The organism is Sulfitobacter undariae, from assembly GCF_014196805.1.
Taxonomy (GTDB): Bacteria; Pseudomonadota; Alphaproteobacteria; order Rhodobacterales; family Rhodobacteraceae; genus Sulfitobacter; species Sulfitobacter undariae.
In genome coordinates this window covers 1-55900 of sequence record NZ_JACIEI010000019.1, presented here as the reverse complement: position 1 = coordinate 55900, position 55900 = coordinate 1, and the positions used below count along the sequence as shown (strand labels likewise).

The window sequence follows — 55900 nt, the reverse complement described above, 5'->3', positions numbered from 1 at the left end:
TGCCCAGGCAAGCGGCGGCAGTTGCTGTGGTAGCGCCGGAACGTGCGGCGACATCGCACCGACGACGCCCGCCCCAACCGGCGGGCGCAGTTTTCAGGTGTCCGGCCTCGATTGCGCCGAGGAGGTCGCGATCTTGAATAAGGTAATCGGCCCGCAGATCGGCGGGGCCGAGCATCTCGCGTTCGATGTGATCAACGGGAGGATGACCATTCTCGACAGCGCAAAGAGTGTATCGGACGACGAAGTTGCGGAACTTGTCGCGAGCACCGGCATGACCGCGAAGCCGTGGAATGCCGAGAACGCGTCGGTCGACCAAGCGGCCCATCTTGCACGACAGCGGCTGTTTACGGCTCTCAGCGGCGGCTTCTGGGCGGCGGGTTTTCTCTGGCACATCGTCGAGACAGGTATGGGCGGGGCGCTCGGCCTCTTCGCGGGGCACGGCGAAGCGCCGATGCCGCTGGCCGAGGCAGGGCTTTTTGCAGTTGCTATCCTATTCGGCGTTTGGCTTGTGGCACCGAAGGCATGGTCGTCCGCACGTCGGCTGTCGCCCGACATGAACCTGCTGATGGTTGTCGCAGTCGCCGGAGCCATCGGGCTCGGTGAATTCTTCGAGGCAGCGACAGTGGCTTTTTTCTTTTCGCTGTCCCTCTTTCTCGAAAGCTGGAGCGTTGGGCGCGCGCGGAACGCGGTGTCGGCGCTCCTGGATCTTGCGCCACCCACCGCGCGCGTGATCCGCGATGACGGAAGCGAGACCGACATGCCGGCGGCGCAAGTCGCCGTAGGCTCAAGCTTTATTGTACGCGGTGGCGACCGTATCCCGCTCGACGGCCTGGTGACGGGTGGCGCGGGCGCGGTCGACCAGGCGCCGATCACAGGCGAAAGTGCTTTGATACCCAAAGAGGCCGGAGACGAGGTCTATGCGGGCACGATCAACGGCGAAGGTACACTAACGGTGCGCGCCACGAAGGCCGCCTCGGATACCGTCTTGGCCAAGATCATCCGCATGGTCGGCGACGCTCATGCCCGCCGCGCGCCCGTGGAACAGTGGGTGGCAAAGTTCGCCCGCATCTACACGCCTATCGTCATGGCTCTCGCCGTCGCAATTGCGCTACTGCCGCCGCTTATCTTCGGCGGAGCCTGGGATTACTGGTTCTACAATGCCCTCGTGCTGCTGGTGATCGCTTGCCCATGTGCTCTGGTCATCTCGACCCCTGTCTCCATCGTCGCAGCGCTCACCGCTTCGGCGCGGGCGGGCGTCCTCATCAAGGGCGGTGCCTATGTAGAGGCGCCGGGCAGGACGACGGCGCTGGCCATGGACAAGACCGGCACAATCACCATGGGCCAGCCGGAAGTGGCGGCGGTGCACCCGCTGGGCGGGGCTTCAGCGCAAGATCTGATGACCCTCGCCGCAGGACTGGAGGCACGTTCGTCGCACCCTTTGGCGCGTGCCATTCTCGCGCGGGCGGAGGCCGACGGCGTCAAGGTGTCCGCCGCAGAGGATACCCGCACCATTCCCGGCAGAGGACTTGAAGGACGCACTGACGGACGGTCGATCTGGCTGGGGTCGGACCGGTTTGCCGAGGAGAAGGGTTTCGGCGACGCCATTCCGAAGGATCTGCGGGAGCGGATCGAAGGCGCCGGCAGCACCCTTGTCGCTGTCGGCGATGAATCCGGTGTGACGGGCATTCTTGAACTGCGCGATCGCATCCGCCCTGATGCCAAGGGCATCGTGGCGCAACTTCACGCGCAGGGCGTGAAGACCATCGTCATGCTGACCGGTGACAACGAGCGAACAGCGCGCGCCGTTGCCGCCGAGGTCGGTATCGACGAGGTGCGCGCTGAGCTTCTGCCCGAAGACAAGGTGACAGCCATCGAAGAACTGGTCAAAACTCATGACATGGTTGCCATGATCGGCGACGGGGTGAACGATGCTCCCGCAATGGCGCGCGCGCATTATGCCATCGCGATGGGTGCGGTTGGTTCTGACGCGGCAATCGAGACGGCGGACATTGCCCTCATGACCGACGACCTCGGCAAGGTGCCTTGGCTGATCGGTCATTCGCGCCGGACAATGTCGATTATCCATCAGAACATCGGTATTTCCTTGGCGACCAAGGGAGTTTTCGTTGTCGCTACCGCGTTCGGAATGGCATCGATGTGGGGCGCTATTGCAGCCGACGTGGGTGTGTCATTGCTGGTGGTGGCGAACGCCCTGCGCCTGCTTAACAGCCAAGAGGCCAAGGCACCGCCGTCCGGTGGCGAGCAGGTTGGGCCACAGATGGCAAAGGCCGCGCTTGCCCACGGACATTGATCACGCAGCATTTGCAAGGTAACATAATGTCCATATCAGACCTCACGAAAGAGGCATCGAGCAGTGAAGGACCACCGGCTGACGCCGGAGGCATCATTTTGAGGAATGTAATTCCAGGTACTGCTTGATGACGTCGTCTGTCACATTGCCCGAGGTCGTGGAGAAATACCCACGTGCCCAAAAGCGTCTTCCCCAATAGCGCTTTCGCAGGTCGGGGAACTCCATCTGGATGCGACGCGATGAGCGACCTTTGATGCGTTGCATGACATCTGACAGGGATAGCTTGGGCGGGATCGACAGAAACATGTGGATATGATCGCGCGCCAAAACGCCTTTCACGATATGGACCCCCAGTTCTGCGCAAGTCTGGATGATGATTTCACGGATCCGCTCACGCATTGCGCCCTGCAGAACCTTGTACCTGTATTTCGTGGCCCACACGACGTGGTATCTGTGATAAAATCGCGTGTGCGCGGATGACGAGTAACGCATGATCTTCCTCCCCGGAATTTGAAGCCATACCCCTTCGGGGGCTTCAAATTCCGGGGAGGAAGATCAGAACAGATTCGCTGAAGCGGACCGGCTCGAAGCCGGTGGCTTCGAGCCATTAGGTGGAAAGTGAAAACCATCCGATTTCCCCGCCGCGCCGTCCTGTTGGGTGGCTTAGCGGCCTTTTTGTCGGGCTGTGCCGGCAAGTTCCGCAGCTATGACGGACCCGAAGTGACGCGACTTCGGCTCTACAAGGGACAGCGTTTGCTTTTTCTCGACGGATCCGATCGCGTGCTGCAAACCTATCCGATCGGGCTGGGCTTCGCTCCTCAGGGTCACAAGCAATTCGAGGGAGACGGTCGGACCCCGGAGGGCACCTACATAGTCGATAAGCGCAACCCTGAAAGTACGTATCATCTTTCAGTTGGCATCTCTTATCCAAATGAGGCCGACATCGCCTTTGCCGCAGCGCAGGGCCTTTCCCCCGGCGGCGACATCTTCATCCATGGTGGTCCACGCCCCGGCATCGACCCGACGGACATCCGCGACTGGACAGCTGGCTGCATCGCAGTCACAGATCGGCAGATCGAGGACATCTATGCAATGGTGAAGGACGGAACGCCTATCCACATCTTTGCATGACGGTCTTTCTCATGCGGCGGTAGTTAGCCGTCGCATTGGCCGCCAGAGCCCAGCTCCACGAAGCCAAGATGAGCGCCAGCAACATCCAGTCCCCGAAAAGCGCATATGGCGTAGGCGGCTGCGCTGAGGGAAGATCAGCGTCGATGATGCCCCTTTCCCCGGTATCGAGCCGCGCAATGATCTCTCCGTTCGCGTCGATGACCGCAGAGATGCCCGTATTCGCGGCTCGGATGACAGGAAGGCCTTCCTCTACGGCGCGCATACGTGCGGAAGCCAGATGCTGCTCGGGTCCGATGCTGGTTCCAAACCAGGAATCGTTCGTCGCGTTAAAAATCCAGTCGGGTCGGAACATGTCGTCGACCACATGGCCCGGGAAAATGATCTCATAGCAGATCGCCACGGCGACCAGGGGCATACCCGGAAGCGCAAGGGTGCGCGGACCCGGTCCGGGCGTAAAATCGCCCAGCCCCGCCGTCAGCCGCTCGATCGGCAACCAGCCGCGGAATGGCACGTATTCGCCAAAGGGCACGAGATGGTGTTTCGCGTATCCGGTCAGGATCTCATTGGTATCGTCAAAAGCCTGGACGGTGTTGAAATATCGGGTGTCATCCTCGCTCAGTACACGGTCCGGCACTCCGGTTAGCAGCACGCTGCCGTCCGGTAGCGCAGCGGCAATGCGGGATCGCGCCTGGGCATCCTCATCGAGGAACCCGGGAAAGGCGGTTTCCGGCCAGAGAAGAACGTCGAAATCGCCGGGCTGGGTTGAAAGCTCGAGATAGAGCGCGAAGGTCGCCTCGCGGTTCTCGGGCGCCCATTTCTCCTCTTGGGGAACGTTGCCCTGAACGATGCGCAGGTCGACATCCGGTGGCTGTGGTGCATCCGACTGGAGGCGAAGCGTGCCGACGGCCCACATCGTCACGATGCCGGCCAGCGGCATGAGCGAGATGATCAATCGTTGTCGCCCGACCGCCATGAGAGCCGCGCCGGGGAGTGCCGCTACGAACACGGTGAGAAAGCTTAGCCCATAACTTCCCACCCAGGCGGCGGGCTGGCGAAGGGCGGCGTAATCGACAAGAGCGTAGCCGGCGAGGTTCCACGGAAAACCTGTCAGAACGTGACCGCGCAACCACTCGGCCGCGGTCCAGGAGGTCGCGAACAGGAGACAGGCCAGGAGACTGCCCATGGCTCCGCGCCGCGCGATTTCGACGAAGAGCACGGCGGCAATGGCCGGGAAAATCGCGAGACCTGCGGACAATCCCGCGACGGCCGGGATCGCCAGCGCCCCGAAACGCTCGGGTTCGACGTAGAAACTTTCCGCGATCCACGAAATCCCGAAACCGAACTGGCCGAGACCAAACGCCCAGCCGACGAGAAAAGCACGCCCGAAGGAGAGGTCGCGAAGACCGACAAACAACGCAGAATAGGCAACGGGAACAAGAAGGAGAATCGAGAAAGGCGGGAAGGTTAGAACGGTCAGCGCCCCGGCGGCGAAACCAAGCGTCATCCGCGAGAGCAGACGTTTGCGCAGAGCGAAGCAGTTCAGAATTACCGGCTTCACGACTTGATCGGACGCCGCGCACTGACCCAGGGTGCGGCGAGCAAGAGCCCCACGCCACTGACGACAAACACATCGGCCATGTTGAAGGCAGGCCAATGCGTTGAGTTGATGTAGAAATCCAGGAAGTCCGTTACAGCCCGATACCGCACACGATCAATGACATTGCCCAAGGCTCCACCGATGATCGCTCCGTAAGCGAGCGTTTCAACCGCATTTTCGGCGCGAAACAGCATAACCCCCAGCCAGCCGCAGATGGCAAGAGCGAGAGCTATGAGGCTCCACCATGGTGCGCCGCCAAGTAATCCGAAAGTGACGCCATCATTGCGATAAAAGACAAGGTTAAAACCTGGAAACACGGCGATTCCAGTGCTTAAGGAGGCCGCATTCGCCACAACAATGGCTTTTGTGATCTGATCGATTACGAAAGCGGTAAGCGCCGCAAAAATGCCGATCACCGGAGATAGTTTATGCACTGGCATTGCGTCACCCCAACCAAACATCGAGAAAAAGCATCAAAACGAGCCCGACGGCCAAGCCGAGCGTTGCCTTGTTCTGATGGCCGCTTCGATGGGTTTCGGGGATGATTTCGTGGCTGATGACATAGAGCATGGCGCCTGCGGCAAAGGCCAAGCCCCATGGCAGCAGCGGTTCCGACAGTGTGATGATGCCCGCCCCGAGCAAACCGCCAATCGGCTCGACCATGCCCGTTAGCGCGGCGATGCCCCATGCGCGCAGCTTCGGATATCCTTCGCCCAACAGGGATACCGCGACGGCCAGCCCTTCAGGCGCATTCTGAAGCCCGATGCCGATAGCGAGTGGCAGACCGCCCTCCATACCTCCGGAACCGAAGCCAACTCCGACCGCGAGGCCTTCGGGGAAGTTGTGGATCGTGATCGCGATGATGAACAGCCAGACCCGCCGTAAGGACGCCGCTTCGGGCCCTTCGCGTCCCGTTCTGAAATGCTCGTGCGGCAGCCTTTCATTCATCAATGCAACGGCCCCCATGCCCAAAAGGATCGAGACGCAAACGATGACCGCAGGCATCGCGCCGTTTTCGAACATCGGCTCCGCCGCATCCAATGCCGGGATGATCAGAGAAAAGAACGAGGCTGAGAGCATGACGCCGGCAGCGAAGCCGAGCGACAGATCGCGCGTCGCCCGCGACGGGATGCGCCCGAACAGCACGGGAATTGCTCCGACTGCCGTGAGCGATCCGGCGGCAAGGCTTCCGAGAAAGCCGAGCATTATCGGAGACAGGTTTTCCATAAGCGGGCCAGATTATCCTTCGGCGTAGCTTGAAAAGACTTCGGTCGACCCGTCCTCGCGGATGAGGAAGACATCATAAGCTTCACGGTTTTCTTCCGGCCCCATGCCGGGCGAGCCATAGGGCATTCCCGGAACGGCGAGGCCGACGGCGTCCGGGCGTTCCTCAAGAAGGCGGCGGATATCAGCGGCCGGGACATGGCCTTCAATCACGTAGCCCTCTATGAGCGCGGTATGGCAGGAGACCATGCGCTGCGGCACGCCGTTGTCGAGCTTGAAACGAACCAGCGACCCGCCAAACATGTTCTCGCCCGTCGGCGCGAATCCGTTTTCCTCGAGATGGTTCATCCAGGACAGGCAGCAGCCGCATCCGTTGGTCTTGCGGACGTCTATCGCTGTTGCCTCTGCGAGGGCCTGGGCCGCCGGGAACAGGGCGAGCGCGATGGTCAGAGCTTGGGTCATGCGTTTCATGGGTCAGAGCCTTTCGGTTGTCGTCTGGGCAATTTCGCTGTCAAGGTTTTCAGTCAGAAGCGCGCGCGCCTCGGTCAGACGCAACAGCGCGGCGGTATCATCCACCTCTTTCTCTGCGGCTTCTGCGAGCCGGTCGTCAGAGAGAGGGTCAGTCGGACGCCCATCTACGAGGACTTCGTAGTGCAGGTTGGGACCTGTCGCTGTGCCGGTTGCGCCAACGCGGCCGATCACATCTCCCGCCGCCACGCGTTGGCCCTGTGATAGGCCCTCCGGCACGGCGCTGAGATGCGCGTAGCGCGTCATGGTCTCGGAGCCGTGGGAGATTTCGACCACGCGTCCATAGCCGCCTCGCCAGCCGATGAAGCTGACCCGGCCCGGTGCCGTCGTCCGTACCGGCGTCCCGCTTGCCGCGGCAAAATCGACGCCGGTGTGCATCCGGACGTTTCCGTAGACCGGATGTGTGCGGCGCCCGAACACCGAGCTGAGGCGCGCGCCCTCGACCGGCTGTGCAAAGACGCGAAGCACCTCGCCATCGACGTAGATCGTCGCCTGACCGCTGCCGTCGTCCGGCCAAACGATCTCGTAAAGCGAATCGCCGATTTCCAGTGCGGCGAAGGCGAGGTCCGGCTGTCCGATCTTGTCATCGCCGACGCGCGTCTCGCGCCAGAGAAGCCTTAGTGTCTCGCCTCCAGCCATCTCACGGCGGAAATCCACGGTTCCACCCAGCATTTGCGCAAGGTCCACGGCAAATCGGGCGGGGATGCCGGCATTGTCGAGTGCCGCGAAGATCGAGGTGTCGATCACGGCCTCCCCAGCAAGGGTTACGACCTCCGGATCCGGCGCCACGACCTGCGTGGACACCTGCTCGCCAAAAAGCACCTCGATCCGCACCCCGTCCTCGACGGCGAGCGAGACGGTGCGGGGGCTGCCATCCATAGTCGAAACAACAGTGACCGAATTCCCCGGCCGCAACCGTCGCAGATCGTATTCCGCGCCAAGCGCAAGGGCGACTTCCGCCCGGTCGGCTCCCGCAAGACCGGCTTCGGAAAGCAAGGAGTCGAGCGTTTCACCAGAAGATATGTCGCGAGACCAAGTCAACAGGGGCGGTTCGATCGCCTGCATCGGCCTGTCAACAACAGCGGCCTGCAGCAGGGGGAAGGGGCCGAGGCGGGGTGTATCTTCCGCCCACGCCGTAGCTGGCAGCGACAACGGAATGTCCAGGCTCCGGGGAGCTTCAGGACGCTGGGGCATCCAGCTACCTGCCTGGGCAAGTTCTGGCGGCACGGATTCTTTCGACAGAACATCGAAGAAGGCGATAGCCGCCCCCGAAACGGTCCCCGCAAGCGCGACACCTGCCGCAAAAGTTCTGAGCCTCATGTCGCCCCCTCCGTTTCTTCTTCCAACGCGCGGCGGATCTTCGGTACCGCGAATTCCCTCGGTTCATGATAGTCAATCATGGTGACGAACCGTCCAGCAGCACCGAACAGGAAGACGCTGGCCGTGTGGTTCATCGTGTAGTCGCCGCCTTCCGTGGGCACCCGCTCGTAGGCAGCGCGGAAGCCGTCCGCGATGCGCGCAATCTGCCCCTCCGGTCCCGTCCAGCCGCGGATCGCTGGGTGGAAATAACTGACATATTCTGCCATCGCCTCGACGGTATCGCGCTCGGGATCGACCGTGATGAAAACCACGTTCAGCTGTTTGGCTTCGTCTCCTAAATCGTCGAGCCAACCTGAAATGTCCGAGAGCGTGGTCGGGCAGACATCGGGGCAGTAAGTGAAACCGAAGAACGCCATCGTCGGTCGCCCGATCAGGGTTTCCGGCCCGACCTCGTTGCCTTCATGGTCAGTCAGGCGGAAATCCATCTCGGTCAGAGCCATAGGCCGCTGCCCGATAGGTTCGGGCGCACCGGGTCCGTCGACCCGCCACCAACCGACGAAGAGCGTCAAGGCAATTGCACCGGCACCGGCCGCGCCGTATCCTGCGATCGTCCTTCGTCGCATTAGTCTTCCGGTCCGCGTGCGGCGATGCCAAGGATCGGCACCTCGACCGTCACCTCGCCCCCGTCGACAAAAAGTAGGGTCAGCGGAAAGGTTTCCCCTTCCGTCATGGGTTGTTGTAGCCGCATCAACATCGCGTGGAGGCCGCCCGGCTCAAGCGCGACGCTCTCGCCCGGGGCGATCGCGATCTCACCTGCCGCGCTCATGGAACTCACACCTTCGGCATTGGTCTTCGTCTCGTGGATCTCGGGCATCATCGCGAGGGGTGTTGAAAGACCAATCAGCGTCACCGGCTCGTCGCCAGTGTTGCGGATCGTCATGTAGGCGGCCCCGGGGCGGTTCATCCCTATGGAGGCGCGAGACCACGCGCTTTCGACGACGGCATCCACGGGTCCGGCCAGTGCGGGCACTGAGAGCCCTCCAAAGGTCAAGAGCGCGGCCAGTGTGCCCGTCATAATAATCTTTTTCATCGTTTTGGTCCTGCCTTTTCCATTCAGCTTTGCACGGCGGCAACTTCCGCGGCCACTAATCGCCGCAGTTCTGCCTCCCCGAATGGATCGAGCGACTTGCCGTTTACAAAGAAAGTAGGAGTCTGGCGCACTCCCACGGTTTCGACGTCCGCACGATCCTGATTCAGGATCGCAACGACATCTGGTGCCAGCATTTGCGTGCGCGCGGCCTCTGCATCGAGTCCGGCAGTGGCGGCGATCTGGAGGATCAGACCGAGCTCAGGCGCGCCGTGCGACGCCCATCTCGGCTGATCCCGCAGAACGGCTTCGAGCACCGGCTCGTAAACGCCTTGCATGCGTGCTGCCTCGAGCACGCGGATCGCTTCCTCGGATGCCTCGCCATGAAACGCGGTGTAGCGGATAACGACGCGGACGGCATCTCCATGCTGTGCCATGATGTCCTTCACGATCGGATGGAAGGCGCGGCAAGCCTCGCAGGCCGGGTCAAAGAATTCGACAATCGTGACGGGCGCGTCGGCAGGTCCGAGGATGGGCGAGTAAGAGCGGATCATCGCGTCCGCGAGTTCCGGCGCAACGGTTTTTGCTTCGGCCGCGGGGCCGGGGCGAGTCGCGTACCAAGTGGCTCCGCCGAAACCGGCAACGCCGAGGGCGAGAACGGACAGGATTAAGCCGCGTCGATTCATGTTTGTGTTTCCTTCAATGAAAGGGCCGACAGGAACCCGATCAGCGCGAAGGCGGCCAGCGCCATCAGCGGGATCGGGATGCCGAAGACCAATTGGTTATCATCGGTGCACGAGGGGCCGGTGGCCGTGCAGGGCTGGATACGTTCGGGGATCAGGCCCGCGTAGAGGCCCATGTGCCACAGGGCGACCACGCCACCACCAAGCGCCAGAGCGATGCCATAGCGCCCGACGCTGCCGTCTCGCCACCAAAGGCCGAGGCCGAGAATGATCGCGAGCGGGAACATGAAGGCGCGCTGGAACCAGCACAACACGCAGGGTGTCTGCCCCATCACTTCGCCGATGAAAAGTACAGCAAGCGAGGCGACGAGGGCAACGATCCATGCCAGCCCGAGGGCGGTTTCTGCGGGTACGCGGTTCATGTCGGTCAGATCCTCTCTTCCAGATCGGCGAGAATCTCTTCAGCGGACGTGCCATAGGGCCATGAGTCTGCAAAGCCTGCCTCGGGGTCGAACAGAAACAGATGCGACGTGTGGCCCATTGTGTAGCCATCCGGCGCTGTGGCCTCTTCGATGCGTTCAAAGAAGATCGGAAACGTTTCGGATGTAGCGGCGATCTGTTCGGGCGTACCTGTCAGCCCGATGATGTTCGCATCGAACAGCGGAACGAATTCGGCGAGTGCCATGGGCGTGTCCCGTTCGGGGTCGATGGTTATGAAAATCGGCTGGACCCTCGCGGCATTGTCGCCCAGACCGTCCATCACCGCCGCGACCTCAGACAGTGTCGTCGGGCAGTGTCGTCGGGCAGACATCGGGGCAGTTGCTGAAGCCGAAAAATACCAACATCCAACGCCCCGAAAAGTCTTCTTCCGTTCGAACCACACCTTGGTGGTCCGTCAATTCGAATGCAGCGACAAACGCTGGATCGGTGTCGGTTCGGGCGCGGTCAGCGCGATAGTCCGACCAGAGCAAAAACCATACGAAGGCAAGCGACGCGACGCCTGCCAAAACCCAAAGAAATTTCTGTGCCGATGTGAGGGACAATCCTGTGCGCCTGATTTTGATTCTTGATTATTGCCGCGTTTACATCCTCTAGCTACTAGAGGTTCAAGCGCGAAATCACGTTGTGGCTTAAACTCACGCGTCTGTGAATCCGGCACTTGTCTATTGGGGCGGCAAAACCTACAAAGACTGTAACTTTTCATGGAGGCGAAGATGCTCACGATCGGCACTCTGTCAAAGAAGACCGGCACAAAGGTGCAGACCATTCGGTACTACGAGCAGATCGGGCTCATGCCCGAACCCGGCCGGACTGAAGGCGGACAGAGGCGCTATGACAATGCACAGCTCGACCGACTGTCCTTTATCCGCCATTCGCGACAACTCGGCTTCTCGCTTGATGCGATCCGCGAGCTGCTCGACCTCAGCGACCAGCCCAATCGGCCCTGCGAAGAAGCCGACGCGATTGCGCGTCGCCAGCTAAAGCAGGTGGAGCAGCGCATGGCCCGTCTGAAGGCGCTGCGCACCGAACTGAAACGCATGGTTCACGAATGCAGCGGTGGACGTACCGCCGATTGCAAGGTGCTTGAGGTGTTGCGGGATCATTCCGAATGTTTGACCGAACACGACGAGATCGGTGCCTGAGATGCCTGCCGCGCTTGCCTATCCGCTTGCGGCCTTGGCCGAGATCGCCGGGTGTTTCGCGATCTGGAGCTGGTGGCGCCTCGGCGCATCCGCGGCTTGGCTCGTACCCGGTATTGTAGCCTTGGTGGTATTCGGGTGGCTTCTGGCGCAAGTCGAAACGGTTGCTGCGGGCCGCGCCTTTGCCGCCTATGGCGGAGTCTACATTGCGGCTTCGGTACTGTGGATGTGGCTTGCAGAGGGTCACAGACCGGACAGGTGGGATACGCTTGGCACAGCCGTTTGCTTGCTCGGCGCAGCTATAATACTGGCCGCGCCACGAACCAATTGAACTTTATGGTTTGAACTTGAAACCGTCTCAAATCGCGATCTCATCGCCCCATAAAAAGGGCTATACTCTACTTTGGTTGAGACGCCTGACTGACAGCTCCCGGCGGTCGTACATGGAACTGACCATTATTAATCAATCCGGAACTCTGATCTGCCCGAGAGGTTGAAGGATCATAGTCGACCAAGCGGAATGGGAAGTATGACTGCAGGAAAAGGAGCAAGCGAAAGACGCACCCTTTGGATTGTTCTCGGTCTAAACGTGGGTCTTGCCATGGCCTTTTTTGCGACCGGGGCCTTCGGGGATTCCAGTGCCCTGATCGCAAACGGGCTCGACAACCTTTCAGACAGCTTGGTCTACGCAATCAGTCTGTTTGCATTGTCGCGGTCTGCGAAATGGAAACGTGGTGCGGCGAATGTCTCGGGCTGCTTGCTGATCGTGTTCGCCATCGGGATCCTTTATGATGCTTGGCGCCGCTATGTCGGTGGGTCGGATCCCCTTGGCACCGTTATGATCGTCATGGCGCTGAGCGCGGCGGCCATCAACTCAGTTTGTGTCTGGTTGCTCGCTCGGCTCAAAGATCCGGACGTCAACATCCGCGCGGCCAATACTTTCAGCTGGAACGACTTTGCGGCAAACCTCGGAATCGTGGTCGCAGGTGGCCTCGTTGCCTGGCTGGGAACGAACTGGCCCGACCTAGTCGTCGGTGTGATTATCGCCGGGATCGCGGCCTGGGGCGGTGTCAATATCCTACGCGACGCACACGGTGAACACCACAAAGCAGTTCACACGGACAAGTAGTTGCGAGAGATCGTTTCTAAAAGAAGGGGTTGAAGCTACAGTAACTATAGAGACTAGTCTGTTCCAAGACGATTCGAGGAGCGACTCCGTTGCAGATAACCAACCCCCTACTTGCACCCACCAAACTACTGGATTTTGATGCCGCGCCTCTTGCGCATCTAATAGAGAGCCGCAGCTGGCGCGACTTATCCGAATACGATCGGATCGGAGCTGCCTATGATTTCGTTCGAAATGAAATCTCGTTCGGATACAATCGAGCTGACGACATCCCCGCATCCGAGGTACTTTCCGACGGCTACGGGCAGTGCAATACGAAAGGCACGCTCTTAATGGCGCTGCTGCGTGGTGTTGGCGTTCGTTGCCGGTTGCATGGGTTTACGATCCACAAAGGCTTGCAGCGCGGTGTTGTCCCAGAGTTGGTGTATCCGCTTGCTCCAGAGGAAATTCTCCATTCGTGGGTAGAGATCGAATTTCAAGGGGCCTGGATCAACCTTGAAGGCTTCATCCTGGATGACGCTTTCTTCGAAGTCCTGCAAAGATCGTTCTCGGACACGGACAGTCTCTGCGGTTATGGCGCGGGCACGGATTGCCTTGGCGCGCCTCCCGTCGCCTGGAACGGAGAAGATACCTACATTCAGAAAACCGGCATCGTGCAAGATTTCGGCGTGTACGATACGCCCGACGCCTTCTATTTGTCCCATGAGCAATCCTTTGGAAGGCTGCGTGGTGCCCTTTACCGTCATATAATACGCCACTGGATGAATGCGCGCGTACGTGGTTTCCGCAGCGGCCGCCTGAAGACTGACCGACGCGCGACACACGCGCATGAGGAGCCTGCCAATGCCGCATGATCACGGGCACGCGAATATCGATCCGAATTCTGGGGATCGACGGGTTGCGATCGCGATCTGGGCGAATGGGCTACTTACTGCTGCGCAAATCGTCGGGGGCATATTGTCGGGCAGTCTAGCACTTATCGCCGATGCGCTGCACAACTTTTCCGATATGGCCTCGCTTGTCATTGCCTTCGCCGCGCGCAAGATCGCGCGCCGCCCGGCCGATGAGCGCATGACTTTCGGCTATGGCCGGGTCGAAATCGTCGCTGCCCTGATCAACTACACCACCCTGATCGTGATCGGCTTCTACCTGATCTACGAAGGTGGCATGCGCATGATTGATCCACCCGAAGTCATGGGGTGGACCGTCGTCATTCTCGGTGGAATTGCGCTTGTGGTCGACACGCTGACCGCAATGCTGACCTATTCGATGCAGAAGGGGAGCGTGAACATCCGCGCGCTGTTTCTCCACAACCTTTCGGACGCGTTGGCTTCAGTGGCCGTCATAGTCGGCGGGACGCTCATTATACTTTATGATATGCGTTGGGTGGATCCGGCCATCACCATCGGCATCGCGCTCTACATCCTGTATCTGTCCTTCACCGAAATAGGGGGCCCAATTCGAACCCTGATGCTTGGGAGCCCACCAGATATTGATGGAAATGACGTGGTCAGAGCGATCCAGAGTGTCGATGGCGTTGTGAACGTGCATCATGTCCACCTGTGGCAAATGCAGGAGAACACTGCGGCATTGGACTGCCATATTGTTGTCGAACGCGACCGGATGGGTGAGGCCGACAAAATTAAAGAAAACGTCAAATCGGTGCTGCATGAACGTTTCTCAATCGAGCATTCCACGCTTGAATTCGAAGCGACCGACAATGCGCATCAGGAGGCGCAGGTGTTCGGACACCGCTCATGACGATTGCCCAAGGCATACTAGTGGTCGTAGGCCTGCTGTCCGGTCTGGTTTTGATTGGTGCGCTCCTTTGGTCGATCGCCCGCCCGTCCAAGCGCATCCTCTGCAAGAAGACCGACACGCTGGTGGGCTACTTGTACCAATGGAACAATGGCGACCTGCAGCCTGCCTGGCTCAATGATGCCATGCCCGACGTGCGCTACGAACCGATGGTCGAGGCCGCCTGACAGGCGTGATCTGACTGCGGGCCAGGCGATCAAGGGCAGTGCGGAGTGCTGATCGCACATCAAGCCACGCAAAATTCTGCGTATCATGAGTTATAGAATGAAATTCTATAACTCATGCGTTGGAACCGGACCCAATCCGACCGGCCCAATTTCTTTTCTTTGAGCCCTCCGTCCAACCCACCGAGCCACAGTACTGCGGCTCCTTTGAAGGCCTGGCTTTTGCGGAAAGGGATCACAGAGGCAACGGATTGATCATCCGTGAACGCACGCGCACGGTTCTCGGAGCGGCAAGGGCAGACTGGAAGCCGGTAGCCTTCACATATTGTGGCGCCGCGCCCCTGCCAGCATTTATGGTGAAGACCTCTGCCCTGAACGGGCACTGCTTGCATCATCCCGAAGCCCCGCAACGAGCCTCTCGACAAGCTCGACGGCCTCGGTGACGCGTTCGGCGCGAAGTACAAGCCGCTGGCCGGGCCGATAGCGGGTGTCACCGCTCTTGGCAATATACTCCTCATCGACAAGCCCCTGCCGGTGGGCAAGCAGATGGCGTTGCTGGAACGCCCGCGCGAGGTGGTCGAGCGAAGGGGAGGGGAGTGGACAAAACATGGGGGTCATCTTCGTCGTTGCGGCCCGTGCTAAGGTGAGTTCTTTGCGTGTGGGGCTGCCATGGACGTACGGATTACAATCGAAACTACCTTCGACAACGGGGAGAAGCGCACTCATCAGCTTGACGGCATTTCACGACCCTACCGGGTGACCTGTCCAGACGGGATCGGGTTGCGCCTCGAGGATGGGAAGAGGGTTGTCGAACAGATTCAGCGGGCAATTCTTTGCGATCAGGTTGAGGAAATCATCCGAGAAAGCCGCGTATGCCCGGATTGCGCCTCGGTTCGTGCCATTCATGACTATCGCACGCGCGATCTCGACACGCTCTTTGGGCGGGTTCGGGTCAAAGCCGCGCGCTTGCGCCGCTGTTCGTGTGATGCCAGGTCAGCGGCGATGCCCGGCGGACCTATTTCTCCGCTGGCCTATTTCTTTCCTGACCGGGCTACCCCGGAGCTGCAGCGGCTCCATGCGGAACTCGGGTCCCGGCATTCCTTTCGCGAAGCCGCGCGGCTGATGAAAAGCTTCCTCCCCTGCCATCCGCCCCATCACACCACGGTGCGTGACCGGTTGGGAAGAGTAGCCGCGGGGCTCGAGAAAAGTCGAAGGGCATCAGGCGATCCCGCTGAAGCACTTCCCAAAGGGGGTTTGACGGTTTTTCTGGACGGTGCGCATATCCGCTGTCGACCGGAGTATCAGCAGCGACACCTGGATCTTGTGGTCGGTAAGATTGAAAGTCGCACTATGTGCCGACGATTTGGCTTGGTCGCCAATGCGACGGCATCGCCAGGCAGCCGGATGCGAGAAGAGCTGTCAGACTTTGGATGGAAGCCGGGCCGTCTGTTGACGGTAATCTCTGATGGCGAGCTTGCTCTCCCGAACCTCATACGGAATGCCATGGGTGGCGACGGCCAGGTGAAGCATATCCTCGACTGGTGGCACATCTCGATGCGTATTCGACATGTCGAGGCCGCCGTTCAGGGTCTGGTCCAGATACCGGGATTCACTGGAATTCCGGTGCTGTTCCAGCGCCCCGCGAAAAGCCTTCGCTGGTGGCTGTGGCATGGCAGAGCACGGGTCGCGGAAACTTATCTGAAAGGGCTCATGCACGATTGCACCCGCCTTGCGGAAGAACCTTTGGCTGTCCGCACCGCTGCCGCTCGTGTGCAGGCCCGATGCGGGACACTGTACACCTATCTCGCGAACAACATGGAATCCCTTGTCGACTATGGCCGACGGTACCGTAACGGGCTGCCCATCTCGTCATCTCGTGCCGAAGGATCAGTCGATGACATTGCCAATGCCCGCATGGGAAAGCGCAGAAGGATGCGGTGGTCGCCCAAAGGGGCTCACCGAGTAGCCGTCACAAGGGCCGCAGTTCTCGATGGTCGGCTGACCGTCGCAAACAGAAAACGCGCCGCATGACCCCCATGTTTTGTCCACTCCCAGCAGGCGGTGGTTGATTCGGGGGAAGGGTGAGGGCGGCGATGTGATTGGGGCGGTCGGTTGAGGCATCATAGCCGTGCATATCCACGGCCATCAGCAGGGAGTTTATGATCGCCTCTTCGGTTGCCTCGATCGCGGCGTTGAACAGGGGCGACATGGCGTCGTGTGACATTTCCGTGGCGTTTTGGCTGGTGGTAAACGCCAGCGCATAATCGCCCGATCCGTTGCTAAGGGCCGCGCCGGTGCGGGCAAGCCCGCCAAAACACCGCATCGCAAGACGCTCAAGATTGCGCGGCGAGACAGGGGCGTCCGTGGCGGCGATGATCACGATGGAGCCGTCGACATCGGCGTTCGCGGGGGTGTTCAGGGTGCGCCCGTCGATCCGCAAAGTGCCGCCAAAGTTGGATTGTACCAGCACGCCAAGGGTGTGATCGCCCACACTGCGCGAGGCGGTGCCGATGCCCCCTTTGAACCCGAAGGCAACGGTGCCGGTCCCCGCACCCACAGCGCCCTGAGCGACGGGGCCAGTGCGCGCACCGTCAAGCGCGCAGGTCATTTCGGCGACGGTGGGGCGGGGGGCGCGGATGTCGTTAAGGCGGCTGTCGTTGGTTTCCCCCACAACGGCGTTGATCGAAACGGTTTTTTCGTTGCCCGGCTGCGCCAGTGTATAGGCGATGAGCGCGTCGATTGCGCGACCGGTGGCAAGCGTGTTGGTCAGCAGGATCGGGGTTTCGATCTGGCCGAGTTCCTGAATTTGGGTGGCACCGGCGAATTTGCCAAAACCGTTCAGCACCGCCAGACCGGCGGGGGTTTTACGGGCGAAAATGTTGCCATCGTGCGGAATGATGGCGGTGGCGCCGGTGCGGGTTTTGTCCCCTTCGATCAGGGTGCAATGCCCCACCCGCACCCCCGCCACATCGGTGATCGCGTTCAGCGCTCCGGCGGGGTATTCGCCGATGCTTACGCCGTGCGCGCGCAGGGGGGTGCGGTTTTGCGTCATCGCGGTTTCCTTTAGCGGTAGATGAAGGTTTCGAACGCGCCGTCCTGGGTGACCCTGCCGCGGTACATGCCATCGCAGTTGAACGGCATTGTGATGTTGCCCTTGGCGTCCACCGCGATCACCCCGCCGGAACCGTCGTTTTCGGCCAGATCGTGCATCACCACATGCGCGGCGGCGTCCTCAAGCGATTGGCCCGCATGGCGCATCCGCGCGGCGATTTCGGACGCGGCGGTGTAGCGGATGAACACCTCGCCGTGGCCGGTGCCGGAAACGGCGCAGGTGGCGTTATCGGCAAATGTGCCGCTGCCGATGAGCGGGGTATCACCCACACGCCCCGGCAATTTGGCGGTCATGCCGCCGGTAGAGGTGGCGGCGGCAACGGTGCCGTGCGTGTCGCAGGCCACCGCGCCCACGGTGCCGTGACGCCGCGCGGGGTCATCGTCTTCGCAGCCTTCGGAACGCATTTCGAGGGTGGATTGCAGCGCGTCCCAGCGGGCTTGGGTGAAGAAATAATCAGGCTCTGCAAAGGGCAAATCCGCCGCGTGCGCCACGTTAAGCGCGTTGGGGCCGATCAGCATGACGTGATCGGTGTGCTCCATCACCGCGCGGGCGGCGCGGATCGGGTTGCGCGGGCCAAAGATGCCACCGACAGCGCCAGCGGCGCGGGTGGCACCGTCCATCACGGCGGCGTCCATTTCCTGTTTGCCATCGGAGGTGAAAACCGCCCCGCGCCCCGCGTTAAACAGCGGCTCGTCCTCAAGCGCACAAACAGCGGCGGTGACCGCATCAAGCGCGCTGCCACCTGCGGCAAGGATGGCGTGCCCCGCATCAAGGGCGGCGCGTAGGCCGGCGTGGTATCCGGTTTCAAGCTCGGGTGTCAGATTGGCCTTGAGGATTGTGCCGGCGCCGCCATGTACGGCAAGGGAAAATCGTTTCATTTCGGGCCTTTCGGGGTCATTCCTGCCTGCTCTGCGCAGTATTGCGCGATTTCGGCGTGGGTCGCGATCCAGCAATCGCCTTTGTCGGTGATCCGCTCCAGCAGTTCTTCGAGGATGAAAATCCGGCTGCGGTAGCCGGTGACATGCGGGTGCATGGTGAGCAGGAACAGCCCGTTTTCGGCATACGCCCCTTCGAATTCGCGGGTGAAGATATCGAGCACATCGGCGGGCGCGGTATAGGGGCGTTGCGCGCCGAAACGGTTCATCATGAAGTAAACCGCATCGTCGCGAATCCATTCGACGGGCAGTTCGACCATGCCTGTCGGCTCGCCGTTTTGCAAAATCTCGTAGGGGTCATCGTCGGAGAACAGCGAGCTGTCATAGATCAGACCCATTTCGCGCGCGAGGCTGAGGGTGTTGGGGCTGTAATCCCAGGACGGGGTGCGCATGCCGACGGGGCGGGTGCCTGCGATCTTTTCCAGCGTATCGGCGGCGCGCAGCATCAGGTCGCGTTCGGTCGCTTCGTCCAGCCCTGTGTTCAGTTCGTGAATCCAGCCGTGCAGGCCGATTTCATGGCCGTCATCTGCAAGGCTGCGTTGTTCTTCGGGGTGCAGCAGGGCGGAGACGGCAGGCACGAAAAAGCTGGCCTTTGCGCCGAAACGGTCCAGCACGCGGCGGATGCGCGGCACACCGCGGCGGGTGCCGTATTCGCCCCAGCTGAGTCGGGCGGTGGAGTTGCCGCCATCGCGCAATTCGTTGGTTTCATGGTCGCTGTCGAAGGACAGGGCCACGGCGCAGCGCGCGCCGTTCGGCCATTTTGCAGGGAGCAGATTGCGGCCTGCGCGCACGGCTTCGACCTTGCCGCGCCAGATTGCTTCGTCCCATGTGTGTGGATCGTTCATGCGTGTCCTCCATCGACTTGCAGGGTTTGTCCGGTGATCCAGTTCGCCTTGTCGGAACACAGGAAGGTAACGGCATCGGCAATGTCCTGTGCGCGGCCAAGGCGGCGCATGTGGATGTTGCCGATGATTTGTTTCTGCCGCTCGGTGCCGAACGCGTCCCATTGCCTTTCGGTGGCGGGGTTGGAGAGGATGAAACCGGGGGCGACGGAATTGACGGTGATGCCTGCGGGCCCCAGCTCAAGCGCGAGTTGTTTGGTGAGGCCGATCAGCGCGTGTTTGGCGGCGGCGTAGGCTTGGATGCCGGTCAGGCTTGCCTTGAGACCCGCGCCCGAAGAGATGGTGACGATGCGGCCCTGTCCGCGTTTTTTCATCGCCGGAGCAAAGGCCTGTGCGCACCACATCGCGGCATCGACGTTGGCGGCAAAGATCGTGTGCCAGTCGTCGGGGGTGATGTCCTCAAGCGGGCGGCCGGTCTGGCCGCGCACGCCACCAGCGGCAGTGACAAGGCCGTCGATGGTGCCGTGCTGTGCGATGACCTCGGCGCACAGGGCATGGGCGGTGGTTTGGGTGCCCAGATCGCCCGCGTGGGTGGTGACGCGGGGCAGGGGGGCGAGATGCGCCATGCCGCCTGCGTCAATGTCGATTGCCGCGACGGTGGCACCGGCGTCCGTAAGGCCGCGCACGATGGCCGCGCCGATGCCTTGGGCGGCACCCGTTACAGCAAAGATTTTTCCGTCAAGATTCAACTGCATACCGGCACCATCAGATCAAGGAGGTCGGTGGATTGTGCGCGTTTGCCGTCTTCGATGTCGTGGATCAGGTCGCACAACAGCGCCAGCGCGGGTGTGGCGACGCCGTGGCTGCGCCCGATGTCGACCAGCACCCCGATTTGCGCATCGACTTCGGTTTTGCGTTTGCGCACGGCAAGGTCGCGGTAGATACCGGAATGGGTTTTTGCGGTTTTGCGATTGTGGGCAACCATCGTGTCGATGGCGATGTTTATGCCTGCGGCGTCGTTGGTGCGAAAGGCGTCGGGATCAAAGCCGTTGAACCCCAGCGGGCGGATGCCTTCGGCTTGCGCCAGCTGCATCGCTTCGGTCCCGAGTTTGGCAAAGACGGGGCGGGTTTTGGCAGGCTCCATCGCGTCGGACATGGAGGCGGGGGTAAGGGCGGTGGCGAACAGCAGCGCGCCATAACCGCATTTGCCCCAGAGATAGCCCCAGATGTTATCGGTTTTGACAGCATCAGGCTCTACGATGCTGAATAGGGCATGCATTTCGCGCAAACGGGGGGTGTCGGAGCCGTCAAGTTCACCCAAGGCCACGGCGGCGCGGTTGCCATACAGGATGCGCCCCGGTTCAAGCCAGTCGGCACCGAAATTGACGAAACAGCCCAACGTGCGGTCCGCGCCGATCCGCGCGGCAATGGTGCGTTCGTTCAGGCCGTTCTGTGCGGAGACGACATAGCCGTCGTCGGCCAGATGCGGCAGCAGCATGTCGAGCGCCGCGTCGGTGTGGTGCGCCTTGACAGCGAGGATCACGCGGCGGAATTTGCCGGTGAGGGTGGCGGGGGTGTCGGCGGGCAGGATTTGGGTGAACTCTTCGACCGGCCCTTCGATGTGCAGGCCGGTGGTTTGCATGGCGGCGACGTGGTCCTCGACAATGTCGACCATGTGCACGGGATGCCCCGCGCGGGCGAAATATGCGCCAAGGATGCCGCCGATTGCGCCCGCACCCCAGATCAGGATTGCATCATCGCTCATGTCCAGTCGCCTGCCAGCTGCGCGCGGGTTTCTTCGACGGCGATGCCCCAGATGCGGTGCATGTCGGCGTCGGGTTTTTGGTAGTGGCCGCCGTAGTTGCCATCGCCGATCAGGTCGCGCACACCGGCGGCGTTGCGGTCGCGCAGGCGGTCGAAATCGACGTAGGGTTTTTGTTCGGGCGGTACGGGGCGACCGTCAAGGCGGGTCCACGGGAAATTTTCCATCCATGACGCGTGCGAGGCGATGGGATCGACGTCTTGCACGGCGGCCCATGTTTTCGGGGCGCGCCACCAGTCGTGGAAGCGGCAGCGCGCGCCCATCCGGTCTTGCATCCATTCGGCGCACACCGGCTGTACGGGGCTGTTGCCGCCGTGGCCGTTGACGATGAGAATCCGGCGGAAACCGGTATCATAGAGACTGTCGAGAATGTCGCGCACAAGGGCGGCGTAGGTTTGCAGGCGCAAGGAGACCGTGCCGGGGAAGCCCATGAAATAGGGGGTCAGGCCGTAGGGAACGGCGGGAAACACCGGAACGCCCAACGGCTCGGCGGCGTCGGCGGCCATCTTGTCCGACAGGATCGAATCGACCGAGAGGCTGAGGTGTGCGTGCTGTTCGGTGCTGCCCAGGGGCAAAACACAGCGGTCGTCGTTTTTAAGGTATTCTTCGACTTCGAACCAGTTGCTGTCACTTATTCTCATTTTGCGTGTCCTTTGTTTGGTTTTTGGCCCGCACAGCTTCGATTGCGGGCAGAACTTTGGAGCGGACGGCGTGGCTGTCCGGGGTGTGGCGGTATTCTATTGCGGTTTGATCCGCGCGCAGGGATTTGAGCAGATATTCGGCCCCTGTGGAGTAGATCAGCACATCGACGCGGGCGAGGAGATCGGGCAGCCCGTCAAAATCGCGCGGCACCGCCGTAATGCGACCCAAATGCGGGGCAAAACGGTCTATCCCGCTTTTGAGGGTGGGCAGGAAATCATCGAAATAAGAGACGACCCCGACGTTTGCTTCGGGGGGGATACCGGCGAGGGCGATGCGGGTTTGCTCGTTCGGGATCAGGGTCATGCCCAACACCGGCAGGTTGGAAAACAGGCGCTGTGCGTCGGCGGTCAGGGTGTGCGGGCAGATGACCAGATCCGCCGCAGGTTCCGCGCCGCGCCCGAGGTCTGCGACGCTTGCGGCGCTTATGGTGTCGATGTCGCTGAGGTAGGGTTCCAGATCGTTTGCGTAGGCTTTGGTTGCGTCCAGAAATGTGCCCAACACGAGGATGCGCAGCGGCAGGACGGCGGCGGGCGGTGCCATGGAAATGCGAAAGGCGATGTCCTGACGTGACAGGCCCAATTCGCGGCCCGCCTGCACAAGGGCGGCGATCTGGCGCTCGAAATCGGCGAGGCGCTGTGTCTGGCTGGGGGGGAGCGGCGCGCGGTCGGCGACAAACGTGCCCGAGCCGATGCGCCCCTCGATATGGCCACGCGCCTGAAGCGCGGTGTAAACGCTGCTGACGGTGACGGGAGACAGCTTGAGACGGGCGGCGAGGCGGCGCACGGAGGGCAGGCGCGCGTTCGCGGGAATGTCACCGGTGGCGATGCCGTATTCCAGCGCACCGCGCAGTTGCACCGACACAGGCACCGACGATTGCGGTTCAATTGCCGCCGCGATGCGCGCCAGTGCCGAGTCGATTCCATCTGTTTCAGTGCGCATCATGGTGTATCAATTAACTGTAACGGTTGCTGGTGCAAGAGTGGGTGCGGCGGGCTTCGTGCATCATTGTTGCGCGAAACATGGGCGTTATGCAAATTTAATTCCGCAAATGTGTTATATTTTCTTGACCTCAAATTTACCTGATGCGTAGTGTTACAGAACACCATAACGGATGGAGAGTGAAATGTTGAAAACTACACTAAGGTCTGGCGTTGCCTCGCTTGCGCTTCTTGTGGCCGCACCGGCGGTCATGGCGCAGGATTTGATGCTTGGTCTGCGGGCCGGACCCGATTCCATTGATCCGCATTGGTCCACTCTGGGCAGTCAGGCCGAGGCGCTGCGCCATGTTTTCGACACGCTTATTGATGTGGATGACAAGCTTCAGATGATGCCGGGTCTTGCCGTCAGCTGGGAAGCGATTGACGATACGACGTGGGAATTCAAAATGCGCGAAGGCGTGAAATTTCATGACGGCAGCGATTTTGACGCCGAAGATGTGAAATTCTCGATCGAGCGCATCCCGGAAGTGACCGGCCCGATGCCGATGACGCTGTATACAAAATACGTCGAGAGCGTTGAGGTGGTTGATCCGCTGACGCTGCGCGTGACGACAAAAGGCATGGCGCCTTCGCTGCCAAACGACTTCACCCGCCTGTTCGTTGTCCCCTCCGAAACCGGTATGGAAGCGCGCAACGAGGAATTCAATTCGGGCGAAAAGGCCATCGGCACGGGCCCGTATACCTTTGTAAGCTGGCAGCCCAAAGGTGATTTGGTTCTGAAGCGGAATGACGAGTATTGGGGCGGCGCGCCTGCGTGGGAGAATGTCACCCGCCGCGAGATTGCGGATGACGCCGCGCGTGTGGCCGCGTTGAAATCCGGTCAGGTCGATCTGATCAACTATGTTCCCGCGACCGATTATCTGTCGATGCAGAACGACAACAGCCTTGAAACATTTGTGTCGGATTCGATTTATATCCTGAACATCGCGCCATCGGTAAAGGACGAAGAGCCGCAGCCGATCAAGGTGAACGGCGTCGAGGTCGAGGGCAATCCATTGCAGGATCTGCGGGTGCGCAAGGCGCTTGATCTGGCGATCAACCGCGAAATTCTGGTGAAAGTGGTCCTTGAGGGGCTGGGCAAACCGGCGAACCAGCTGATGCCCGAAGGGTTCTTTGGCTATTCCAACGAACTGCCTGTGCGGGAGTATGACATCGAGCAGGCCAAGGCACTGTTGACCGAGGCGGGGTATCCCGACGGGTTCGAGATTGATTTCACCTGCACCAACAACCGTGTGCCCGGCGACGCCGTGGTGTGCGAGGCGCTGGCGCAGATGTGGTCGCGTCTGGGTCTGAAGGTGAACGCGCAGGCCTTGAACGGTACTGTCTATTTCCCCGCCGCTGCGCGTGAGGAATACACCATGACGATGTCCGCATGGGGCACGTTGACGGGCGAAGCCGCCTATACCTACGGCGCTTTGGCGCATACCAAGGACGCGGAAAAGGGCTTTGGCAACTTTAACCGTTCGGGGTATTCCAACCCTGAATTCGACAAGGTTTTCTTTGAGGGCAGCCAGACATTGGACCCCGAAGCGCGCAAGAAGCTGTACGAAGAGGCGTCTTTTATCGCGATGGAAGACCGCGCATTGATCCCCACAGTGATTTTGCAGACCGTTTGGGCGGCCAAGGCGGATACGCTTGATATGACGCCGCGCGTCGATCAGGAAACCCGCGCCTATGCGATCACGCCGGAATAAACCGGTTCAAGCGGTCGGGCGGCGCGCAGTTAGATAATTGCGCGCCGCTCCTTTTTCTACGACAAGCTGATCCAGTCATGCCCTTTGCGAAACAGGGGCGAAACGCGAGGTTGAAATGTTTGGTTATCTTGTCGGGCGATTATCGCAGGCGGTTGTTGTGGTCTTTGCCATGTCGGTCATCGTTTTTGTCGGGGTCTATGCCATCGGCAATCCGATTGATGTGATGATTGATCCCGGTGCCACGGCCGAGATCCGCGAAAACCTGATCCGCCAGTACGGGCTGGATCAACCGCTGTGGCGGCAATATTTCACCTTTGTCGGCAATCTGTTTCAGGGCGATCTGGGCCGGTCGATGGTGTATAACATCTCGGTTACGTCGCTGGTGTTCTCGCGCCTGCCTGCCACGCTTGAGCTGGTGTTGGTGTCGGTGACGATTGCGGCGGTGGTGGGGATTCCGGCAGGGCTTTATGCCGGGTATCGTCCGAACAGCATTGGTGCCAAGCTGATTATGGCGCTGTCGGTTTTGGGATTTTCGGTGCCTACGTTCTGGATCGGGATGCTGTTGATCATGGCGTTTGCGGTTGAATTGGGGTGGTTGCCATCGGGCGGGCGCGGCGAGGTGGCAGAGTTCTTGTGGTTCAAGACGTCGCTGGCCACATCGAACGGCTGGAGCCATGTGATTATGCCCGCGATCAACCTGTCGCTGTTCAAGATGGGTCTGCTGATCCGCCTGACCCGCGCAGGCATGGTCGAGGCGATGGGCGCGGAATATGTGCGCTTTGCGCGCGCCCAGGGATTGCCGGACCGCCAGATTGTATTCAGCCACATCCTGCGCAACATTTCGATTCCGGTGATCACGGTGTTCGGGCTCGAGCTTGGCTCGACCCTCGCGTTTGCGGTGGTGACGGAGACGGTGTTCAACTGGCCCGGTGTGGGCAAGCTGATTATTGATAGCATTTTGCAACTGGATCGGCCTGTGATGGTGTCCTACCTCGTGATGGTGGTGATCCTGTTTGTGCTGATCAACCTGATTGTTGATCTGATCTATGCAAGGCTGGACCCGCGTGTCCGTCTGAAAGGAGGCTCGTGATGCCCGATACCCTGACGCCTGAGAGCGGCGTGATCGCGGTCCCCTCTGCACCGCCAGCCGAAACGCGCGCGATGCGCCTGCGCAACTTCTGGTCGGATTACCGCCAGTCGTGGGTGGCGATTGCCGCGCTGATCGTGATTGTTGCCTTGTTGATGGGATCGTTTGGCGCGCCTTTTCTGGTGCCGCAAGATCCCTATGATCTGGCGAAACTGGATTGGATGGATGCGTTTTTGCCGCCCGGCACCGAGGGGTCGGGGGGGTATGTCCATCTGCTTGGTACCGACAACGCGGGGCGCGATATGCTGTCGGCGATCCTGTACGGGCTGCGCACCAGCTTTGTGATCGGGTTATCCGCCGGGGCGTTGGCGCTGGTGGTGGGGATCACTGTCGGGCTGACGGCGGCGTACTTCGGGGGCCGGATCGAGGCGCTGTTGATGCGGATCGTTGATTTGCAACTGTCGATGCCTGCGATCCTGTTGGCGCTGGTGATGGTGGCGATGCTGGGGCAGGGGATTCCGCAGATCATTTTCGCGCTGGTTGTGGCGCAATACGCCTATTTCGCGCGCACCACCCATGGCGCGGCCTCGGTCGAGCGGCGCAAGGATTACATCGAGGCGGCGCGCTCGACCCCGCTGCCGACATGGCGGATCATGTTCAAGCATTTGTTGCCCAACGTGCTGCCGCCGTTGATTGTGGTTGCAACGGTACAGGTGGCCAGCGCGATTTCGCTGGAAGCGACGCTGTCGTTTCTGGGGGTGGGCCTGCCGCTGACCGAACCGTCGTTGGGATCGTTGATCTCGAACGGATTCAAATACATTCATGCGGGGCGCTATTGGTTGTCGATCTATCCGGGGGTTTTCCTGATGATCACGGTTGTTGCGATCAACCTTGTGGGCGACCAGATCCGCACCGTAATTGACCCGAGGAACAGCCGATGACTGCCGCACTTGATGTTCAGGGCCTGACCACCCGTTTTGCCACCCGTGGCGATCCGGTAACGGCGGTAAATGACGTGAGCTTTTCCGTGCAAAAGGGCCGTATCCTTGGCCTTGTCGGAGAAAGCGGGTCGGGCAAAAGCGTGACAGGGTTCTCTGTCATGGGATTGATCGACGCGCCGGGAGAGATTTCGGCGGGCAAGGTTCTGGTGGATGGAAACGATTTGCGCGCGCTGTCGGACGAACACATGCGCAAGATGCGCGGCAACAAGGTTGCCATGGTGTTTCAAGACCCGATGATGACGCTGAACCCCGTGTTGCGCGTGGGCGACCAGATGGCGATGGCGGTGCGGGTGCATCGCAAGATGTCCAAAACCGCAGCGTTGGAGGAATCGCGTGCAGCCCTTGAGGCGGTGGGGATTCCGTCGCCCGAAGAGCGGTTGCAGGCCTATCCGCACCAGTTGTCGGGCGGGATGCGGCAACGGGTTGCCATCGCGATGGCGCTTTTGCACAGCCCGTCGGTGATTATCGCGGACGAGGCGACAACGGCGCTTGATGTTTCGATTCAGGGGCAGATTCTGGCGGAGGTGCGCGATCTGGCGGATACCACGGGCGCGGCGATTGTGTGGATCACGCATGACCTTGCCGTGGTCTCAAGCCTCGCGGATGATATTTGCGTGATGTACGCGGGCAAGATCGTGGAGCGCGGCACGGCGCAACAGGTGATCGACCATCCGCGCCATCCCTACACCAAGGGGCTGCTGGATTCGATTCCCGCGCTACACGAGCCGGGCAAGCATCTGCCGCAAATTCCCGGATCGACACCGCAGCTGTCACGGCTGCCGCAGGGGTGTCCGTTTCGCCCCCGTTGCCCGCGCGCGAGCGACATTTGCAAAACCGTACCGCCCGCCGATACCGTCGATGGGCAAACCGTCCTGTGCCACCACCCGTTGGAGCGAACATGACCGATCCCATTTTGAAAATCGAACACGTCTCCAAACGCTTTACCCGGATGCCGGGGCTGGCCGAGCGGCTGGTCGGCAAGGTAACCGGTGGGGGCAAGCCGGTGACGGTTCATGCGCTGACGGACGTGTCGCTTGAGGTGTCGCAGGGCGAGGTGTTGGGTATTGTGGGCGAATCCGGCTGTGGCAAATCCACGTTGGGCCGTGTTGTGGCGGGCATTTATGCGCCCAGCGATGGCAGCGTGACCCTGCACGACAAGCCGGTTGCGCGCACCCATGGCGGCAATATCGACAAGCTGACGACGCAGGTGCAGATGATCCATCAGGATCCGTTTGCCTCGCTTAACCCGCGCATGAAGGTGGGCGAGACATTGGCCGAAGGCCCGCGCTATCACAAGATTATTCCGGCCCGTGATGTGCAGGCGCGGATGCGCGAATTGTTGGAGAAAGTGGGCCTTGAGGGGGCGTATGCGGATCGTTTCCCGCATCAGTTTTCGGGGGGTCAGCGCCAGCGTGTCGCGATTGCCCGTGCGCTGGCGATGGAGCCGGAGGTTCTGGTGCTGGATGAGGCTGTTGCCTCATTGGATGTGTCGATTCAGGCGCAGGTGTTGAACCTGTTCATGGATCTGCGTCGCGATCTGGGTCTGACGGCGCTGTTTATCAGCCATGATTTGTCGGTGGTGCGTCATGTGTGTGACCGCGTGGCGATCATGTATCTGGGCCGGTTGGTCGAGCTTGCTCCGGCGGATGAATTATACGCCGATCCCAAGCACCCTTATACGACGGCTCTTTTTGCCTCGGTCCCGACTGTCGGGACGGGCAAGCGGCGGTTCGAGGCGATCAAGGGTGAAATCCCGTCGCCGATCAACCCGCCGTCGGGCTGTGCGTTTCATCCGCGTTGCCCGCTTGCCGGACCGCGCTGTCGGGTGGAGGTGCCGCGCCTGACGGATGCGGGGACGGCGCGCACGGTTGCCTGTCACCTCAACGATGGCGGGGTTGATGCCAAGTCGGAGGTGGCGGCATGAGCGATGATCTGAACGCGCGTGTCGGCCGGTTGAACGATGTGCTGTGCGCGGTGAATACGCTGAATTGGGATGCGCGCACGCAAATGCCGTCTGGCGGGGCGCAAACGCGCGGGCACCAGGTGGCGACGTTGATGGGAATCGCGCGCGAGATGATCCTTGATCGCGGGATGCAGGATGCTGTTGACGCGGCGGGGGACGATCCGGCCGCCGTGGCGGTGCAAGAGGCGATCAACCATCATACACGCCTGCCCGCCGAATTACTGCGCGCACAGGCCGAACATGCCACCGTTGCGGGGGCGGCGTGGGCGCAAGCACGCGAAACATCCGATTTTGCGCTGTTCCAGCCGCATCTGGAAAAGGTTGTTTCATTGGCGCGCGAAAGTGCGCAGGCTTTGGGATACGAGGGTCATCCTTATGACCCGATGGTGCAGATTTACGAGCCGGGTGAAACCGCCGCCAGCCTTGGGGCGTTTTTCGATACGCTGCGCGCGGGTATCCTGCCGGTGCTCGACGCTGCGCGCGGACGACCCGCTCCGCGCACCGATTTTCTGTACCGCGACTATCCGCCGGAATTGCAGCACCGCTTTGCCGCCGATACGGCGCGCGCGTTGGGGTATGATTTTGATCGCGGGCGGCTTGATACCGCTGTGCATCCGTTCGAGGTGAGCTTTACCCGCAACGATGTGCGCATCACCTCGCGCTGGCCGCGCAATTACCTGCCGATGTCGATTTTCGGCAGCATTCACGAGGTCGGTCATGCGCTGTATGAGCAAGGTGTTGATCCGGCCCATACGCGCGGCGCTTTTGCGACGGATATGATCGGGCTTTATGCGGTTGGCGGCACCAGTTTCGGGATGCACGAAAGCCAGTCGCGTCTGTTGGAAAACCACGTCGGGCGCAGCCCCGCGTTTTGGGCGGCGCATTTTGCCCGCCTGCGCGATACCTTCCCGCAGCAGCTTGCCGATGTGAGCGAGGCGGAATTTGTCGCGGCCATCAACCGGGTCGAGCCGGGACCGATCCGCGTGGAGGCGGACGAGTTGACGTATGATCTGCACATCATGCTGCGTGTGCGGATCGAGATGGCGTTGATGGACGGATCGTTGGCGGTGGCCGATGTTGCGCAGGTCTGGCGCGAGGCGATGCGCGATGATCTGGGTGTGGAGATCACCGATGATGCGCAGGGGTGTCTTCAGGATGTGCATTGGTCGTCGGGCTATATCGGGTCGTTCCCGACCTACACCATCGGCAATGCAACGGCGGCACAGCTGATGGCGCATTTCGATGCCACCAAACCCGACATCCGCGCAGCGCTTGAGCGGGCGGACACCGCACCGTTGCGCGCGGCGTTGTCGGATAGCGTCTGGCAGCACGGGCGTGCGCGCAGCCGTGCGCAGATGTTGGGGGCGCTGGGGGCCGAAGCAAATGATCCGCAGCCGTACCTGTCGTATCTGAAGGACAAATTCACCGCCGTCGCCTAGCGATCGGGCGGTGTCCAGTCTTTCTCCATGGTTGCGTTGTTGCGGCGTAACCGCAAGGCAAGGCCAAGCGCGACACCGACACCGATCGCGACGGTCAGGTCCGCAAACACCGTCAAAACCAGTGTGACGCCCAGCAGAACCCGGTCGGATGTGGGGGCTTGCATATAGCCGCGCCATTTGTGCGGCTCGCTCATGTTCCATGCGGTCAGGATGAGCAGCCCGGCGAGCGCGGGCATGGCAAGATACCCCGCTAGCGGCGCGGCCAGAAGCATCACCAGCAAGATCGTCAGCGCGTGAACGACGCCTGCAACGGGGGTTTTGCCGCCCGCGCGAACGTTCGTGGCGGTGCGCGCAATCGCCCCTGTTGCGGGCAGGCCGCCAAACAGGGCGGACCCGACATTTGCGAACCCCTGTGCGAGAACCTCGGCGTTTGGTCTGTGTTGGCCACCGATCATCCGGTCGGCAACCATCGCAGACAGAAGCGATTCAACGCTGGCGAGGAAGGCGATGATGACGGCGGAGGGGAGCAGCTCGATGATCCGCTCGACGGTGATAACGGGAAGGGAGGGCACCGGCAGTGTGCGTGGCAGATCGCCAAACCGCGAAAAGATGGTATCGACGGGCAGGGCGGCAAAGGCGACAATGGCGGAGGTCAGACCGACAGCGACCACCAGCCCCGGAAATTTGGGCGCAAGGCGGCGCAAACCAACGATCAATATCATTGTGACCGCCCCGATCCCCAGCGCAAACGGGCTTAGGCTATCGCGCGCGTTCCACAGCGTGTGCATCTTTTCGATGAATTCTGCGGGAACGTCTTTGATCGACAGGCCGAACAGGTCGTTGATCTGGCTTGTTGCGATGATGATGCCAATGCCGATGGTGGAGAGTACCGTAAAGTGTGGGGCAGTTGAATTTTGGGATTGATGCTGGCAAGGATTTTGGATGTCATCCGCTTCTCCAATCTATCAGCTAAAGGTACGCCTTCTTGGGTTGAGCCCGATGATCTGGCGGCGTGTTTTGGTATCGGATTCGACGACTCTGCGTGAACTGCACGGCATTCTTCAGGTTGCGATGGGCTGGGAGGGCATTCATCTGTTCCTCTTCGAGGTTCACGCGGTACAATACGGCTCGTTGGAGTTGCATGCTGGAAACCCGGATGTATCCTTGCAGCAGTTTGGGTTCCGCGAGAACGAACGATTTTCCTACGTTTACGATATGGGGAATAACTGGGAACACGAAATCCGTGTTGAAGCGATTAATCCGCCACCAAAGAAAACCTATTCGGCCTGCATAGGCGGTTCCGGAGCCTGCCCGCCTGAAGATTGCGGTGGCGTATATGGATATCTTGAACGGCGGGATGAGGCTGACGGTTATGATGCCTGGAATGACATGGGCGTCATGGTTGGTTTTCTCGAAGATGTTGTAGCAGTGAACGCCCCCAATCGGCCGGTATCCGATTTCATGTCTGACGATGTGGAAGCTGCGATGGAACGGATGGTTGCTCGCAAGCCGTTTGTGGCGGGGAAATTCTCACGGGGTGCTGTGAACAAGCGGTTTCGATCCGGAGATCATCGCGACCTGATGCGCCAGCAGATGTGGTAAGGGCCGTCCGAAATGGTTCGGTTCTGGACAGGGCGTAATGATCTGTCCAGAAATTATCTTGAACCTGTATCGAACAGGTGTATGATTTTGGACATCATTTCCGGACAGAATTGCAATGCTGTGACCAGAACATTCGCCTACGCCAGAGTATCGACCGTCGAACAGGACCCCGAAAACCAGATCCGGGAGATCGCTGTCGCAGGATTTGCGGCGGAGCCCCACCGGATCATTACCGAAACGGTTTCCGGCTCACAGGCCATCGCACAGCGGAAGGGATTTGCGCGTCTTCTGGACAAGATGGAGCGTGGCGATGTTCTTGTCGTGACCAAGCTGGACCGGCTGGGGCGCGATGCGATCGATGTCAGTACCACCGTCGCCAAGCTGGAAACCTTGGGCATCCGTGTGCATTGCCTCGCCTTGGGCGGCGTGGATCTGACCAGTTCTGCGGGCAAGCTGACGATGGGTGTGATCAACGCAGTTGCCCAGTTCGAGCGAGACCTTCTGATCGAACGCACGCAATCGGGGCTGGCGCGTGCGAAAGCGCAAGGCAAAACACTGGGGCGCCCATCAACCCTTTCGGCTGATCAGCAGGCGTTGGTCCGCGAAAAGATCGCCAATGGTGCGACAGTTTCCTCCATTGCACGCGAAATGGGCACCAGTCGGCAGACAATCATGCGGGCGAGAGATTCAGAACCAATGTAATCAAGCAGGCAGGACCCCGAAGATGGATATCGAAATCAGCGTCACAATAACTGCGCCAGATGGCACCGCTCACACGGATAGGATCGCCGCATTCTCCAAGGGCATTGAGGCTGCTGGTGACATCGGCTTGTCCATAGAGGAAGGCAAAGCCGTTCTTTTGGGCATCCAGCGGAAAGTTGTTGCCGCGCAATGCGAAGCGTTTTGTATCAAACATGCCCGCTGTACGTGCTGTGATCGAAAGCTTCGTGGCAAAGGGCGCCGGCAAATTCGATACCGGACGGTCTTCGGTGACATCGCCGTTGAAAGTCCGCGCTTCTATTCCTGCCAGTGCCACAATGGTCCAGCCAAAACTTTCAGCCCCCTGAACGAACTTTTGCCCGACCATATTGCCCCGGAGTTGCTCTGGCTTGAGACGAAATGGGCTTCGCTTGTATCTTTCGGGGTCACGACTAATCTGCTGAAAGATGTCCTGCCGATTGATATGAGGCTAAATCCAGATACCATCCGCAGACATCTGGGGCGTGTGGCCACGCGGATGGAGGCCGAACTTTCTGATGAGCGTTACAGTTTCATTGAAACCAGTCCCCACCAGCGGGCCCAGCTTCCCAACCCTGAGGGCCAAATCACCGTCGGTATCGACGGTGGCTATGTTCGATCTCGCGACGCTGGTCAGTCGCATTTCGAGGTCACCGTCGGCAAATCCATCCCCACAGATCGCCCGAGCCGCTACCTTGGGCTTGTCCAAAGTCATGATGACAGGCCCAAGCGGCGACTGCATGAAGTTCTGAAGGATCAGGGTTGGCAGGAAAACCAGCCAGTGACATTCATGACTGACGGTGGAGACACGGTCATCAACATGGCGCGACACATGGCACCTGCCTCTGAGCATATCCTAGATTGGTTCCACATCACCATGCGCATCACCGTCATGCAGCAATACGTCAAAGGGCTTGCGCATCACAATCCCGCAGAGGCCGAAGCCATTGCCCGCCTGCTGCGCCAGATCAAAGGGTTCCTTTGGAATGGCAACCTTCACGATGGTCAGGCAGCGATCGAAGACCTTGCCATCGATCTGGAAGTTGTCGAGACGGACTATGCCAGCATCACGGCACTTCGGACGGCGGCGTCCGAGTTCGAGACCTACATCGCCAACAACGCCTTGATGATCCCGAACTATGCGGAAAGACGACGGTACGGTGAACGCGTTTCAACCGGCTTTGTCGAAAGCACCGTCAACACCGTTGTTGGAAAGCGCTTCGGCAAGCGGCAGCAAATGCGCTGGTCAAAACGAGGCGCGCACCTCATGCTGCAAACCCGAACCAGGGCTCTCGATGGCACCCTGCGCGCCAAGTTCGAGCAATGGCATCCGGCGTTGAAGCCTTCGTCCGAAACCAAAATGGCTGCATGATTGCCCCACACTTTACGGTACTCTCTGGCAGTTGGGGTCGATTCCGGCTCAGTGCAAAATAGTACGGTAAGCTTGCTCTGACGCCCACAACCATATGATTGTTAAAGATTTAATCTGATTCGTGTTGTTGGCATATGTCTCAAACGCTGGTTTGTGATATCGCCCTAAAAATGCCTCACAGAGGCTCGAAACGGGCATCTTTACCCGTTTCTCAATGAAAATACCGCAAACGGTGGCTCCAAAACCAGTTGACAAATCCTTAGAGTGCTTTTTGACACTGAGCCGGAATCGACCCCAGATAGTCCGGGGGCACCGGAACGCTTCTGTAGACCACCTTGGAGCGCCCGGAGGCATCCTTGCGCTTCTTCAGGCTGCGGATGACGACGGACCCACCCCCGAGGTCGACCCTCGCCGGCGTGATCTCCAGAAGCTCGGATGGACGGCACCCAGTGAAGTGCAGCGTCTCGCAGAGCGTCCGGTCCCGAGCCGGCTGGCGCCTGGCCACGGCAAGGAAAGCGGCACGCTCTTCAGCGTTCAGATAGAGCCGGTTGCCGGCGGCATCGTAGAGGGTCATTTCGCTCATATTTAACACTATACATAAATAGTGTTAAATCGCGAAGCGCAAATGAGCCCCCTACCCTATCTGTCCACAGGATCGGAAGGCAGATCGCTTAACACTATTAACCATAGTGTTAAGTATAGACGTGTACGGCACCTTAGTTGTCAACCAGCAGACGTGAGGCTGGAGAAGCAAAGGGGCCGGATGACATGGTCCGGAAAAGTTTCCCCATAGTTCTCAAGTTCTGGAGCCGAGCAGATAACTGTCAGCGAGCTACCTTCCGGACTGCGCTTCAGGCGGGTCAGTCCAGCGTAGAGGAGGGCAAGATTTTCACGATGAGAAGCAGTGGTGATATATACGACCAAAAGGCGCGCCTCCCACCCCTTGAAACTGTGCAGTGTGGTCGCCTTTAGTTCAGCCCTCCCCATAAAAAAGGCCATCTTCTGACGCCTATCATCGGTGGCACTGAAAGTATTGACGGCTTGAATGCCCTTGCGAGAGAGTTTCTTGACGATGCCATCGCCAGATATCTTCCGATCGGTCAAGAGGGTGATATCCGCATTGGCCAGCCCACACTGTCCAGTTTTTAGCATCATAGAGATCACCTCATCAACGCAGGTGTCCTGAGAGCTTTCCGGATCACATTGAACCCAGCGCAACTGACAAGGGAAGAGATCGAGCGCTTCCTGATCCTGTTCCGGTAGGTCGACAAGCTTCCTCGGTAGAAATTGGCTCGCAAACCGTCTTGCGTGATCAAGAGCGTCCGGCGGCAATCTGTAGCTGACGCTCAGCTGGGCCCATTGACCACCAGGAAAACCAGCCCCTGTCATCACATCATCTGTCCATGACCCCGCCGTGCCATAGATGTCCTGAGTAGCATCCGCGACGAGAAGCATCTCGCCCTCTGGGTTGCATGCCTTGCGCAATATGTTCCACCAGAGTGGGCGGTAGTCCTGACCTTCATCGACCAGGATAGCGTCGTATTTCGTGGCCCCGGGTTGGTCGATGGCTGCGCTTGCAAGCCGTGGCAGGCCAATATTCAAGACGTCCTCTTCTCGGCCCGACTTCCAGAGAGCTTCGTAGCGCTTTTTCCAGCCTGCTTCGTGGCAGGCCAGCTTGCACCAATGGTGGAAGTTCGTGAAGCGGATGTTGCGAAGCTGCTCGGGGGCGTCGAGGTCACGCACGATCAGGTCCCGAAGGTAGTGCCAGAGCGTAATGTTGAACGTGGCGACAAGAACCGACTTACCTTCTTTCGCCAGCTTCGCGGCGCGCGTCGCAATGACCAGGGACTTCCCAGATCCCGCCGGCCCCTTGATCCGGCGATAGCCGGATTTCGTGCGGCTCTCGGCCAAGTTGCGCTGGTTTCGATCCAGCAAGAGGGGCGTTCTCTGAGTGGCTGCGAAATCTGGTTCGACCAGCCAGCCTCGTAGGTCCTTCGCATGGTCCTCCGACATGACGTAGGAACTGTCGCGTACGGATTCTGGGAATACCCGCCGAATATCACTGGAAGCAAGTTCCGCGGATCCACTTACCGGCTGATACTTCGCGTACCTGTCACCTGACTGGGACTGGAGGAACGGGGCCAGAAGGCGCCTCACCTGATCCGACGAAGCGAAAGGAAAGATCACGCCTGCGGTAATGGCGGCCCAACCATTTCCCTGCTGCAGTCTTGGGCAATAGAGGTTGAAGATCTCGTCGCGATAAAGGTTTACCTTTGTGACAGGGTTCTCCGTCTGAAGGCTGAATTCTTTGCCATCCTTTTGGGCCCAAAGCTCGGGTCCGCAGGTGTCGTTCCTGACGAAATACCGCATTGCACCGAGGTTCCAATCCTTGACCTCAAAGACCCCGATACCGCCCCTCGGGTTCATAACCACGAAGTCTGGTCGCAGGCCGTTCAGGTGAGGCTGGACGTAGATTTCCCAATCTTGCGGTAGATGGTGTGAAAACAGGTCGAGAACCCGTGTTTCCCCAGCAGTCAGAGGTTGCCGAAGTCGCGAGAGTTCAGCCATCGGTGGATAGATGAGGCGTTGTGTCATCATGATGAGCGTCCCTAAGATTGGAAAAGGCACACGGCATTCACCCACCCCCCGCGTTTGGTGGACGAGTCTCTGACATTGTGCCTGCGGAGTGGGTTGCGTGTGATCGGGCTGACGTGTTGCTGGATCCCGGTCCCGTAACCTGCTGCGAGGACACGGGACCGGGAGACATCAGTCGTTCCTGAAGCGGTCGAGTAATTCTTTTGCGTCTTGTGATCCGTTGCTTTCCGCCTTGAAAAGCCAACGGAAGCCCGATTCGGGATCCTTCTCGACCCTGTCGCCCAGCAAGAAGCACGTGCCAATCAAATATTGAGCGTCGACATCATTTTGCTCTGCCGCCCTCAATAACCATTGAGCGCCTGCGGCGGTGTCCTTGTCGACGCCGTCGCCATCCAGAAGCGCAATTCCAAGGTAAAATTGGGAGATTGCGTTGCCCTGTTCTGCTGACAGTTGAAACCAGTGGAGCGCTTCAGCCTGATCCTTTTCTGTGCCATCACCCCGCGCACTGGCGATCGCGAGGAAAAACTGAGAGTGCGCATGCCCTTGCTCCGCAGCCAATCGGAACCAGCGCAACGCTTCCTTGCGATCCCGTCCGATCCCGTCACCCGTATCGAGGCAGATGCCAAGGAAGTGCTGGGCCTCCATGTACCCTTGACGGGCGGCATCTTGCATCCATTTGATTGCACCGATTTTGTCTTCAGCCACATCCTGCCCGGACCAAAGCGCCAGGCCGACGAAGAACTGGGCAAAATGATCGCCTTGCTTTGCAAGTTGCGCCACTTGATCCAAAAGATCGAAACCACCGCCCGAACCAGCGAAACTGCCACCGGACACTTGAGCCGCAAGCACCTTGCCGAGCACATGCATGAGCATTTCAAGAGAGGATCGCGTCTCCCGCGTTCCCACAAACTTTCCCAAGGCGGTGGACGTGTCCACAGCTTTTGCAGCAAGGTCCAGCAGGCAATTGCCCTTTGAGACGTCGCGGTCGACACCTCGCCCCGTTGCATGCATCAGCCCGAGCAGAGCTTGCGCGTAGACCGAACCATCTTGCGTCGCAACCTCAAGCCAATCCGTCACAGGATAAGCGTCCCTGATGTCTCCTTGGTCGACGAACGCCAGCAGACCCGCAATCAAAACCGCCAGTTCATGGCCAACCGCGGCGGCAACCAGGAACCAGTGCTGTGCCTCAGCCCCTTTGCCCGCCTGCTGCTTCAATATCCCCAGCACAAAACATGCGTCCGCATCTCCCGCCTCAGCCAACATCGTGACGCCATGCAGGAGCTCTGCGTCGGCATCATTGTCGTTACAACTGGACAAGACTGTTCCCAGAACACGCAACATACCCAAGAAGAATGCCGCTAACTGCGGGACCATTCCAAGGGTTTTCCCATTTTTCAGACAATTTCTGGCAAAGCCGTCGCCCTGCTGCTCTGCCAGCGCAAGCAGCTGCATTGCATGTGGCAAATCTCGCTCGATACCGGATCCGGTGGCAAGCATCATACCAAGTAGAGACTGCGCCACTCCTCTACCTTGATCCGCGGCAAGTCGCAGCCAGCTCTCTGCCGCTTTGGGATCGGCATCGTGCCCCAGACCGAAAAGGCAAATGATGCCAAGTTGTTCCTGTGCCGGAGCATAACCTTTTTCGGCGGCTTCCCTAAGGAGAGGCTCGGCCTGTATGATCCCGCCGCTGTTTCGATGCGCCCCGAGATGAAGACCGGCAAGGTGGGTCATCGCTTCTACTTTGCCGTCGTCAAGCGCGTTCGAGAGCCAGTCTGGGACGATTACGTCCTGTCCGCGCCCGTTTTCCACGGTCACGTTCGCAAGCGAATTGAGCAACCCGTCGATCCCCAAGACACGGGCTCGTTGGGTCTCTTGGTCCTTCGTTTTTCTATAGCGCAGCATGATGATACTTTCTTATTCGTTTCCAAGTATTTCGCGGTACTGGGTGGGCAGATGTCAGCCCCTAATTTCGATGACACCCCGCCTGACCATAAGGTCCAGGGCACTCCCCTCCTGAAGCGCCTCTCCACGCTGCAGAATCTCTGAAATCTGCCTTGCGGCGAGTTCGAGCCCTTCCTCCGATGAGACGAGATAGAGAAATAGGCTCTCCGGAATGCCGTCGCTTGCATGCTCGGCCGGACTTTTCGACGTCAGCCGGGCAAGTATCTCCAGCAGCGCGGAAATCTTGTTCCCAGGCCGGATGCTGAGCGCGATGTGCATGTCATCGCCGGTCGTACCCCGAGAAGACGCCTTTGCCAGAATCTCGGAAGCCAGGTCCGACTTCTTTTTTTGCGCCATCTCAGGACTCCATCATGAGCTTTACCACGGCATGGAGGTGGCTGTTATTTCGCTGGTACTTCTCAATCATCTCCATGAACTGCGTGAGGTCCGCACCATCCGTTCCAGTCACCGCAGCGACGATCTCGTCGAGGTGCTGGGACATCATGTCGTAAAGCCACGGTGTCGACATGATGTCATAATCCGTTGCCGCGTCCGCTTTGGTGGCCATAAGGAGGATCGCATCCTCGTTGTCCTCACCCATGTCTGCCAGTTTACGCGCGATGTGGTCGTAGATCAGAAAAGACACAAAGTACGATGCTGACCGGCCTTTGGCGTCCGCAGCCGTTTTGATCACGTCGTAATCCTGGTGGAGCAGTTTGATATTGTACTTCCTCTCAACGCCGTTTCTTTGATTCAACTCGACTGCGGCTTGATATTTTGCGGCCTGATCCTTCTGAATGACTATCTCCGGCACTTCTGCGGCTGGCGCATTTACGCGATCTGAAGCAATGGGATCAGTCATGCCGCACCCGGGAGTCGCGCAGAGGCGATGTGTTATAGTAAGTTGTGATCTTCACCTCGCCGCCGTCCGCTACGACGAGGGTTGCTCCGCCCCTCTTCAGGACGCGCTCGAGCAGTTTTCTCTCTTCGACGCTAATCGATGTGAACATTGGTGGTTGCCTCCTGGCAGGGTGGATGATTGTGGGCTGGTAAAGGGCAGCGTGGATGTCGGGATCTGTATCAGCTGTCTTGCAGCAATTTCCGGATCATCCTCCTGGTGAGGATGATCTGGTCACCGCGAGCGTTGAATTCACCATACTTTTCGACCAGTGCGATGATGTCACCACCGATCTTCCGCTGCGTCATGCGCATTTCCATGTGCTTCGTTTTCATTGGTCACGTTCCTGTTCTTGGTTGCAGGATCAAAGTGTCATTTTATGACTTTTAATGCAAGTCATATTTTGACTTTTTATTAGGTATATGATATTACTATATAAATTATAATATCATACTTTTTCAGAGTGATTTGTAGTAATTCTGCGAATCACTTGGAATGGTAGCTTTAGGCCGGAAGCACCAACGACAGCGGCCCCGGAGCCCCGTTTGCGCAGGACCGCCCTGCCCCCGAGCAGCGCCACTTCGAAGCCGTTCGGAGCAAGGTGCAGGTTCAGGTGGTCGAGAACGGCCTGCGTCTTCTCCGGCTCTTGAGCGTGGTTCCTCAGGTTAGCGACTCTCTCGATCGCCCGGCCAATAAGTTCGTCGCCGTTCTCCTGACCAGCTGCCCATCTGAGGCAGCCCATCTCGTCAAGGATCACGAGATCGAGCTTTGTGAGGCTTTCGGCAAGCTGTCCGGCTTTGCCTTTGGCCTTCTCCTGTTCGAGCGTGTTGACGAGCTCGATGGTCGAGAAGAAGCAAACCTTGCGGCGGTGATGTTCGACAGCCTGCACACCAAGGGCTGTCGCGACATGGGTTTTGCCAGTCCCCGAGCCGCCGATCAGCACGACGTTCTGGGCAGCCAAGCATTAGCCCGATTCAAGCTCCAGAAGATGTCGCACTCCCCGCGCTGCGAAATCGGCGCGCGGAACATCAAGTGCAGCCGCCAGCGCGACCAAGGCGTCGACATCAGGAACAACCGAGAGGCCATCTATCAGCCCGGCATACCACTTCGGGTCTATCCCCGATCCGTTTGTGTCTGAGAGACCGGCAAGCTCTGCTGTTCGCTTTACGGCCGTTGACAGACATATTTCGCACAATGAACTGATGGTTGCGGAGGCGCGTGCAGCTGAGTGGAATCTCGTCCGTGTATGGAATTTCGCGCGGCAACTAAAGGCGTTCGAGATCAGGCCTCCGCTTGCATCTCATGTCTCGTTGATGCCGACGAGTTATCGGGCTGAGTTATTGGCGTAAGAGAGATGCCCGCTTAGCAAACCCAGCACACCACTGCCTATGATACCTAAAGGTATCCTACGGTATCATACTATAAGATATACATTCCAATCCGGGCCTACACATGTATACTGTAGAAAAACGAAGGAGGCATGCATGCCCGTCATTTCATTCGCCACATCCAAGGGCGGAGCTGGCAAGACAACATCGGCTATCGTGCTGGGTACGGAGCTGGCCGAAGGTACTCAGGTCATAATGATAGATGCTGACCCAGCAAAGCGGCTGACGCGTTGGTCGACACTGGCAGCGCTGCCTACTTCTCTGCGTGTTGTCACCAGCCAGGGTGAGCGCTTCATCCAGGATGAGATTTCTGACGCACGGAGCAAGGCGACGTTCGTATTGATTGACTTGGAGGGCTCTGCGAGCCGCCTCACATCCTTTGCGGTCGCAGAGTCTGACTTGGTCGTCATTCCATCTGGTGAAGAACAGCAAGATGCGGATGCCGCGATCGAAACACTGGCCGAGATCGAGATGGAGGGCAAGGCCCGCCGACGCGCAATCCCGGCAGCCATTGTTTTCGCCAGAACGTCAGCAGCCGTGAAAAGCAAACTTGAGAAACATATCCATGCAGAAATGACGAAGGTTGGCCGCGTTATGGACACTGAGCTTCACCGGCGGACGGCATTTTCATCTTTGCACAACGCTGGTGGTGGCTTGCGTCAGCTGGATCCATCTGATGTCAACGGGATCGACAAGGCTCTTCTCAATGCCCAGGCGTTTGCATCCGAAATCATCGACATTCTTGAGGAGGTCCGCCATGCCCAAACCGCTTGATTTTGACCGTTTGAAGCAATTCGAAGCGCGACCTGCAGCAAAGGTTGAACCTGAATCTGTTGTTGATAGGGCAGGGGCTCCGACAACGCGATGGCCGAGCCGTGGACCGATCATGGATGGTCAGATCAGTATTAAAGCGCCGCTTGAAGTTTTGGACCGCTTTAAGCGGATCTGCAAAGACGATCGGCGCACGTACGCTGATATGCTTGGCATTCTCATGGACCGTCTTGAGGGCAAGTAGCCATGTGATGGAGTTGGTGATGCAGTTATTTGAAGGGAGTGGTGTTTATATGTGTTTGATTCAGTGTTATGCCATAAATAATGTTCTGTAAGGCATTGAGATAGATGGGAAAAACCTTACCCTTGGTTCCTGATACCCCGAACTTGAGTTCCTGATACCCCGAATCCCGGTTCCTGATGTCCGCATTTGATAGAACGGCTGGAAAGGACCTGGTATGGTGCAAAAACCTGCAATGGGTTCCTGATACCCCGAATTCAAAGCTTGACGCCGGTTCCTGATACCCCGAATGTCCCCGCATGCCCGTTCCTGATACCCCGAATCTGCTGGATCAGCTGCTTCCTGATCGTCATCCGCAAGCGGACTTTTTCATCTGTGATGTTGCGGATGCCGTGCTCAAGGATCTCATGCCGAGTATGGAGCACCCATTCTACGCGCTGAGCAAGAAGCCTGATACGGCGATCCGTCGCTATGAGCATGAGGGAAAATGGTTGGAAGTCGTTCCCAGCGTAAAAGGACAGGCTACGATCTACGACAAGGACATCCTCATCTACGTCGTCTCGCAGATCATGCATCGGTTGAATCGTGGAGAAAAGGTCGAACGTCGGCTACGGTTCAATCCGCGCGATCTTCTGATTTTTGTGAACCGCGGAACCGGCGGCAAAGACTACGGAGCGTTCTGTGAGGCCATCGACCGCCTCATGGGCACGGTGATCAAGACTAACATCAGCACGGCGAGGTCCGATGATGCACTTCCTCTCGGCGATGAAGAGCGACTTGGGTGGTTCCATCTCATTGAAAAAGCACACATCCAGAGGAAAAACAACGCTGAGGATGGCCGCATCATGTGGGCTGAAATTGAGATCAGCGAGTGGATCTTCAACAGCATCCGCCGCAAGTCCGTCCTGACGCTTCATCGCGACTACTTTCGGTTGCGGAAACCCATCGAGCGGCGGGTCTATGAGATCGCGCGCAAGATGTGTGGATCGCAGACATCATTCGAGATCGGACTGAACAAGCTTTTGAAGCGGACTGGCGCCCGAACCGAGCTGAAGCGTTTCCGGCATACCCTTAAGGAAATCGCGACCCACAACCACCTACCTGACTACCTGGTCAGGTTCGACGAGGAGCGCGATGTGGTGGTGTTTCAGAGCCGCGGAACCGTGGTATCCGTCACAGGGAAAGATAGGCCCGAGATAGGTCCTCTGAAGTCCGACACCTATGACAAGGCACGGGCGGCGGCTCCCGGTTGGGATGTGCGTGTTCTTGAGCAGGAATGGCGTGCCTGGGCTGGTGAAGTACCGAAAAGTGCTGACGCGGCGTTCGTAGGGTTCTGCAAGAAGCGGTTTGCTGAGAAGGGGGTGCCGTGACTTCGGGGTATCAGGAACTTTCTGACAAAAATTCTAAGCGAAGCAATGGGTTTCCGGCAAACCCGGCTCAGTTCAGTAGGGTTCGCCCACGAGTCGTCAGTGGAGCATAAAACCCTTTTCGATGAATTCCTGCAGGACGTGGTCTATATCGATCAAGGCCGCTTGGATTTCCTCGATACAAGCATCACGGCTATCCAGAAATACCTTCTGGAGTTCAACTACGGCACAAGAATCCGCTTGTTCAGGAGGCTGTGCTTCGAGTCGGTTTAACAGAGTCGAGCCCTTGTGCGGTTTTTCTGTATGAAATTGGAGGCCAGCAAGCGCAAACCGGTCCAAGGTCTCTCATTGCGACCGGGGGCCGCTGTCTTTGCCTATAGGCCAGGAATTATTTATTCCTATATTTCCAATATCAGCTATTGATATTTATGTCATATCAATTTATATGTCTCCCATCGGCACAAGGAGAACGCTATGCGGATCACGGCACACGCTGACGCTCGGATGAACCAGCGCGGCATCAACAAGAAGCACCTCGGGCTCGTTATGGACCATGGAGAGCATACCGGAGACAAGATGGTCTTGTCGGCGAAGGCCGCTCGCCAAAGAATGGTCGCACTCAAGCAAGAGATCAAATCCCTTGAAGAAGTCGCGAAGAAAGGTGGCATTGCCTTCGTTCTTGACGGAGTGCATGTTATCACAGCCTACCGCGCGAATTCATTTTCTGCGGCCGCCGCAAAAAAAGTCAGAGGTTGATATTGAAATGAAGCATATTTGGAGAGAACTTGATGCTCTTCGTGGAAGCATCGACCCTCAGCGGTTAGCTGGTGTCCTCCTTCGCGAAGTCGCCGAAATTAGCGGTGAAGCGCCCGGAATTTATAGCGGTCTTGAAAGACATTGGCAGGAGTGCCGGGAAAATCCGAGCTACCCTCACCTTCAGTCAGCAGCACGGATGTTCCTTGAATTGAGTGAAGCAGAGCGGATTGCATCCCTGCCTCGGCTTGGAAATATCGACGGTAGCCGCCGTTTTGAATTTGGTCTTATCGAAGACATTCCGGCAAAGAAAATCGCCGAAATGGCTGGGCAGGTGGCATCCGTGCGCTGCTCTTTTGGACCTTCCGCGATGCCTGCTCTTCAGATTGCGCTGGAGGGAAAAATTGCCAAGCGCTTCCTCCATGTGCGCTTCGTTGATGCCGACATTGACCTCTGCGACTTGGTGAAGCTCGCGGCTGCCGCGATCGGCGTTTCAATCGACGTCATCGCGGGCCAGCCTTTTTCCCGGATCGACGGTGGGAGTTTTGAGGCCGAGATCTGCATGCCCCCATTTGGTGCAAACATCCGGGATCGTGAGGAACTGCCTCGCAAAACACTTGAGCGCATAGACGCCGCCGAGCGAGGGCGTCTGCATTTTGAGCCCGTCGCTATGGCGGATATGTTGGTCCACGCGCCGAACGCACGCGTGGTCTTCAGCTTCACGGCCGGCGCTCTATTTCGTACGGTAGGTTTCGAGGCTGTCGCGCGTAGTGAGATCATCGACTCGGGTCGCCTTGTCGCAGTCTTCGCTGTGCCGCCAAGCATGATCTATACCACAACCCAGATTGCGACCGGTATCGTCATCCTAAAGCCAAAGGGACATCATGAGGAGAGTATTCGTTTCGTAGATCTTGCGGACAAGCGGTTTGCGACCAAGGCGAACCGTGGACGATATAACATTGATCGGAAGACGTCATGGGCGGAAGCAATAGATTGTGAAATCTCAGACGATGTCCTTTGGGCCAGAGATGTGGCTGTCAGCGAAATCCATGATCAAAGTGATGTGCTCTCGGCGGAGCGGTATCTGAGAACACAGTCGGGCGAGGCTCTTTCTGTCTTTCTTGCTAACTATGAGACCAGACCTCTTGGCGATGTCGTAGAGGTAATACGGCCAGCCGCGATACCGAAGTCTGAGGATGGCGAATTCATCATTCATGAGGCATCTCCGGGAGACATCGGCGAGGAAGGTTTCCTCAACTGTCCACCGAAAGAAACAAGGGTTGCACGAGGCGCACTCCGCAAGGCGCGGAACCAACAGGTTCGCCCAGGAGACGTTCTCCTTTCCGTAAAGGGCACCATCGGCAAAACCGGTATGATCCCGAAAAACGTGCCTGGCTTAGACGAGGACAGCTTCTGGACTGCTGGACAATCGCTCGTGATCCTTCGATCAAAGGGAAGCATCTCACCAGAGGTCCTGTTTGAGTACCTCTCCAACGGTCTTGTTCAGGATTACATTGGCTCCCTTGCCGGTGGCGCAGCAATCCAGTCGATTACCGCCAAGGACCTGGCAGCACTTCAAATTCCGGTTCCCTCAAAAGAACAGCAGGCACAGGTTGGCGAGGAATTTCAGAAGCGCCAGCATGCTTTCGAAAAATTGCATGGGATTCGCCAAGCTATTGATCAGATAAAAAACCAGAGCTGGCCACATGCAGAACTGAAAATGACAGAGGTTAATCCATGAACATAATGGACATTCAAATCACGCTTCGAATGCAGCTAATCGGACCGGTATCCTTTCGGAACTTATCATACCCTTTCTAAGCAAAACATAACTCCAGAAACACGAGTCGACAGGCTTGAATGAAGAGTAAAACCACTCGTCCGGGCAGCATCGGTTGCTCTATGCGGGTGTCACATCTAAGCGCTGTATAGGGCAATATTTGCAGCGCAAAATATAGGCGGACACAATGAATCAAACCTCTCACAACGGCCTTGTATCTTTCATTTGGCGGATCGCCGATGAATGCCTCCGCGATGTTTATGTTCGCGGCAAATACCGCGACGTAATGTAACCGCTGATTAGCCCCCACCTTCCGATGCCGCGATTATTCTGCGAGTCCTTGCTTCGTGGATTTGAAGGAGTTTCTCCATGGATGGTACGATAGAGTTTCTCACGGATGCGGGCAAAGGTGGTCGTAGATGTCCTCGCTGGCCGCAGGATGTGAAGGCGCGGATTGTGGCGGAAACGCTGGTTGAGGGTGCTACGGTGAACGCGGTTGCCCGGCGCTATGGGTTGCGGCCCAATCATCTGTCGGAATGGCGTCGCATGGCACGTGAGGGCAAGTTGGTCCTGCCGAACCTGGATGGTGTTTCGTTTGTCCCTGTAGCCATTGAAGAGACCTCTGCCGATTTGCCGGACGTGCCCGAGACTGAGATGGGTGTGATTGATGTGTTGAAGGGTAACGTGACGATCCGACTGACAGCAGACACGCCAGCCGCGCGGATCGCCGAGATCGCGGCTGCGCTGTGATCCATCCGTCGCATGGCGTGCAGATATTTGTTGCGACCAAGCCTGTGGACTTCCGCAAGGGGCACGATGGTTTGGCCTCGCTGGTGCAGAGCCACCTCAAGAAGAAGCCCTTTGATGGTGCTGTCTATGTGTTCCGCGCCAAACGCGCCGATCGACTCAAGATGATCTGGTGGGATGGCACGGGTCTGGTGATGGCCTACAAGCGGCTTGAACAGAATGCGTTCAAATGGCCTGCAATCAAGGACGGTATTTTGCGGCTGGACGCTGCGCAATTTGAGGCCCTATTTGCGGGCCTCGACTGGCGTCGTGTGACCGCCTTGGAGACCCGCCCGCCGGCTGCGGCAGAATGACTCGGATCGTGTTTTGCACGGGCGGGTTACCTCTGATTTTGATAGTTCACAGGCATGACATCCGCCTTTGATCTTCCTGATGATATTGATGCGCTCAAGGCCATTGCTGTGTGCAACTTGCAGCTTGATGCGTTCACCACCAATCGTGGCCCAGTCTTCGCTCCAATCAAACTGGAACGCTTCTCCGGGTTGGAACACCAACGGTACAAATGTGCCGCGCCCCGTTGTTTGCTCTGCACGATGCCGATCAGCACGCCACGCGCGCGCAAAGGCTGCGACCCGCTCATAGGACCCATCGTAGCCCAGCTTAACTAAGTCCTCATACATCAGCTTAACATTGCGCCGCTCTTTGCGAGACTTCCGCGTCTGCGCCAAAAGCCATGCTGACAAACGATCCGCGTAAGGATCCAGCTTGCTCGGCCTACGTGGCGTATTAAACCGTGGCTCTACAGCATCCTCACGAAGATACTTTTTGATGGTGTTGCGAGACAGCCCGGTGCGGCGCGCAATCTCACGTATTGGCATTTTGTCACGCAATGCCCAGCGTCGTATGACACTCAAAAATCCCATGTCGATCACTCCAAATCTCCCTGAACAAAAACGTCAGGGCCATGTGTTCACATGGGTCAATTCTCAGTGACAATTTATGGGGCTACCGGGTCAGTTCTCAGTGACATTCAACAAGAAAACCATGAAATTAACAAATTGAGCAGAGCACGTTCCCTCGAGCGATGTTCCAAGAAGATTTGACCACCAATGGACAGATTTTTTGCTCCAGATATATGTCTCTCGCCCTCACTCACGACACGCAGGGGTAATCTGGGCCAAAGTTCGACGCTGACACTATAGCGGTCGATGCGGGGACAACTCGCCCCGTGTGCCTATCTTCATGTATTTTGCTTCTTTTGATCCACGGGCAGACGAAATTCACTGTTTTGTTTGAACCGGACTCGTATGCCTCGTAGAAGTTTGTGGGACCACGACGATGCGAGGTTGGGCGTAATACGGAGTCTTCTGTGGAAGCAAATTCAACTCCCGCCATGAGCGGACTGCGGCCGCTCGCTGCAGGCCTGCTGTGCAGCGGTCAGCCTTTTGCCCGCGAGCGCAGACGCGCAGGCGCTTCCTGCTCTGGCGACGGGATCTCAATATTGATCTCCAGGCTCGAAATGTCGTCGTTTCGCTCCATCCGGATGTCGACATCTTCCTGTTTGATCTGCACGTACTTACGGATCACAGCAAGAATATCGGATTGAAGCATGGGCAGGTAATCTGGCCCATCCGATCCATCGCGGCGCTCATGGGCCAGCAGTATCTGAAGCCTATCCTTAGCCGTCTGCGCGGATTTGGGGAGGCGCGGTCTGAGGGAAAATCCAAACAAGCTCATGCCGACGCTCCGAAAAGACGGCTGAATAAGCCGGGTTTTTTCTCTCGCTCCGCGCGTGGGTCGACTTCCTCGCCCAGCAAGCGGGACACGGCAGCCTCGTAACTTCTGCTCGCGGCAGAGGGCTCATCAAGTACGACCGGCATGCCGACGTTTGAGGCGCGCAAAATGGCCGTGCTTTCCGGAATGACCCCCAAGAGCGGCACAGCAAGGATTTCAAGAACATCCTCGACCGTCATCATTTCGCCCGCATCAATCCGGCGCTGGTCATGTCGGGTCAGGAGCACATGGGCCTCAACCTCGGTCCCCTCTTCTTCGGCGCGCTTTGTCTTGCTCGCCAAAAGGCCCAGAACCCGGTCACTGTCGCGCACCGAGGATACTTCTGGGTTGGTGACTACGACAGCCTCATCGGCAAAATACATCGCCAATTGCGCACCGCGCTCAATGCCTGCAGGGCTGTCGCAGATGATGTAGTCGAACTGCTCTTTCAACTCGTTCAGAACCTTCTCAACCCCTTCTTCGGTCAGCGCGTCCTTGTCGCGGGTCTGTGACGTGGGAAGTATCCAAAGCGTCTCCACCCGCTTGTCGTGGATCAGAGCCTGCTTGAGTCGCGCTTCGCCCTGAATGACATTGATAAAGTCGAAGACCACGCGGCGTTCGCAGCCCATGATCATATCCAGATTGCGCAGGCCCACATCGAAGTCGATCACGACCGTCTTATGGCCACGTTTTGCCAAGGCTGCGGCGATGGCGGCGGCAGAGGTTGTCTTGCCCACGCCCCCTTTGCCCGAAGTGATGACGATCACTTTCCCCAGCGGGGCTTTAGCTTTCAACTGTGTCATAGAAATCTCTCAATGCGGAGTGTTTCGTCTTCGAGAAAGACCTGAACGTTCCTGCTGCGCAGATCCGGGTCGATGGTCTCGCTTGTTTTGAAAAGGCCAGCGACGGCAAGCAGCTCGGCTTCGAGCTTGTTACAGAAAATCCGCGCGTTTTCGTCACCGTCGGCACCAGCTATCGCGCGGCCACGCAGGGTGCCGTAGATATGTATGTTCCCCGACGCCACAACTTCGGCACCAGAGGCCACAGAGCCAATGATCGTGAGATCACCGCGTTCAGCAACAACCATCTGACCAGAGCGTATATGGCGGCGTATGACTTTGTTCTCCAGCCGTTTCACGGAACGCATCGGGCCCGACGCTTCCGCTCGCACCTTATGCGTTGGTGCATCCCGCCCGATCAGAACGGGGATCAGCCCGGCTTTTTCAGCAACTGTGCGTTGCTCGGCACTGGCGTTCTGCACGCCGAAAAGCAACAGGCCCCGCGACCGGATGGCGTCAATTAAGTTCTGCAGAAGAGTCCCGTCAACGAATCCGGGCACTGCCTCTAGGTCGAGCACGATCGGCGCTCCGATCAAGAGGTTTGCGTTGGTTTTGATTTTTTCGTCAAGTGCCACAAAGAAGTTTGCATCTGGCCTTTCGGATTCGATCCTAATCGCAATCGCGGTCAGAAACCGACCGCGCACGTGAAAAGTCTCTCGCCATTTCGAACCGGTATCAGATCGAATTCCTGTATCATCCTTCTCCACCGAGAAACTGCTCTCCTGCTATTTTTGTGGCGTGTAGACCCGCCTTTTGCTTCCCCCAGTTCTATGGATATCGCGGTTGCAGGCCACTCGATTGTTGAGTAAAGGCAGTTGGCGGCAAACCATCGCCGTCAATAAGCGGAATTATTCCAGTGGCGAAAACCTGCGTATTTGCGTCGGAGTGCATGCGCCCGCAAAGTGAGTGGCTCTTTAGGGTGGAAAAATCCGTGAATGGGACGCTTAACGTACTATTCTGCACCCAGCCGGAATCTACCCCTGAAAAGGAAAATCCATGACGAAAAGCGATTACGAGAAGAACAGCATTACCCTCCCGGGTGCTGTGGCCATGGGAACCGGCGTGATGATCGGCGCGGGCATCTTCGCGCTGACCGGCCAGATCGCCGAGCTTGCCGGGCCGCTCTTCCCGCTCTCGTTCGTCGTGGGCGCCATCGTGACCGCGTTCAGCGCCCACACCTACATCAAGATGTCGAACGCGTATCCGTCAGCGGGCGGCATCGGGATGATCCTGAAGAAGGCCTACGGCCCGACGACGATCGCGGCGGGCGCCGCCCTGCTGATGGCGCTGTCGATGGTGATCAACGAAAGCCTCGTCGCGCGCACCTTCGGCACCTACACGCTGCGGGCGTTCGGCGGCGATCCGGACAGCATTCTCGTGCCTATTCTCGGTGTCGGGCTGATCGTCTTCGCCTATCTCGTGAACGCATCGGGCACCCGGTCGGTTGGGCTGTTCTCCATCATCATGGCCGTGCTCAAGGTGGGCGGCATCGCGCTGTTCGGCGCAGCGGGTCTTTGGGCAAGCGGCATCTCGTTCGAGGCGACGGGTGATGATTTTGCAGCCACAGGTTTCGTGGCGTCGGTTGCGCTGTCGATCCTGGCCTTCAAGGGCTTCACGACCATCACCAACAGCGGCGCAGAGGTCACCGACCCGCACCGCAACGTGGGCCGGGCCATCATCTGGTCCATCGCGCTCTGCGTCGTCGTCTATCTGTTGGTGGCCTTCGCGGTCGGCTCCAGCCTGCCGCTAGACCGTATCGTGGCGTCGAAGGACTACGCGCTGGCCGAGGCCGCCGAGCCCGCGCTCGGCAAGACTGGCTTCTACCTGACGGTGGCGCTGGCGCTGGTGGCCACCGCGTCGGGTCTGATCGCCAGCGTGTTCGCGGTCTCGCGGATGCTGGCGATGCTGACCGACATGAAAATGATCCCGCACAGCCATTTCGGGATGCAAGGCACGATCAAGGATCACACGCTCGTCTATACCGTCGTGATCGCGGGCTTCCTGACGGTCTTCTTCGATCTCAGCCGCATCGCCTCGCTTGGGGGGTTTTTCTACCTGGTGATGGACATGATCATCCATTTCGGCGTGTTTCGGCACCTGCGCGATGAGATCGCTGCGAAGGGATGGGTGTTGCTGACGGCCATCGCCCTTGACGCCGTGGTGCTGGCCGCCTTCGCTGCGATGAAGTGGCAGTCCGACCCGCTCATCGTCGTGGTCGGCGTCGTCGGTATGGCGCTGGTGTTTCTGTTCGTCCGGGTGTTCCTGGCGCGCAATCCGGTCCGGGAAGGCGCGCACGACCATCACTGAAAAAAGAGCTTGAGCTTCCAGTCTTTGGAAGGCGCAAGCTGAAACAAGGCAATGAGAGGCTGGCAGACCATGGAGCATGATCATCATCACGCAACGCACGACATCCCGACGGGGACCGAGACGGCAAAGGACCCGGTCTGCGGGATGACGGTCGCGGTCAATACGGACGGGCGTCACGCCGAGTTCGAGGGCGAGACCTTCCATTTCTGCTCGGAGAAGTGCCAGACGAAGTTCAAGGCGGATCCGTGGTTCTACGCCTCGGGCCGGGCTGCCGGGCAGAAGAAGGCGGCACCGGCCAATGTCCAGTACACCTGTCCGATGCATCCGGAGATCGTCCGCGATGCGCCGGGGGCCTGTCCGATCTGCGGCATGGCGCTGGAGCCAATGGTGCCGTCCGACGAGCCCAGCGAGGAATTGACTGACTTTACACGGAGGATGTGGATCTCGGCTGCCGCCGCAGTGCCACTCGTCATCCTGACAATGGGCGAGTTGGTGGCGCTGCCGGTGCGCGACTGGATCGGGCATCAGACAGCGAGCTATCTGGAGTTCCTGCTCGCGACACCGATCATCCTCTGGGCCGCCTTGCCGTTCTTCCGCCGCGGCTGGGACTCGATCGTGAACCGCAGCCCCAACATGTGGACGCTGATCAGCCTCGGCGTGGCGGCGGCTTACCTGTATTCGATCGTTGCCACCTTCCTACCCGGGATTTTCCCCGAACAGTACCGGATGGGACACGGCGTCGGCACCTATTTCGAGGCGGCCGTGGTCATCGTCACTTTGGTCTTCGTGGGCCAGGTACTGGAACTCCGCGCACGAGAGCGCACAGGCGACGCGATCCGCGCGCTGCTGGACCTCGCACCCAAGACGGCACGGCGCATCCTGCCCGATGGCACCGAATATGATGCGCCGCTCGAGAACATCATGGAGGGCGACCGGCTGCGCGTGCGCCCCGGCGACGCGGTCCCGGTCGACGGGACGGTGATCGAGGGCCGGTCTTCGCTGGACGAGAGCATGCTGACTGGTGAGTCGATGCCAGTGGAAAAAGGTCTGGGCGATGATGTGACCGGGGCCACGATCAACAAAAACGGCAGCCTGGTAATCGAGGCGGGCAAGGTTGGCGCGGATACGGTGCTCGCACAGATCGTGGCCATGGTGTCGAACGCGCGACGGTCCCGCGCTCCCATTCAGGGGTTGGCGGACCGGGTGTCGGCAGTCTTTGTGCCAACCGTTGTCGCCATCGCCATTGTCGCCTTTGTAGTCTGGCTGATCTTCGGCCCAGAGCCCGCGCTGGTCTTCGCCATCGCATCTGCCGTGTCAGTGTTGATCATCGCCTGCCCCTGCGCGCTCGGGCTGGCGACCCCAATCTCGATTACCACGGCGGCGGGGCGCGGCGCGCAGGCGGGCGTGCTGATCAAGGACGCCGAGGCGCTGGAGCGCATGGCGGGTGTCGATACGCTCATCGTCGACAAGACCGGCACCCTGACCATGGGCAAGCCCAAGCTCACGGATACGGTCGCGCTTGGGAATTTGACCGAGATGGAGCTGCTGTCGCTGGCTGCTGCGCTCGAGCGCGGCTCGGAACATCCGCTGGCCGAAGCCATCGTCGAGGGCGCCGAGGCACAGGGCTCCCCGCGTCAGGAGGCCACCGACTTCGAGGCTGTCACCGGCAAGGGGGTGCGCGGCAGAGTTGGCGGACGCGCCGTGGCGCTCGGCAACGCCGCGATGATGCGAGAGATGGAGCTGGACACGGGTGCGGCCGACGTGAAGGCTGACACCCTGCGCGCCGACGGCAAAACGGCGATGTTCATTTCCGTTGATGGCGCGCTTGTTGGCATCATAGCGGTAGCTGACCCGATCAAGGACAGCACCGCGCAAGCGATCAAGGAACTGCACGCCCAGGGCCTGCGCGTGATCATGGCCACGGGCGACAACGAACGCACGGCACAGGCGGTGGCAGGTAAGCTTGGCATTGACGAAGTCCGCGCGGGCGTCCTGCCCGAGGCCAAGAAGGACCTGATCGACCAGTTGCGCCGCGATGGCCACAAGATCGCGATGGCCGGTGACGGAGTGAACGACGCCCCGGCGCTCGCCGCAGCCGATGTCGGCATCGCCATGGGCACCGGCGCGGATGTGGCGATGGAAAGCGCAGGGATTACCCTGCTGGGCGGCGACCTGATGGGCATCGTCCGGGCGCGCAAGCTGGCGCGTGCGACTTTGCGCAACATCAAGCAGAACCTGTTCTTCGCCTTCGCCTACAATGCCCTTGGCGTGCCCATCGCGGCAGGACTGCTCTACCCGGTCACTGGTATGCTGCTGTCGCCAATGATCGCGGCGGCGGCCATGAGCTTGTCCTCGGTCTCGGTGATCACCAATGCGCTGCGGCTGAGGCGGGTCGATCTCTAACCTGCCCGCACACCACACCAATCATAAAGGAAAACCAGATGACCCATGAAACGATTTCTCGCCGCACGATCCTGGTCGGAGTGACGGCACTCGTGGCCACATCGCCCCTGAGGGCGTTGGCGCAAGGCGCCGGACCGGCGATTCACGTGATGAAGGACCCGAATTGTGGCTGCTGTTCAGCCTGGATCGATATCCTCGCGAATGACGGTTTCGCAGTCACGACCGAGGCGAGCGCCGGAACGCTTCTGATGCGCTACAAGCTGGACAACGGCATCCCGCAGGAGATGGTCTCCTGCCATACGGGTCGCGTGGACGGCTATATGATCGAGGGCCACGTCCCTGCTGCCGACATTCGCCGTTTGCTGGTGGAACGCCCCGACGCGGTCGGCCTGGCAGTTCCCGGCATGCCCTACGGCTCGCCCGGAATGGGGCCGGAAAGTGAGCGCGAGTCCTATGACGTGTTCCTGATCCAGCGCGACGGATCGGTCGAGGTGTTCAGTCGTTACACTGCCGCTTGATTGCAAGTGCTAGCGAATGCTCACTCTTCCGAATCTGTGAGATTGCTAGACTGAAATTGCTGCGCGATGCACGAGTGACTGGGACAGTTTCTTCTTCACAAGGCGGCAGATGCCGTTCTAACGCTCCCAGGCCGCCAGCTTTTTGGTAAAGCGCCCCGGTGGCTTGGGACTGCCGTCGGTGTAGCGAATGTGCGCCCTGAGGGGGCAGTGTCGATGATGGTTGTTGCAGACATAATTCCTCATTCCGAATGCGAGTAATCGCACTTATCTTTTTGATATTGTTACATTATCTTGTAATTTGGGGGCGAAATGTCCGCCCCCTACTGGATTTCGCTACTTGGCGGCCAGCATCGACGCGCTTCACGCAGCGCCAGCGTCCGGTGGGCCGTCAACTCCATGACCAGCCGCTCGGGCAGCGGCTTCAACGCTCCGACATCCTCATCGGGGTCGAGTGGGGCTGAGTGCAGAAAACCCCTTTAAGGTTTCTGTTGGGTTGTTTGCGCGTTGAGACTGACGCTCACGGTTCGTTCGCTCCGAGATACCGATAGATTGTCGCTTTTGAGAGGCTGTAGTGTGCCATCAGATCTTTGATCAGCATTCCAGCGGTACGCTTTTTGCGTAGCTCAACGATCTGATCTTCTGAAAGCGCGGGTCGTTTGCCGAACTGTACGCCGCGATCTTTGGCCTTCTTGATCCCATCCATCTGTCGCTCGGCGCGGATTTCGGTTTCGAACTGGCCAATGGCTCCGAGCATGTTGAACAGCAGCCGCCCGGTTGCGTCGGACGTGTCGATATTCTGATCGAGCACGACCAGATCGACACCTTTCTGTTTCAGTGTTTCAGCGATCTGGCAAAGGTGCAGTGTGGATCGCGCCAATCGGTCGATACGTGTGACAATCAGCTGGTCACCGTCGCGGACGTAATTCAGGCATTCTTTCAGCTGAGGGCGGGCGTCCGTCGTACCACTGCGCTTCTCTTCGAAAAGCTTGTCGCAGCCATCCAGCTTTTCGCGCTGCACGTCCAGAGATTGTCCGACTGAGCTGACGCGGGCGTATCCGACTTTGGCCATAGTGTCTCGAATAAATTCAGAGGTCTTGCGACTGTCATATTGAGACATTGAAAAAGACATGGCAAGCGAATGGTCTCAATTTCTACAGTTTTGAAGACCCTCTCCGTATAGAAAGACGACCCTCATGGCACACCGAGCGGTTCTGACCGCGCGACAGCGCGCGGCCCTTTTCCACCTTCCAACGGATGAGGCGTTGATCCTTCGGCATTACGCCCTGTCCGATGAAGACATCGATTTTATCCGCACCCGCCGCCGCCCTGAGAACCTGATCGGATTTGCGCTGCAGCTTTGTGCCCTTCGATATCCGGGACGGCTGCTGAGGCCCGGAGAGATCATCCCCAAAGAAATGTCTGACTTCATCGCCGCCCAGCTCGGCGTCAAACCCGATGACCTTCTACATTATGCCGAGCGAGAGAACACACGGCACGAGCACCTGGAAGTACTGCGCAAGATTTATAGGTACGAGATGTTCAAGGGCAAGCGGGTCAAACAGATGCGTGCGTGGCTTGATCAGAATGCCGAAGGTGCGCAATCGAGCGAAGGTCTGGTGAGGGCCTTTGTGCAAGAATGTCGT

At 59.0% G+C, this 55900-nt stretch carries 59 protein-coding genes and 3 pseudogenes (1 of these 62 cut by a window edge); 30 read left to right on the top strand and 32 right to left on the bottom strand.

Translation table 11 applies throughout. The annotated features are described in order from the left end of the window. A protein-coding gene (locus GGR95_RS16935) for a heavy metal translocating P-type ATPase (RefSeq protein WP_184567948.1) crosses the window boundary here: on the top strand, positions 1-2311 show its 3' portion. The gene continues 44 nt to the left of window position 1, outside the view; only the last 2311 of its 2355 coding nucleotides appear in the window; the start codon falls outside the window, past its left edge; its stop codon occupies positions 2309-2311. Between the two features lie 93 nt (positions 2312-2404). On the opposite strand, the gene tnpA is transcribed toward GGR95_RS16935, so the two are convergent. Beyond that, on the bottom strand, positions 2405-2803 hold the full coding sequence (gene tnpA, locus GGR95_RS16930; RefSeq protein ID WP_184567946.1) for an IS200/IS605 family transposase: 399 nt from the start codon (positions 2801-2803) through the stop codon (positions 2405-2407). Between the two features lie 126 nt (positions 2804-2929). Here tnpA and GGR95_RS16925 point away from each other — a divergent pair, with 126 nt between their 5' ends. Continuing rightward, complete coding sequence (locus GGR95_RS16925; RefSeq protein ID WP_184567945.1) at positions 2930-3442, top strand: L,D-transpeptidase family protein; 513 nt, start codon at positions 2930-2932, stop codon at positions 3440-3442. Here the strand turns inward: GGR95_RS16925 and lnt are convergent. The 10 genes and pseudogenes from lnt to GGR95_RS16875 form a co-directional block, all read right to left on the bottom strand. After that, positions 3423-5030: an apolipoprotein N-acyltransferase gene (gene lnt, locus GGR95_RS16920; RefSeq protein ID WP_184567960.1), complete on the bottom strand. Its 1608-nt coding sequence runs from the start codon at positions 5028-5030 to the stop codon at positions 3423-3425. The genes GGR95_RS16925 and lnt overlap by 20 nt on opposite strands. Next, positions 4997-5455, bottom strand: a complete 459-nt coding sequence (lspA, locus tag GGR95_RS16915) for a signal peptidase II (protein ID WP_184567961.1) — start codon at positions 5453-5455, stop codon at positions 4997-4999. Before lspA ends, lnt begins: the two co-directional genes overlap by 34 nt. Before the next feature lie 28 nt (positions 5456-5483). After that, the gene (locus GGR95_RS16910) at positions 5484-6266 is read right to left on the bottom strand and encodes a ZIP family metal transporter (RefSeq protein WP_184567944.1); all 783 of its coding nucleotides are present in this window, start codon (positions 6264-6266) and stop codon (positions 5484-5486) included. A 12-nt stretch (positions 6267-6278) separates the two neighbouring features. Next, positions 6279-6734 carry a DUF411 domain-containing protein gene (locus GGR95_RS16905; RefSeq protein ID WP_009807976.1) on the bottom strand — a complete coding sequence of 152 codons (456 nt, stop codon included), beginning with the start codon at positions 6732-6734 and terminating at the stop codon, positions 6279-6281. Between the two features lie 3 nt (positions 6735-6737). Beyond that, complete coding sequence (locus GGR95_RS16900; RefSeq protein ID WP_050525821.1) at positions 6738-8111, bottom strand: M23 family metallopeptidase; 1374 nt, start codon at positions 8109-8111, stop codon at positions 6738-6740. Next, a complete protein-coding gene (locus GGR95_RS16895) occupies positions 8108-8734 on the bottom strand; it encodes an SCO family protein (protein ID WP_050525820.1) in 627 nt (208 codons plus the stop codon). Before GGR95_RS16895 ends, GGR95_RS16900 begins: the two co-directional genes overlap by 4 nt. Further along, positions 8734-9201, bottom strand: a complete 468-nt coding sequence (locus tag GGR95_RS16890; protein WP_184567943.1) for a copper chaperone PCu(A)C — start codon at positions 9199-9201, stop codon at positions 8734-8736. The genes GGR95_RS16895 and GGR95_RS16890 overlap by 1 nt, the downstream gene beginning before the upstream one ends. A gap of 23 nt (positions 9202-9224) precedes the next feature. Further along, positions 9225-9884: a DsbA family protein gene (locus tag GGR95_RS16885; protein ID WP_050525819.1), complete on the bottom strand. Its 660-nt coding sequence runs from the start codon at positions 9882-9884 to the stop codon at positions 9225-9227. Continuing rightward, positions 9881-10303: a disulfide bond formation protein B gene (locus GGR95_RS16880; protein ID WP_050525818.1), complete on the bottom strand. Its 423-nt coding sequence runs from the start codon at positions 10301-10303 to the stop codon at positions 9881-9883. Before GGR95_RS16880 ends, GGR95_RS16885 begins: the two co-directional genes overlap by 4 nt. Positions 10304-10308: 5 nt before the next feature. Further along, a pseudogene (locus GGR95_RS16875) lies at positions 10309-10924 on the bottom strand (SCO family protein). Positions 10925-11095: 171 nt separating this feature from the next. On the opposite strand from GGR95_RS16875, the gene GGR95_RS16870 reads away from it, so the two are divergent. From GGR95_RS16870 to GGR95_RS16840, 7 genes are all read left to right on the top strand, one after another. After that, on the top strand, positions 11096-11524 hold the full coding sequence (locus GGR95_RS16870) for a MerR family transcriptional regulator (protein WP_039965742.1): 429 nt from the start codon (positions 11096-11098) through the stop codon (positions 11522-11524). A gap of 1 nt (position 11525) precedes the next feature. Further along, positions 11526-11852 (top strand): YnfA family protein, encoded by a 327-nt coding sequence (locus tag GGR95_RS16865; RefSeq protein WP_056037240.1) that lies wholly within the window; start codon positions 11526-11528, stop codon positions 11850-11852. Positions 11853-12050: 198 nt separating this feature from the next. Then, a complete protein-coding gene (locus GGR95_RS16860; RefSeq protein ID WP_027238636.1) occupies positions 12051-12650 on the top strand; it encodes a cation efflux transmembrane domain-containing protein in 600 nt (199 codons plus the stop codon). Between the two features lie 95 nt (positions 12651-12745). Beyond that, complete coding sequence (locus GGR95_RS16855) at positions 12746-13501, top strand: transglutaminase-like domain-containing protein (protein ID WP_027240784.1); 756 nt, start codon at positions 12746-12748, stop codon at positions 13499-13501. Next, positions 13491-14408, top strand: coding sequence for a cation diffusion facilitator family transporter (locus GGR95_RS16850; protein ID WP_184567942.1), 918 nt, complete (start codon positions 13491-13493; stop codon positions 14406-14408). Before GGR95_RS16855 ends, GGR95_RS16850 begins: the two co-directional genes overlap by 11 nt. After that, the gene (locus GGR95_RS18985) at positions 14405-14632 is read left to right on the top strand and encodes a hypothetical protein (protein ID WP_050525815.1); all 228 of its coding nucleotides are present in this window, start codon (positions 14405-14407) and stop codon (positions 14630-14632) included. Before GGR95_RS16850 ends, GGR95_RS18985 begins: the two co-directional genes overlap by 4 nt. 666 nt (positions 14633-15298) lie before the next feature. Continuing rightward, complete coding sequence (locus GGR95_RS16840; RefSeq protein WP_184567941.1) at positions 15299-16660, top strand: ISKra4 family transposase; 1362 nt, start codon at positions 15299-15301, stop codon at positions 16658-16660. Here the strand turns inward: GGR95_RS16840 and GGR95_RS16835 are convergent. The 7 genes from GGR95_RS16835 to GGR95_RS16805 are packed head-to-tail and all read right to left on the bottom strand — an operon-like array spanning position 16599 to position 22981. Beyond that, the gene (locus GGR95_RS16835) at positions 16599-17681 is read right to left on the bottom strand and encodes a P1 family peptidase (RefSeq protein ID WP_184567940.1); all 1083 of its coding nucleotides are present in this window, start codon (positions 17679-17681) and stop codon (positions 16599-16601) included. The two genes, GGR95_RS16840 and GGR95_RS16835, sit on opposite strands and share 62 nt — an antisense overlap. Before the next feature lie 11 nt (positions 17682-17692). Next, positions 17693-18619 carry an isoaspartyl peptidase/L-asparaginase family protein gene (locus GGR95_RS16830; RefSeq protein WP_184567938.1) on the bottom strand — a complete coding sequence of 309 codons (927 nt, stop codon included), beginning with the start codon at positions 18617-18619 and terminating at the stop codon, positions 17693-17695. Next, positions 18616-19521 (bottom strand): polysaccharide deacetylase family protein, encoded by a 906-nt coding sequence (locus tag GGR95_RS16825; protein ID WP_184567936.1) that lies wholly within the window; start codon positions 19519-19521, stop codon positions 18616-18618. The genes GGR95_RS16830 and GGR95_RS16825 overlap by 4 nt, the downstream gene beginning before the upstream one ends. Then, positions 19518-20273: an SDR family NAD(P)-dependent oxidoreductase gene (locus GGR95_RS16820; RefSeq protein ID WP_184567934.1), complete on the bottom strand. Its 756-nt coding sequence runs from the start codon at positions 20271-20273 to the stop codon at positions 19518-19520. The genes GGR95_RS16825 and GGR95_RS16820 overlap by 4 nt, the downstream gene beginning before the upstream one ends. Further along, a complete protein-coding gene (locus GGR95_RS16815) occupies positions 20264-21283 on the bottom strand; it encodes a ketopantoate reductase family protein (protein WP_184567932.1) in 1020 nt (339 codons plus the stop codon). The genes GGR95_RS16820 and GGR95_RS16815 overlap by 10 nt, the downstream gene beginning before the upstream one ends. Then, entirely contained in the window at positions 21280-21981 is a 702-nt protein-coding gene (locus GGR95_RS16810; protein ID WP_184567930.1) for a creatininase family protein, read from the bottom strand. The genes GGR95_RS16815 and GGR95_RS16810 overlap by 4 nt, the downstream gene beginning before the upstream one ends. After that, positions 21968-22981 carry a GntR family transcriptional regulator gene (locus tag GGR95_RS16805; RefSeq protein WP_221384973.1) on the bottom strand — a complete coding sequence of 338 codons (1014 nt, stop codon included), beginning with the start codon at positions 22979-22981 and terminating at the stop codon, positions 21968-21970. Before GGR95_RS16805 ends, GGR95_RS16810 begins: the two co-directional genes overlap by 14 nt. Positions 22982-23165: 184 nt before the next feature. Between GGR95_RS16805 and GGR95_RS16800 the strand changes: the two genes are divergently transcribed. The 6 genes from GGR95_RS16800 (at position 23166) to GGR95_RS16775 (ending at position 30224) form a co-directional block, all read left to right on the top strand. After that, positions 23166-24734, top strand: a complete 1569-nt coding sequence (locus tag GGR95_RS16800) for an ABC transporter substrate-binding protein (protein WP_184567928.1) — start codon at positions 23166-23168, stop codon at positions 24732-24734. A 115-nt stretch (positions 24735-24849) separates the two neighbouring features. Continuing rightward, the gene (locus tag GGR95_RS16795; protein WP_184567925.1) at positions 24850-25824 is read left to right on the top strand and encodes an ABC transporter permease; all 975 of its coding nucleotides are present in this window, start codon (positions 24850-24852) and stop codon (positions 25822-25824) included. Beyond that, on the top strand, positions 25824-26762 hold the full coding sequence (locus tag GGR95_RS16790) for an ABC transporter permease (RefSeq protein ID WP_184567923.1): 939 nt from the start codon (positions 25824-25826) through the stop codon (positions 26760-26762). Before GGR95_RS16795 ends, GGR95_RS16790 begins: the two co-directional genes overlap by 1 nt. After that, a complete protein-coding gene (locus GGR95_RS16785; RefSeq protein ID WP_184567921.1) occupies positions 26759-27724 on the top strand; it encodes an ABC transporter ATP-binding protein in 966 nt (321 codons plus the stop codon). Before GGR95_RS16790 ends, GGR95_RS16785 begins: the two co-directional genes overlap by 4 nt. Then, entirely contained in the window at positions 27721-28746 is a 1026-nt protein-coding gene (locus GGR95_RS16780) for an ABC transporter ATP-binding protein (RefSeq protein WP_184567919.1), read from the top strand. The genes GGR95_RS16785 and GGR95_RS16780 overlap by 4 nt, the downstream gene beginning before the upstream one ends. Beyond that, positions 28743-30224 (top strand): carboxypeptidase M32, encoded by a 1482-nt coding sequence (locus GGR95_RS16775; protein WP_184567917.1) that lies wholly within the window; start codon positions 28743-28745, stop codon positions 30222-30224. Before GGR95_RS16780 ends, GGR95_RS16775 begins: the two co-directional genes overlap by 4 nt. Here GGR95_RS16775 and GGR95_RS16770 read toward each other — a convergent pair. Further along, on the bottom strand, positions 30221-31045 hold the full coding sequence (locus GGR95_RS16770) for a SulP family inorganic anion transporter (protein WP_343042370.1): 825 nt from the start codon (positions 31043-31045) through the stop codon (positions 30221-30223). The two genes, GGR95_RS16775 and GGR95_RS16770, sit on opposite strands and share 4 nt — an antisense overlap. Here GGR95_RS16770 and GGR95_RS19080 point away from each other — a divergent pair. The 4 genes from GGR95_RS19080 (at position 31007) to GGR95_RS16755 (ending at position 33936) form a co-directional block, all read left to right on the top strand. After that, complete coding sequence (locus tag GGR95_RS19080) at positions 31007-31135, top strand: hypothetical protein (RefSeq protein ID WP_281395973.1); 129 nt, start codon at positions 31007-31009, stop codon at positions 31133-31135. The genes GGR95_RS16770 and GGR95_RS19080 overlap by 39 nt on opposite strands. A gap of 31 nt (positions 31136-31166) precedes the next feature. Next, positions 31167-31826: a plasmid pRiA4b ORF-3 family protein gene (locus GGR95_RS16765; RefSeq protein WP_184567915.1), complete on the top strand. Its 660-nt coding sequence runs from the start codon at positions 31167-31169 to the stop codon at positions 31824-31826. Positions 31827-31946: 120 nt separating this feature from the next. Beyond that, entirely contained in the window at positions 31947-32528 is a 582-nt protein-coding gene (locus GGR95_RS16760) for a recombinase family protein (protein WP_184567913.1), read from the top strand. Between the two features lie 22 nt (positions 32529-32550). Next, a complete protein-coding gene (locus GGR95_RS16755) occupies positions 32551-33936 on the top strand; it encodes an ISKra4 family transposase (protein ID WP_184567911.1) in 1386 nt (461 codons plus the stop codon). Between the two features lie 259 nt (positions 33937-34195). Here GGR95_RS16755 and GGR95_RS16750 read toward each other — a convergent pair whose 3' ends face one another. The 7 genes and pseudogenes from GGR95_RS16750 to GGR95_RS18980 form a co-directional block, all read right to left on the bottom strand. Continuing rightward, entirely contained in the window at positions 34196-34519 is a 324-nt protein-coding gene (locus tag GGR95_RS16750; protein ID WP_246423431.1) for a site-specific integrase, read from the bottom strand. A 140-nt stretch (positions 34520-34659) separates the two neighbouring features. Next, positions 34660-36534, bottom strand: coding sequence for a UvrD-helicase domain-containing protein (locus GGR95_RS16745; protein WP_184567909.1), 1875 nt, complete (start codon positions 36532-36534; stop codon positions 34660-34662). 168 nt (positions 36535-36702) lie between these two features. Then, positions 36703-38433, bottom strand: coding sequence for a tetratricopeptide repeat protein (locus GGR95_RS16740; protein ID WP_184567907.1), 1731 nt, complete (start codon positions 38431-38433; stop codon positions 36703-36705). 54 nt (positions 38434-38487) lie between these two features. Then, the gene (locus tag GGR95_RS16735; RefSeq protein WP_184567905.1) at positions 38488-38829 is read right to left on the bottom strand and encodes a hypothetical protein; all 342 of its coding nucleotides are present in this window, start codon (positions 38827-38829) and stop codon (positions 38488-38490) included. A gap of 1 nt (position 38830) precedes the next feature. After that, on the bottom strand, positions 38831-39334 hold the full coding sequence (locus GGR95_RS16730) for a hypothetical protein (RefSeq protein ID WP_184567903.1): 504 nt from the start codon (positions 39332-39334) through the stop codon (positions 38831-38833). 218 nt (positions 39335-39552) lie between these two features. Next, positions 39553-39705: a hypothetical protein gene (locus GGR95_RS16725; RefSeq protein ID WP_184567901.1), complete on the bottom strand. Its 153-nt coding sequence runs from the start codon at positions 39703-39705 to the stop codon at positions 39553-39555. Between the two features lie 395 nt (positions 39706-40100). Then, positions 40101-40325, bottom strand: a pseudogene (locus tag GGR95_RS18980) (ATP-binding protein); the annotation flags it as partial. A 529-nt stretch (positions 40326-40854) separates the two neighbouring features. Here GGR95_RS18980 and GGR95_RS16715 point away from each other — a divergent pair. The 3 genes from GGR95_RS16715 to GGR95_RS16705 all read left to right on the top strand — a co-directional run bounded on the left by GGR95_RS16715 (position 40855) and on the right by GGR95_RS16705 (position 43140). Beyond that, complete coding sequence (locus tag GGR95_RS16715; protein WP_184567899.1) at positions 40855-41532, top strand: ParA family protein; 678 nt, start codon at positions 40855-40857, stop codon at positions 41530-41532. Further along, positions 41516-41773, top strand: a complete 258-nt coding sequence (locus GGR95_RS16710; protein WP_184567897.1) for a hypothetical protein — start codon at positions 41516-41518, stop codon at positions 41771-41773. The genes GGR95_RS16715 and GGR95_RS16710 overlap by 17 nt, the downstream gene beginning before the upstream one ends. Positions 41774-42069: 296 nt before the next feature. Further along, on the top strand, positions 42070-43140 hold the full coding sequence (locus GGR95_RS16705; protein ID WP_184567895.1) for a replication initiator protein A: 1071 nt from the start codon (positions 42070-42072) through the stop codon (positions 43138-43140). Positions 43141-43236: 96 nt separating this feature from the next. Here GGR95_RS16705 and GGR95_RS16700 read toward each other — a convergent pair whose 3' ends face one another. Continuing rightward, on the bottom strand, positions 43237-43476 hold the full coding sequence (locus GGR95_RS16700) for a hypothetical protein (RefSeq protein WP_184567893.1): 240 nt from the start codon (positions 43474-43476) through the stop codon (positions 43237-43239). 135 nt (positions 43477-43611) lie between these two features. On the opposite strand from GGR95_RS16700, the gene GGR95_RS16695 reads away from it, so the two are divergent. From GGR95_RS16695 to tnpB, 4 genes are all read left to right on the top strand, one after another. After that, the gene (locus GGR95_RS16695) at positions 43612-43893 is read left to right on the top strand and encodes a hypothetical protein (protein ID WP_184567891.1); all 282 of its coding nucleotides are present in this window, start codon (positions 43612-43614) and stop codon (positions 43891-43893) included. Between the two features lie 7 nt (positions 43894-43900). Continuing rightward, the gene (locus GGR95_RS16690) at positions 43901-45631 is read left to right on the top strand and encodes a type I restriction-modification system subunit M/S (RefSeq protein ID WP_184567889.1); all 1731 of its coding nucleotides are present in this window, start codon (positions 43901-43903) and stop codon (positions 45629-45631) included. 408 nt (positions 45632-46039) lie between these two features. After that, a complete protein-coding gene (locus GGR95_RS16685) occupies positions 46040-46420 on the top strand; it encodes a transposase (RefSeq protein ID WP_184567887.1) in 381 nt (126 codons plus the stop codon). Then, complete coding sequence (gene tnpB, locus GGR95_RS16680) at positions 46417-46770, top strand: IS66 family insertion sequence element accessory protein TnpB (protein WP_184567885.1); 354 nt, start codon at positions 46417-46419, stop codon at positions 46768-46770. Before GGR95_RS16685 ends, tnpB begins: the two co-directional genes overlap by 4 nt. A gap of 105 nt (positions 46771-46875) precedes the next feature. On the opposite strand, the pseudogene GGR95_RS16675 reads toward tnpB, so the two are convergent. From GGR95_RS16675 to minC, 4 genes and pseudogenes are all read right to left on the bottom strand, one after another. Continuing rightward, positions 46876-47340: pseudogene (locus tag GGR95_RS16675) on the bottom strand (helix-turn-helix domain-containing protein); the annotation flags it as partial. Positions 47341-47854: 514 nt separating this feature from the next. Next, complete coding sequence (gene minE / locus GGR95_RS16670; RefSeq protein WP_184567883.1) at positions 47855-48154, bottom strand: cell division topological specificity factor MinE; 300 nt, start codon at positions 48152-48154, stop codon at positions 47855-47857. Continuing rightward, on the bottom strand, positions 48151-48993 hold the full coding sequence (gene minD / locus GGR95_RS16665) for a septum site-determining protein MinD (RefSeq protein ID WP_184567881.1): 843 nt from the start codon (positions 48991-48993) through the stop codon (positions 48151-48153). The genes minE and minD overlap by 4 nt, the downstream gene beginning before the upstream one ends. Continuing rightward, on the bottom strand, positions 48990-49673 hold the full coding sequence (gene minC, locus GGR95_RS16660; RefSeq protein ID WP_343042356.1) for a septum site-determining protein MinC: 684 nt from the start codon (positions 49671-49673) through the stop codon (positions 48990-48992). The genes minD and minC overlap by 4 nt, the downstream gene beginning before the upstream one ends. 352 nt (positions 49674-50025) lie before the next feature. On the opposite strand from minC, the gene GGR95_RS16655 reads away from it, so the two are divergent. The 3 genes from GGR95_RS16655 (at position 50026) to GGR95_RS16645 (ending at position 54257) form a co-directional block, all read left to right on the top strand. Further along, positions 50026-51336, top strand: a complete 1311-nt coding sequence (locus GGR95_RS16655) for an APC family permease (protein WP_184567880.1) — start codon at positions 50026-50028, stop codon at positions 51334-51336. 69 nt (positions 51337-51405) lie between these two features. Further along, the gene (locus GGR95_RS16650) at positions 51406-53739 is read left to right on the top strand and encodes a heavy metal translocating P-type ATPase (protein ID WP_138578348.1); all 2334 of its coding nucleotides are present in this window, start codon (positions 51406-51408) and stop codon (positions 53737-53739) included. Between the two features lie 38 nt (positions 53740-53777). Beyond that, entirely contained in the window at positions 53778-54257 is a 480-nt protein-coding gene (locus GGR95_RS16645; RefSeq protein ID WP_138578350.1) for a DUF411 domain-containing protein, read from the top strand. A gap of 517 nt (positions 54258-54774) precedes the next feature. On the opposite strand, the gene GGR95_RS16640 is transcribed toward GGR95_RS16645, so the two are convergent. Then, positions 54775-55386, bottom strand: a complete 612-nt coding sequence (locus GGR95_RS16640; RefSeq protein WP_237273954.1) for a recombinase family protein — start codon at positions 55384-55386, stop codon at positions 54775-54777. A gap of 64 nt (positions 55387-55450) precedes the next feature. On the opposite strand from GGR95_RS16640, the gene GGR95_RS16635 reads away from it, so the two are divergent. Then, on the top strand, positions 55451-55900 hold a 450-nt coding region (locus GGR95_RS16635), incomplete at its 3' end, for a DUF4158 domain-containing protein (protein ID WP_184567878.1).

Coding starts and splice junctions, on each gene's coding strand:
- GGR95_RS16740 (WP_184567907.1), bottom strand. CDS start 38,433: ATGCTGCGCTATAGAAAAACGAAGGACCAAGAGACCCAACGAGCCCGT.
- GGR95_RS16775 (WP_184567917.1), top strand. CDS start 28,743: ATGAGCGATGATCTGAACGCGCGTGTCGGCCGGTTGAACGATGTGCTG.
- GGR95_RS16870 (WP_039965742.1), top strand. CDS start 11,096: ATGCTCACGATCGGCACTCTGTCAAAGAAGACCGGCACAAAGGTGCAG.
- GGR95_RS16690 (WP_184567889.1), top strand. CDS start 43,901: ATGAAGCATATTTGGAGAGAACTTGATGCTCTTCGTGGAAGCATCGAC.
- GGR95_RS16735 (WP_184567905.1), bottom strand. CDS start 38,829: ATGGCGCAAAAAAAGAAGTCGGACCTGGCTTCCGAGATTCTGGCAAAG.
- GGR95_RS16705 (WP_184567895.1), top strand. CDS start 42,070: ATGCCCGTTCCTGATACCCCGAATCTGCTGGATCAGCTGCTTCCTGAT.
- GGR95_RS16745 (WP_184567909.1), bottom strand. CDS start 36,534: ATGATGACACAACGCCTCATCTATCCACCGATGGCTGAACTCTCGCGA.
- GGR95_RS16840 (WP_184567941.1), top strand. CDS start 15,299: ATGGACGTACGGATTACAATCGAAACTACCTTCGACAACGGGGAGAAG.
- GGR95_RS16795 (WP_184567925.1), top strand. CDS start 24,850: ATGTTTGGTTATCTTGTCGGGCGATTATCGCAGGCGGTTGTTGTGGTC.
- GGR95_RS16790 (WP_184567923.1), top strand. CDS start 25,824: ATGCCCGATACCCTGACGCCTGAGAGCGGCGTGATCGCGGTCCCCTCT.
- GGR95_RS16900 (WP_050525821.1), bottom strand. CDS start 8,111: ATGAGGCTCAGAACTTTTGCGGCAGGTGTCGCGCTTGCGGGGACCGTT.
- minD (WP_184567881.1), bottom strand. CDS start 48,993: ATGACACAGTTGAAAGCTAAAGCCCCGCTGGGGAAAGTGATCGTCATC.
- GGR95_RS16645 (WP_138578350.1), top strand. CDS start 53,778: ATGACCCATGAAACGATTTCTCGCCGCACGATCCTGGTCGGAGTGACG.
- GGR95_RS16800 (WP_184567928.1), top strand. CDS start 23,166: ATGTTGAAAACTACACTAAGGTCTGGCGTTGCCTCGCTTGCGCTTCTT.
- GGR95_RS16895 (WP_050525820.1), bottom strand. CDS start 8,734: ATGCGACGAAGGACGATCGCAGGATACGGCGCGGCCGGTGCCGGTGCA.
- GGR95_RS16820 (WP_184567934.1), bottom strand. CDS start 20,273: ATGCAGTTGAATCTTGACGGAAAAATCTTTGCTGTAACGGGTGCCGCC.
- GGR95_RS16825 (WP_184567936.1), bottom strand. CDS start 19,521: ATGAACGATCCACACACATGGGACGAAGCAATCTGGCGCGGCAAGGTC.
- GGR95_RS16725 (WP_184567901.1), bottom strand. CDS start 39,705: ATGAAAACGAAGCACATGGAAATGCGCATGACGCAGCGGAAGATCGGT.
- GGR95_RS16640 (WP_237273954.1), bottom strand. CDS start 55,386: ATGTCTTTTTCAATGTCTCAATATGACAGTCGCAAGACCTCTGAATTT.
- GGR95_RS16890 (WP_184567943.1), bottom strand. CDS start 9,201: ATGAAAAAGATTATTATGACGGGCACACTGGCCGCGCTCTTGACCTTT.
- GGR95_RS16815 (WP_184567932.1), bottom strand. CDS start 21,283: ATGAGCGATGATGCAATCCTGATCTGGGGTGCGGGCGCAATCGGCGGC.
- GGR95_RS16785 (WP_184567921.1), top strand. CDS start 26,759: ATGACTGCCGCACTTGATGTTCAGGGCCTGACCACCCGTTTTGCCACC.
- GGR95_RS16880 (WP_050525818.1), bottom strand. CDS start 10,303: ATGAACCGCGTACCCGCAGAAACCGCCCTCGGGCTGGCATGGATCGTT.
- GGR95_RS16750 (WP_246423431.1), bottom strand. CDS start 34,519: ATGAGCGAAATGACCCTCTACGATGCCGCCGGCAACCGGCTCTATCTG.
- GGR95_RS16850 (WP_184567942.1), top strand. CDS start 13,491: ATGCCGCATGATCACGGGCACGCGAATATCGATCCGAATTCTGGGGAT.
- GGR95_RS16765 (WP_184567915.1), top strand. CDS start 31,167: ATGTCATCCGCTTCTCCAATCTATCAGCTAAAGGTACGCCTTCTTGGG.
- GGR95_RS16715 (WP_184567899.1), top strand. CDS start 40,855: ATGCCCGTCATTTCATTCGCCACATCCAAGGGCGGAGCTGGCAAGACA.
- GGR95_RS16860 (WP_027238636.1), top strand. CDS start 12,051: ATGACTGCAGGAAAAGGAGCAAGCGAAAGACGCACCCTTTGGATTGTT.
- GGR95_RS16710 (WP_184567897.1), top strand. CDS start 41,516: ATGCCCAAACCGCTTGATTTTGACCGTTTGAAGCAATTCGAAGCGCGA.
- GGR95_RS16755 (WP_184567911.1), top strand. CDS start 32,551: ATGGATATCGAAATCAGCGTCACAATAACTGCGCCAGATGGCACCGCT.
- tnpA (WP_184567946.1), bottom strand. CDS start 2,803: ATGCGTTACTCGTCATCCGCGCACACGCGATTTTATCACAGATACCAC.
- GGR95_RS16830 (WP_184567938.1), bottom strand. CDS start 18,619: ATGAAACGATTTTCCCTTGCCGTACATGGCGGCGCCGGCACAATCCTC.
- GGR95_RS16695 (WP_184567891.1), top strand. CDS start 43,612: ATGCGGATCACGGCACACGCTGACGCTCGGATGAACCAGCGCGGCATC.
- minE (WP_184567883.1), bottom strand. CDS start 48,154: ATGAGCTTGTTTGGATTTTCCCTCAGACCGCGCCTCCCCAAATCCGCG.
- GGR95_RS18985 (WP_050525815.1), top strand. CDS start 14,405: ATGACGATTGCCCAAGGCATACTAGTGGTCGTAGGCCTGCTGTCCGGT.
- GGR95_RS16905 (WP_009807976.1), bottom strand. CDS start 6,734: ATGAAACGCATGACCCAAGCTCTGACCATCGCGCTCGCCCTGTTCCCG.
- GGR95_RS16885 (WP_050525819.1), bottom strand. CDS start 9,884: ATGAATCGACGCGGCTTAATCCTGTCCGTTCTCGCCCTCGGCGTTGCC.
- GGR95_RS16780 (WP_184567919.1), top strand. CDS start 27,721: ATGACCGATCCCATTTTGAAAATCGAACACGTCTCCAAACGCTTTACC.
- GGR95_RS16650 (WP_138578348.1), top strand. CDS start 51,406: ATGGAGCATGATCATCATCACGCAACGCACGACATCCCGACGGGGACC.
- GGR95_RS16810 (WP_184567930.1), bottom strand. CDS start 21,981: ATGAGAATAAGTGACAGCAACTGGTTCGAAGTCGAAGAATACCTTAAA.
- GGR95_RS16730 (WP_184567903.1), bottom strand. CDS start 39,334: ATGACTGATCCCATTGCTTCAGATCGCGTAAATGCGCCAGCCGCAGAA.
- GGR95_RS16655 (WP_184567880.1), top strand. CDS start 50,026: ATGACGAAAAGCGATTACGAGAAGAACAGCATTACCCTCCCGGGTGCT.
- GGR95_RS16685 (WP_184567887.1), top strand. CDS start 46,040: ATGGATGGTACGATAGAGTTTCTCACGGATGCGGGCAAAGGTGGTCGT.
- GGR95_RS16910 (WP_184567944.1), bottom strand. CDS start 6,266: ATGGAAAACCTGTCTCCGATAATGCTCGGCTTTCTCGGAAGCCTTGCC.
- GGR95_RS16805 (WP_221384973.1), bottom strand. CDS start 22,981: ATGCGCACTGAAACAGATGGAATCGACTCGGCACTGGCGCGCATCGCG.
- GGR95_RS16865 (WP_056037240.1), top strand. CDS start 11,526: ATGCCTGCCGCGCTTGCCTATCCGCTTGCGGCCTTGGCCGAGATCGCC.
- GGR95_RS16835 (WP_184567940.1), bottom strand. CDS start 17,681: ATGACGCAAAACCGCACCCCCCTGCGCGCGCACGGCGTAAGCATCGGC.